This window comes from Desulfovibrio legallii (assembly GCF_900102485.1).
Classification (GTDB): Bacteria; Desulfobacterota; Desulfovibrionia; order Desulfovibrionales; family Desulfovibrionaceae; genus Desulfovibrio; species Desulfovibrio legallii_A.
The window spans coordinates 54,507-108,198 of the sequence record NZ_FNBX01000010.1 but is presented as its reverse complement, the minus strand read 5'-3'; the positions used below and the strand labels follow the sequence as shown (position 1 = coordinate 108,198).

General features: G+C 65.3%; 48 protein-coding genes, 1 tRNA gene and 1 pseudogene (1 of these 50 running past the window's edge). 25 read left to right on the top strand and 25 right to left on the bottom strand.

Annotated features, from left to right (window positions below; genetic code table 11):
* From BLS55_RS07590 to BLS55_RS07575, 4 genes and pseudogenes are all read left to right on the top strand, one after another.
* On the top strand, positions 1-319 hold a 319-nt coding region (locus tag BLS55_RS07590; RefSeq protein WP_143339534.1), incomplete at its 5' end, for an integrase core domain-containing protein.
* 53 nt (positions 320-372) lie between these two features.
* A pseudogene (locus BLS55_RS07585) lies at positions 373-963 on the top strand (major capsid protein); the annotation flags it as partial.
* Positions 964-1,148: 185 nt separating this feature from the next.
* A complete protein-coding gene (locus tag BLS55_RS07580) occupies positions 1,149-2,237 on the top strand; it encodes a phage minor head protein (RefSeq protein WP_092153962.1) in 1,089 nt (362 codons plus the stop codon).
* Positions 2,238-2,354: 117 nt separating this feature from the next.
* The gene (locus BLS55_RS07575) at positions 2,355-2,549 is read left to right on the top strand and encodes a hypothetical protein (RefSeq protein ID WP_092153960.1); all 195 of its coding nucleotides are present in this window, start codon (positions 2,355-2,357) and stop codon (positions 2,547-2,549) included.
* Positions 2,550-2,704: 155 nt separating this feature from the next.
* Here the strand turns inward: BLS55_RS07575 and BLS55_RS07570 are convergent, their stop codons facing one another.
* Positions 2,705-2,908, bottom strand: a complete 204-nt coding sequence (locus tag BLS55_RS07570; protein ID WP_092153958.1) for a helix-turn-helix domain-containing protein — start codon at positions 2,906-2,908, stop codon at positions 2,705-2,707.
* A gap of 112 nt (positions 2,909-3,020) precedes the next feature.
* Here BLS55_RS07570 and BLS55_RS07565 point away from each other — a divergent pair, with 112 nt between their 5' ends.
* Both BLS55_RS07565 and BLS55_RS07560 read left to right on the top strand, forming a co-directional pair.
* Complete coding sequence (locus BLS55_RS07565; protein ID WP_092153956.1) at positions 3,021-3,695, top strand: recombinase family protein; 675 nt, start codon at positions 3,021-3,023, stop codon at positions 3,693-3,695.
* A gap of 287 nt (positions 3,696-3,982) precedes the next feature.
* A complete protein-coding gene (locus BLS55_RS07560) occupies positions 3,983-4,648 on the top strand; it encodes an XRE family transcriptional regulator (RefSeq protein WP_092153954.1) in 666 nt (221 codons plus the stop codon).
* Positions 4,649-4,894: 246 nt separating this feature from the next.
* Here the strand turns inward: BLS55_RS07560 and BLS55_RS07555 are convergent.
* From BLS55_RS07555 to BLS55_RS07505, 11 genes are all read right to left on the bottom strand, one after another.
* Positions 4,895-4,971: transfer RNA gene (locus tag BLS55_RS07555), tRNA-Arg, on the bottom strand.
* Positions 4,972-5,638: 667 nt separating this feature from the next.
* Positions 5,639-5,911 (bottom strand): 30S ribosomal protein S20, encoded by a 273-nt coding sequence (gene rpsT / locus BLS55_RS07550; RefSeq protein WP_092153953.1) that lies wholly within the window; start codon positions 5,909-5,911, stop codon positions 5,639-5,641.
* A 164-nt stretch (positions 5,912-6,075) separates the two neighbouring features.
* A complete protein-coding gene (gene glyS, locus BLS55_RS07545) occupies positions 6,076-8,175 on the bottom strand; it encodes a glycine--tRNA ligase subunit beta (RefSeq protein ID WP_092153951.1) in 2,100 nt (699 codons plus the stop codon).
* A gap of 3 nt (positions 8,176-8,178) precedes the next feature.
* Positions 8,179-9,057, bottom strand: coding sequence for a glycine--tRNA ligase subunit alpha (gene glyQ / locus BLS55_RS07540; RefSeq protein ID WP_092153949.1), 879 nt, complete (start codon positions 9,055-9,057; stop codon positions 8,179-8,181).
* A 60-nt stretch (positions 9,058-9,117) separates the two neighbouring features.
* Entirely contained in the window at positions 9,118-9,870 is a 753-nt protein-coding gene (gene recO / locus BLS55_RS07535) for a DNA repair protein RecO (protein ID WP_092153947.1), read from the bottom strand.
* Complete coding sequence (locus BLS55_RS07530) at positions 9,867-10,865, bottom strand: helix-turn-helix domain-containing protein (protein ID WP_092153945.1); 999 nt, start codon at positions 10,863-10,865, stop codon at positions 9,867-9,869. The genes recO and BLS55_RS07530 overlap by 4 nt, the downstream gene beginning before the upstream one ends.
* Positions 10,866-10,955: 90 nt before the next feature.
* Complete coding sequence (locus BLS55_RS07525) at positions 10,956-11,891, bottom strand: SurA N-terminal domain-containing protein (RefSeq protein WP_092153943.1); 936 nt, start codon at positions 11,889-11,891, stop codon at positions 10,956-10,958.
* A 94-nt stretch (positions 11,892-11,985) separates the two neighbouring features.
* Entirely contained in the window at positions 11,986-12,984 is a 999-nt protein-coding gene (locus BLS55_RS07520) for a peptidylprolyl isomerase (protein ID WP_092153942.1), read from the bottom strand.
* 24 nt (positions 12,985-13,008) lie between these two features.
* A complete protein-coding gene (gene mfd, locus BLS55_RS07515) occupies positions 13,009-16,452 on the bottom strand; it encodes a transcription-repair coupling factor (protein WP_092153940.1) in 3,444 nt (1,147 codons plus the stop codon).
* Positions 16,453-16,529: 77 nt separating this feature from the next.
* The gene (locus BLS55_RS07510; protein ID WP_092153938.1) at positions 16,530-16,847 is read right to left on the bottom strand and encodes an IscA/HesB family protein; all 318 of its coding nucleotides are present in this window, start codon (positions 16,845-16,847) and stop codon (positions 16,530-16,532) included.
* Positions 16,848-16,954: 107 nt separating this feature from the next.
* Positions 16,955-17,272 (bottom strand): IscA/HesB family protein, encoded by a 318-nt coding sequence (locus BLS55_RS07505; protein WP_092153936.1) that lies wholly within the window; start codon positions 17,270-17,272, stop codon positions 16,955-16,957.
* 181 nt (positions 17,273-17,453) lie between these two features.
* Between BLS55_RS07505 and pyrR the strand changes: the two genes are divergently transcribed.
* The 5 genes from pyrR to BLS55_RS07480 all read left to right on the top strand — a co-directional run bounded on the left by pyrR (position 17,454) and on the right by BLS55_RS07480 (position 21,396).
* A complete protein-coding gene (gene pyrR / locus BLS55_RS07500) occupies positions 17,454-17,993 on the top strand; it encodes a bifunctional pyr operon transcriptional regulator/uracil phosphoribosyltransferase PyrR (protein WP_092153934.1) in 540 nt (179 codons plus the stop codon).
* Between the two features lie 266 nt (positions 17,994-18,259).
* On the top strand, positions 18,260-19,354 hold the full coding sequence (yedE, locus tag BLS55_RS07495; protein ID WP_092153932.1) for a YedE family putative selenium transporter: 1,095 nt from the start codon (positions 18,260-18,262) through the stop codon (positions 19,352-19,354).
* Positions 19,354-19,581, top strand: coding sequence for a sulfurtransferase TusA family protein (locus BLS55_RS07490; protein WP_092153930.1), 228 nt, complete (start codon positions 19,354-19,356; stop codon positions 19,579-19,581). The genes yedE and BLS55_RS07490 overlap by 1 nt, the downstream gene beginning before the upstream one ends.
* 77 nt (positions 19,582-19,658) lie before the next feature.
* Positions 19,659-20,393, top strand: coding sequence for a putative Se/S carrier protein (locus BLS55_RS07485; protein WP_092153928.1), 735 nt, complete (start codon positions 19,659-19,661; stop codon positions 20,391-20,393).
* 133 nt (positions 20,394-20,526) lie between these two features.
* Positions 20,527-21,396 (top strand): carbohydrate kinase family protein, encoded by an 870-nt coding sequence (locus BLS55_RS07480; RefSeq protein ID WP_092153927.1) that lies wholly within the window; start codon positions 20,527-20,529, stop codon positions 21,394-21,396.
* Here the strand turns inward: BLS55_RS07480 and BLS55_RS07475 are convergent.
* Positions 21,380-21,799, bottom strand: coding sequence for a YbjQ family protein (locus BLS55_RS07475; protein ID WP_092153925.1), 420 nt, complete (start codon positions 21,797-21,799; stop codon positions 21,380-21,382). The genes BLS55_RS07480 and BLS55_RS07475 overlap by 17 nt on opposite strands.
* Before the next feature lie 202 nt (positions 21,800-22,001).
* Positions 22,002-22,763: a hypothetical protein gene (locus tag BLS55_RS07470; protein WP_143339532.1), complete on the bottom strand. Its 762-nt coding sequence runs from the start codon at positions 22,761-22,763 to the stop codon at positions 22,002-22,004.
* Between the two features lie 228 nt (positions 22,764-22,991).
* On the opposite strand from BLS55_RS07470, the gene trmD reads away from it, so the two are divergent.
* From trmD to smpB, 9 genes are all read left to right on the top strand, one after another.
* On the top strand, positions 22,992-24,293 hold the full coding sequence (trmD, locus tag BLS55_RS07465) for a tRNA (guanosine(37)-N1)-methyltransferase TrmD (RefSeq protein WP_092153921.1): 1,302 nt from the start codon (positions 22,992-22,994) through the stop codon (positions 24,291-24,293).
* Between the two features lie 59 nt (positions 24,294-24,352).
* A complete protein-coding gene (gene rplS, locus BLS55_RS07460; protein ID WP_092153919.1) occupies positions 24,353-24,700 on the top strand; it encodes a 50S ribosomal protein L19 in 348 nt (115 codons plus the stop codon).
* A gap of 354 nt (positions 24,701-25,054) precedes the next feature.
* On the top strand, positions 25,055-25,708 hold the full coding sequence (locus BLS55_RS07455) for a ribonuclease HII (protein ID WP_092153917.1): 654 nt from the start codon (positions 25,055-25,057) through the stop codon (positions 25,706-25,708).
* A 71-nt stretch (positions 25,709-25,779) separates the two neighbouring features.
* Positions 25,780-26,169, top strand: a complete 390-nt coding sequence (locus BLS55_RS07450) for a YraN family protein (protein WP_373886023.1) — start codon at positions 25,780-25,782, stop codon at positions 26,167-26,169.
* Positions 26,111-26,956 (top strand): 16S rRNA (cytidine(1402)-2'-O)-methyltransferase, encoded by an 846-nt coding sequence (gene rsmI / locus BLS55_RS07445; protein ID WP_092153914.1) that lies wholly within the window; start codon positions 26,111-26,113, stop codon positions 26,954-26,956. The genes BLS55_RS07450 and rsmI overlap by 59 nt, the downstream gene beginning before the upstream one ends.
* A 57-nt stretch (positions 26,957-27,013) precedes the next feature.
* The gene (locus BLS55_RS07440; protein ID WP_092153912.1) at positions 27,014-27,763 is read left to right on the top strand and encodes a PTS system mannose/fructose/sorbose family transporter subunit IID; all 750 of its coding nucleotides are present in this window, start codon (positions 27,014-27,016) and stop codon (positions 27,761-27,763) included.
* A 55-nt stretch (positions 27,764-27,818) separates the two neighbouring features.
* Positions 27,819-28,109 (top strand): HPr family phosphocarrier protein, encoded by a 291-nt coding sequence (locus BLS55_RS07435; protein ID WP_092153910.1) that lies wholly within the window; start codon positions 27,819-27,821, stop codon positions 28,107-28,109.
* Positions 28,110-28,112: 3 nt separating this feature from the next.
* Entirely contained in the window at positions 28,113-29,882 is a 1,770-nt protein-coding gene (gene ptsP, locus BLS55_RS07430; protein ID WP_092153908.1) for a phosphoenolpyruvate--protein phosphotransferase, read from the top strand.
* Entirely contained in the window at positions 29,879-30,328 is a 450-nt protein-coding gene (smpB, locus tag BLS55_RS07425; protein ID WP_092153907.1) for an SsrA-binding protein SmpB, read from the top strand. The genes ptsP and smpB overlap by 4 nt, the downstream gene beginning before the upstream one ends.
* Before the next feature lie 275 nt (positions 30,329-30,603).
* On the opposite strand, the gene trpA is transcribed toward smpB, so the two are convergent.
* The 7 genes from trpA to BLS55_RS07390 all read right to left on the bottom strand — a co-directional run bounded on the left by trpA (position 30,604) and on the right by BLS55_RS07390 (position 41,401).
* Positions 30,604-31,395, bottom strand: a complete 792-nt coding sequence (trpA, locus tag BLS55_RS07420; RefSeq protein WP_180365422.1) for a tryptophan synthase subunit alpha — start codon at positions 31,393-31,395, stop codon at positions 30,604-30,606.
* Positions 31,392-32,582, bottom strand: a complete 1,191-nt coding sequence (gene trpB, locus BLS55_RS07415) for a tryptophan synthase subunit beta (protein ID WP_092153903.1) — start codon at positions 32,580-32,582, stop codon at positions 31,392-31,394. The genes trpA and trpB overlap by 4 nt, the downstream gene beginning before the upstream one ends.
* Positions 32,579-33,211, bottom strand: coding sequence for a phosphoribosylanthranilate isomerase (locus tag BLS55_RS07410; protein WP_092153901.1), 633 nt, complete (start codon positions 33,209-33,211; stop codon positions 32,579-32,581). The genes trpB and BLS55_RS07410 overlap by 4 nt, the downstream gene beginning before the upstream one ends.
* Positions 33,202-34,032 carry an indole-3-glycerol phosphate synthase TrpC gene (locus BLS55_RS07405; RefSeq protein WP_092153899.1) on the bottom strand — a complete coding sequence of 277 codons (831 nt, stop codon included), beginning with the start codon at positions 34,030-34,032 and terminating at the stop codon, positions 33,202-33,204. Before BLS55_RS07405 ends, BLS55_RS07410 begins: the two co-directional genes overlap by 10 nt.
* Complete coding sequence (gene trpD, locus BLS55_RS07400; RefSeq protein WP_092153897.1) at positions 34,022-35,620, bottom strand: anthranilate phosphoribosyltransferase; 1,599 nt, start codon at positions 35,618-35,620, stop codon at positions 34,022-34,024. Before trpD ends, BLS55_RS07405 begins: the two co-directional genes overlap by 11 nt.
* A complete protein-coding gene (locus BLS55_RS07395; protein WP_092153895.1) occupies positions 35,601-37,052 on the bottom strand; it encodes an anthranilate synthase component I family protein in 1,452 nt (483 codons plus the stop codon). The genes trpD and BLS55_RS07395 overlap by 20 nt, the downstream gene beginning before the upstream one ends.
* A gap of 308 nt (positions 37,053-37,360) precedes the next feature.
* Positions 37,361-41,401, bottom strand: coding sequence for a response regulator (locus BLS55_RS07390; RefSeq protein WP_092153893.1), 4,041 nt, complete (start codon positions 41,399-41,401; stop codon positions 37,361-37,363).
* Positions 41,402-41,721: 320 nt separating this feature from the next.
* Between BLS55_RS07390 and BLS55_RS12095 the strand changes: the two genes are divergently transcribed.
* Positions 41,722-43,815 (top strand): methyl-accepting chemotaxis protein, encoded by a 2,094-nt coding sequence (locus tag BLS55_RS12095; protein WP_180365420.1) that lies wholly within the window; start codon positions 41,722-41,724, stop codon positions 43,813-43,815.
* Between the two features lie 301 nt (positions 43,816-44,116).
* Here the strand turns inward: BLS55_RS12095 and BLS55_RS07380 are convergent, their stop codons facing one another.
* Together BLS55_RS07380 and BLS55_RS07375 are read right to left on the bottom strand one after the other, a co-directional pair.
* Entirely contained in the window at positions 44,117-45,547 is a 1,431-nt protein-coding gene (locus BLS55_RS07380) for an HAD family hydrolase (protein WP_092153891.1), read from the bottom strand.
* A gap of 521 nt (positions 45,548-46,068) precedes the next feature.
* A complete protein-coding gene (locus tag BLS55_RS07375; RefSeq protein WP_092153889.1) occupies positions 46,069-46,893 on the bottom strand; it encodes a TrmH family RNA methyltransferase in 825 nt (274 codons plus the stop codon).
* A gap of 185 nt (positions 46,894-47,078) precedes the next feature.
* On the opposite strand from BLS55_RS07375, the gene BLS55_RS07370 reads away from it, so the two are divergent.
* Positions 47,079-48,644 (top strand): lytic transglycosylase domain-containing protein, encoded by a 1,566-nt coding sequence (locus BLS55_RS07370; protein ID WP_257243174.1) that lies wholly within the window; start codon positions 47,079-47,081, stop codon positions 48,642-48,644.
* A gap of 158 nt (positions 48,645-48,802) precedes the next feature.
* On the top strand, positions 48,803-49,381 hold the full coding sequence (locus BLS55_RS07365; protein WP_092153884.1) for an adenylyl-sulfate kinase: 579 nt from the start codon (positions 48,803-48,805) through the stop codon (positions 49,379-49,381).
* Between the two features lie 10 nt (positions 49,382-49,391).
* Here BLS55_RS07365 and BLS55_RS07360 read toward each other — a convergent pair whose 3' ends face one another.
* A complete protein-coding gene (locus BLS55_RS07360) occupies positions 49,392-50,738 on the bottom strand; it encodes a deoxyguanosinetriphosphate triphosphohydrolase (RefSeq protein ID WP_092153882.1) in 1,347 nt (448 codons plus the stop codon).
* Positions 50,739-50,860: 122 nt separating this feature from the next.
* Between BLS55_RS07360 and BLS55_RS07355 the strand changes: the two genes are divergently transcribed.
* On the top strand, positions 50,861-52,537 hold the full coding sequence (locus tag BLS55_RS07355; protein WP_092153880.1) for an acetolactate synthase large subunit: 1,677 nt from the start codon (positions 50,861-50,863) through the stop codon (positions 52,535-52,537).
* 55 nt (positions 52,538-52,592) lie between these two features.
* Here the strand turns inward: BLS55_RS07355 and mutM are convergent, their stop codons facing one another.
* Positions 52,593-53,453: a bifunctional DNA-formamidopyrimidine glycosylase/DNA-(apurinic or apyrimidinic site) lyase gene (gene mutM / locus BLS55_RS07350; RefSeq protein WP_092153878.1), complete on the bottom strand. Its 861-nt coding sequence runs from the start codon at positions 53,451-53,453 to the stop codon at positions 52,593-52,595.
* A 129-nt stretch (positions 53,454-53,582) separates the two neighbouring features.
* Between mutM and BLS55_RS07345 the strand changes: the two genes are divergently transcribed.
* Positions 53,583-53,692, top strand: the 5' portion of a protein-coding gene (locus tag BLS55_RS07345) for a chaperone protein (RefSeq protein ID WP_092153876.1). 61 nt of this gene lie beyond the right edge of the window; the window shows 110 of its 171 coding nt (coding positions 1-110); its start codon is at positions 53,583-53,585; its stop codon lies off the right edge, out of view.

Here is a 53,692-nt window from a genome sequence, read left to right as displayed (position 1 = left end):
GATTATTGAATGGCGTGGCTGCCCCAAAGAGATCCGTTGTGACAATGGCCCGGAATATGTCAGCGCCAAGCTGCAAACCTGGGCCGGGCAGAGAGGAATCCGCCTGCGGTATATCCAGCCGGGGAATCCGCAACAAAATGGGTATGTCGAGCGGTATAACCGAACAGTGCGTTATGACTGGCTCAACCACTATCTCTTTGAAAGTCTTGAAGAAATACAGGATTTTGCCACCAAATGGCTCTGGAGTTATAATAACGAGCGCCCCAACATGGGCATTGGCGGCATAACTCCCGCCATGAAGCTCGCACAGGTGTCTTAGGCTCTACTTGTAATCGCTCCTAAAAATGGGAAGATTACCTTTCCAGCGTAGACCGCGCCCTGGTCAAGACCCAGGGTAGCGTCAATAACATTCGCGCCATCCACGACCAGATGAAGGCTAAGGCGGCCTCTCTGACCTTCACCAAGACTTTTTTCAAGGGCGACAACACCACCAGCGCCACAGAATTTGACGGCCTGGAAAAGCGCGTCACCGGCGACCAAGCTCTGACCTATTCCGATGCCTTGACTCTGGACAAGGTGGATGAGCTTATCGACGCTGTGGTGGGCGCGCCAACGGCCCTGTTTATGAACAAGACCACGCGCCGCCAGATTAATGCCCTTATGCGCGCCGCCGGGCAGGCCACGGAGGTGGTCAATGATGCCTTTGGGCGTCAAGTCAACGCCTATGCGGGCATTCCCATTGGCGTGGTGGAGGAGGACAAGGACGGCAACGCCATCCTTTCTGACGGCGAGATTTACGCCCTGCGCTTCGGCGTGCAAGAATACGTTTCCGGCCTGCAAGCTGGCGGCATGGAAGTTATCGACCTGGGGCTGAACCGCACCCAGTATGAAACTTTGATTGAGTGGATTTGCGGCGTCGCCGTGTTCCACCCGAAAGCCGCCGCGCGCCTGAGTGCCGAATAAATTGGAGCCGTGTCGGTCAGACAAAAGCGCCTATTGGCACTGCCTGTACGAAAGTCATTCCGCTCCTAAATAAGCGTAGACGCGCCTTTCCTTGGGCGAAAAGGCAGGCCCGGACCGCCCAGAGTCCGAAAACACGGGGGAGGCTGTGCTTCCCCCGTTCTGCATCCACAGGAGAAGAAGAGCGAGTGCCCAAACCTCAAGAGCAGCTTTATGACGACATTTTGAAGCAGGCCCACCGCGTTGAGGCCCGCGCCAACGCCTTATCTGACGAGTTGGTACGGACCCTTGAAAATGTGCGCTTCAAGCTGTTGGCCAAGTTAGCGGAGTTGCAGGAAAAGCGCCTCACGAGCGACTCTTGGGATGCCCAGCCCCTTACCCGGCGGCGCGCCTACCTGGAGGCCCAGCGCGAGGCCGTTGATGAACTTATCGACGAGGTTTACGCGGGCATGGGTTCCCAGGTGGAGGACGCCGCGGCCGATACTATGGCTTATGCCGCCAGCGCCCAGGAAACGAGCCTGAAGACTCTTTTCGGTATCGGCGGCGGGGCAACAAACGTCACTGTTGGCATGGTGACGGCCTGGGCAGCCTCTCACACTGTGGACGGACTTCTGCTGAGCGAGTGGCTCAAGACCCTGGGCCGGGGAACGGCAGACCGCATCGTGGCAGCTGGGCGCGAAGCCCTCATTATGGGCTACGGCACGAGAAAAACCGCTACACTGCTCCGTGCACAGGGCGTTGAAGGCAGCATCGCCGGCCTCAACAATTTGGCCCGCACCTTTTTGATGAGCGCTTCAAACTACGCCCGCGACACGGCGGCCGAACGCTTGGTGGGCGACATGCTCAAGGGCTGGCAGTACGTTGCGACGCTAGACGGACGCACCTGCCCCGTTTGCGGCGCTGACGACAATCGCTTCTTCCCTGTGGACAAACCACGCCCCAACCTCCCGCGGCATTTTTCCTGCCGCTGCTTATATGTGCCCGTGGTGAACGAGGCCGATGCCGCCGCCCCAGTTGAGCGCCCTGCCGTGAAACACGAGGAACGCACAGTCCACCATCGTGACGGAAGCACGTCCACCAAGTTTAAAGTGAGCGCCGTGGAGCACACTACCGAAAACTATAGCCAATGGCTCAAGCGGCAGTTGAAAGAAGACCCGGCCTTTGTGCGGTCCATCCTGGGCAAGACCCGCTTTGAGCTTTTTCAGGCCGGGGAAATAGACCTCAGGAAGATGGTGGTGGACGGCCGTATCAAGCGCCTTTCCGAGCTCCAAAAGTAGCCCAACCTAGCCATATACCGAAATTTCGCATGAGGATTGCCCACAGTGGAAGAAAGCTCAATTCGCGAGGCATTCAAGGGCTGCCTGCAAAAAAGGCCGCAAAATGGCTAGATTTTCATGGACATGGTGCGAGGTACTGTTTACATTGTGGGTGAGGTAAATATGGTTAAGCGCCTTGCCGATTGGCTGGAAAAAATGAGCGTTGCGTCTATGGCCGTTGGGCTATTCCAGGGAGTTGGGTACGGCGTGTTTTTAGGTCTGGCCTGTTTTGCCGCCAGCCTTTACCTTACCAAGAAAGGAGGCCAGCAATGACAACGTGGATTCTAGCAACTATCGTTTGCGCTGGCGTGTTCGCCTACGGCGTTTACCTGACCCGCAACCACAAGCCGCACTAAATAAATCGGCCAGAGATAGAATATGCCCCGGTAGGATATTTCCCGCCGGGGCTTTTTTCTGTATATGCCTTTTTATTCCTCCACCTCCTCAAATAAATCCTTCACTTTCACCCCCAGCGCCCCGGCGATGGCCTCAAGGGTAGATAGGCGGCATTCACGGATCAGCGGGCCACGGGCGCGTTGAAGTGTTTCTAGCGCACGACCTGTTTGTTCTTGAAGTGCTCGCACTGTGACTTTTTTTTCTTTCATCAATATCTTTAAATTGCTAGCTATCATAATTGTCCCACCGTTTTTTGTTCCAACATACCAGAATTTTTATTGACGTCAATGGCATGGTATATTAGAACAGGCCTAACGAACCAAACGAAAGGACAAAGGAAGTCCAGCTATGAAAAAAGCAGTGGGGTATATCAGGGTATCAACAGAGGGCCAGGCCGAAAAGGGCATCAGCCTTGAGGCGCAGCGGGCGAAGATTGAAGCCTACGCCACGTTGAAGGATCTCACCCTTGTGGAAGTCATAGAGGATGCTGGAATTTCGGCCAAAAGTCTGAAGCGCCCTGGGATGCAGCGCCTTTTGGAGATAGTCCACAGGGGGGAGGTTGAGGCCGTCGTCATCCTCAAGCTGGACCGCATGTTCCGCAATACTGTGGACGCCCTCCAGACTACGCAGGGTTTTGACAAGAAAGGCGTGGCGCTGCACAGCATCCAAGAATCGCTGGACACACAAAGCGCAATGGGCCGCTTCTTTTTCACCTTGCTGGCCGCAATCGGCGAAATGGAGCGCGGCGTCATTGGTGAGCGCACCAGAACCGCCCTGGCCCGCAAAAAGGAAAAGGGTGAGGTGATTAGCCGCTTTGCCCCGTTCGGCTACCAGAGGCGCGGCAACAAACTGGTTCCTAGCCAGACGGAACAGGCCGCAATGGCCTTCATGCGTCGCTTAAAGGACGCCGGGAAGAGTTACCAGCAGGTGGCTGACGCCCTCAACAAAAAGGGCATAGTCACCAAAAACGGCGGAACCTGGGACCGCGTGCGCGTTTTTAAGGCCATGAAGGTGGCCGCCTAATAATGAAAAAGCGGCCTAGGTTGGTTGGCTAAAAAAAAATGTGATGTGTCGTTGATTTGGTTCTGCCTGGACGTTGACCCTACCGGCGGCGGGCTGTTAGTTTCGTTTTGCGTGCGTAACTTAACCGCCCGTGCTATACTCTTCTTTCGTTTTGAAAGATTTGTCAACCCAAAAAGAAGGTAAAAGTTAACTTTTACCTCTATTTTGAAATATTAATATTTCTTAATGGGTTATAAAATCAAAACAGAAAGGCACAAGGTAATAGTTTCGGGCAGGAACTTTTACCTATGGATAGTTTTGGCCAGCGATTAAAGATGGTGCGGGGTAACCTCTCTCAGGCGGAGTTTTCCAAGCGCCTTGGTATCCCTCAGGTGACACTTGGAAACTATGAAAGGGACAGGAATGAACCCAAATTCGAGACACTTAAAAAAATTTGCTCCCTTTTAGGGATCAGGGCTGACTGGCTCCTTTTTGGTGTCGGCTCTATGACCGATGGCGCGGATCCCCAAAGCCTTGCTAAAAGTGTCTGCGATGTTGATTTAATTATGGTTCCAATGGTTGAAGCGCGCTTATCTGCTGGTACTGGCAGTCTGCAAGTGGACGGGGATATTGAGCGGAGCTATGCCTTCCGCTCTGACTTTCTGCACCGCAAGGGCAACCCGGCAAACATGGTGATGATGCGCGTGGAGGGGGACAGCATGGAGCCTGAGATTATGAATGATGATGTTGTTCTTCTTGACCAAAGCAAGAAGGATATTAGAGCAGGAAGAATTTTTGCCGTTGGCTTTGAAGATGCAATTTATCTGAAAAGAATAGATAAACTACCTGGGAAACTTGTACTAAAGAGCGTCAACCCCGCCTATCAGCCAGTAGAGCTTGATATCCGCGGGCAGAACGGCGACGCCTTCCGCGTCATTGGGCAAGTGATCTGGTGCGGCCGCGAGTATAAATAGCGAGCCAGATTAGTGCCAACTGTGGCGCAAAAAACGCGCAAACATCGGCCGAGAGGCTGATAATTTGCGCGTTTTTGTTTTGGCCTGGTCGCGGCCCCAAAACCAACGCCCAGCGCGGGCGCGCGGGCGCGATCGCCCTCATAATGTCAGTGCCAATCTTGTCGCTCCCCTAGTGTTGAGGTTGGATTCATGGCTGGAACAAAAAAAAGGCTCACGGTATTGTAAACCGTAAGCCCTTGATTTTACTGGTGCGCCCGGAGAGATTCGAACTCCCGACCTACAGGTTCGTAGCCTGTTGCTCTATCCAGCTGAGCTACGAGCGCGTCAACGAGAGGGAAAGTATCCTAAGCCGTTGGCGGCGTCAAGTTTTTTCCCAAAAATTTTTCTAAAATCTTGAAGCGTTATCAGGCTGCAAGAACGCTGGCGTTCTGGAACCCGTTTCGCGCGTCAAGCCACGGCGGACGCACCGGCGCCGTAAGGTGCCAGACGCAAATGCAACCCCGCCCACGCAGTACCGCATGCTGCGTCCTGCCGCTTTAGGGGCTGCCGGCACAAGGCAACCGCACCGCTGTCTTTACGCTAGGCGCCGGTTTTGCCCGCACGCCGCAAAGATTCCCGCCTGCCGCCAGCCCGTCGGCCTGCGGGCCGGCTTTAGGGGCTGATTGCCGCAACGATTAGGGTATTTCAACTTTGAAATGCCCTGGCGGCTGCGTGAGCAGAAGCCCGCTGTGGAGGCGTAAACGCAATTTATTTGCGCGGTTAAACGCCGAAACGAGCGTGCCGTTAACTTTGAGAATACAGATGCTCAAAGTTAATCTGCTCTAGTAGCGGACGCCGCACAGCGGCAACGGCATCAGAAAGAACCGGGCGCCATGCGGGCCGGAGGTCATCAAAAACCATCCTGCCGTTGCCCGTACAGCCGCAGAACGCCGGGCCCAACAACCCACGGGGCGCCCGCACGCGCGTGCCGCACGGGCGCAACCGGCCTGCCTATTCGGCAGCGTCCAAGCCGTTGACGGCGCGGGCCAGACGCGAAATCTTGCGGGCGGCCTTCTTCCAGTGCAGGGCCCCCTTGCCGGCAGCCTTGGACAGCACGGAAGTGGCGGCCACCAGGGCTTCGCCGGCCTGAGCCTTGTCGTTGCTCTGGAGGGCGGCGCGCACCTCTTTGACGGCGTTCTTCACGCGGGTGCGGGCGGCGCGGTTGCGGGACGCGCGTTGCAGGTTCTGCTTGTGACGCTTAAGGGCAGACTTATGGTTGGCCACGGTATATCCTCCGCTCTGTTAGGCTTGCCGTGCAAGCCGTGATCGCTTGTTGGTCGTATCGCTCAATGGGCGAATTGGTGCTGTTAGCACAACGCAACGGGCATGTCAAGAAACCGTGCGGGCGGCAGTCTTCCCGGCACAGTACAGGCCGCTCTGACGCAGGGCTACTGCTGCAGGGCGGCAAAATCCGCCAGCCGGGCAAAGCGCGAGCCCAGCGCCCGCAGCATGGCCAGCCGGTTGCGGCGCAGATCCGCGTCCTCGGCCATGACCATAACGCCGTCAAAAAAGGCGTCTACGGCCGGGCGCACCTCGCGCAGGCTGTCCAGCAGGGCTTTGTGCTCCCCTGCGGTCCACAGGGCATCCAGTCGGGGCAACAGGGCCTCCAGCGTCGCGGCCAGAGCTTTTTCCGGCTCTTCGCGCAGCAGGGCGGGATCCCAGTGGTCCGGCACGTCCCCGCCCAAATGACCATCCTGCGCCTGTTTGCGCAGGATATTGGCCACCCGCTTGAAGGTCTGCACCGCTGCGGCGTAGCCTTCCTCCTTACTGAAAGCAGTCAGGGCCGCAAGCCGCGCCCCGCAGTCGCGCACGTCCGCCGCGCCCGCGCCCAGGGCCGCGTCCACCAGGGGCGTGTCCACCCCCTGGCTCATAAAATGGTTGCGCAGTCGGGCGGTGAAAAAGTCCATGAGCTTGTCCAGGGCCTCGTGGGGCGGGAGCTTCCACTGCCGGTCGCCGTAGAGCTGCTGGGCTTTGGCAAACAGCTGACGCGCGTCCAGGCGCAGCCCGAATTCCAGCATAATGCGGATAATGCCCAAGGCGCAGCGCCGCAGGCCGTTGGGATCCGCCGTGCCGGTGGGGGCCATGCCCAACCCGAAGCAGCCGGCCAGGGTATCCGCCTTGTCCGCCACGGAGAGCAGCGCGCCCCCCAGACTGGCCGGCAAGGGAGAATCGGGCCCGGCGGGCAGGTACTGCTCGCCCAAGGCGGCGGCCACCGTGGCGCTTTCGCCCTTGCGCGCGGCGTAGATGCCGCCCATGACGCCTTGCAGGGTGTCAAATTCGCCCACCATGGCGCTGACGAGATCAGCCTTGGAAAGCCGCCCGGCCCGGGCCGCTTCCTCCGCGCTCAGCTCCGGCGCGCAGGCCCCGGCCAGCCAGCGGCAGAGCTCCTCCAGACGCCGGGTTTTGTCGCCCATGCTGCCCAGCCCGCCGATAAAAATGACCGCATCCAGCTTCTGCAGCCAGTGGTCAAAATTCTCGCGCAGATCCGCGCGCCAGAAAAAGCGGGCGTCCTCCAGGCGGGCGCGCAGCACGCGTTCCCAGCCGTGCTTGACCAGGCTCATATCCTGGGGCGTGAGGTTGAGCACCGTGAGGAAGTGCGGCAGCAGCTTCCCGTCCGCCCCCTCAATGCCGAAGCTCTTCTGGTGGCTTTCCATGCTGGTGAGCAGCACCTCGCGCGGCACCTCCAGGTAGGCGGGATCAAAATCCGCCAGCAGGGGCACGGGATGCTCCGTAAGGCCCTGCACCTCGTCCAGCAGGCTATCCTTCCAGAGCACCTTGCCCTGCACTGCCGCGGCCTGGGCCTCGCCGCCCGCCGCAATGATGCGGCGGCGCTCCGCCGGATCGGGCGTAATGCCGCACGGGCCCGTAAGCACGGACAAGAAGTCTTTGGCGTGGGCCACAGCAAAGGGACCGGGGCCGTGGATGCGGTGGCCGCGGGTTTCCCTGCCTGAGGCCAGCGGCCCCAGGGTAAAGGGCACCACCTGGTCGTCCAGCAGGGCGACGATCCAGCGCAGGGGCCGGGCATAGGCCAGGCTGTAGGTCGCCCAGCGCATGCGCTTGGCAAAGGGCAGGCCCGTGATGACGGCCGGACAGAGGGCGGCCAGCAGTTCCCCGGCAGACGCGCCGCCGCTTTGCCTGCGCACGGCCACATACTCGCCCTTCTCCGTCTGGAGGGTAAAAACGTCCTCCACGGCGCAGTTGTTGGTGCGGGCAAAGCCCTCCAGGGCCTTGGTGGGTTTGCCGTCCTTATCGCGCGCCACGCGGGCGGGCGGGCCGGTAATCACTTCCTCGCGCCGGGCCTGCACCGGAGAAAGATCTTCCACCAGCACCACGGCCCGGCGCGGGGTGCTCATGACCGTAAGCGCGCCGTGCTCCAGGCCGGCCTCGGCCAGGGCGGCGGTAAAACGGGCGGTCAGTTCCGCCTCTTCCGGAGCCAGAAAACGGGAAGGCAGTTCTTCGCTGCCGATTTCAAGCACAAAGGTGGCCACGGCTTACCTCGCGTCCTTTTTGAGCATGGGATAGCCCAGTTCCTCGCGCTGCGCCGCGTAAGCGCGGGCCACGCCCGCCGCCAGGGCGCGCACCCGGCCGATGTAGCCCGTGCGTTCGGTAATGGAAATGGCCCCGCGCGCGTCCAGCAGGTTGAACGTGTGCGAGCACTTCAGGCAGTAGTCGTAGGCGGGCCAGGGCAGGCCCAGCTCCAGCATGGCTTTGCACTGGCCTTCAAAATCGTTGAAGTGGCGCAGCAGCATGGCGGCGTCGCTGGCTTCAAAATTGTGGCGGGATTGCTCCACTTCGTTCTGGTGGTAGATGTGGCCGTAGGTCACGTTCTTGTTCCAGGCCAGGTCGTAAACAGACTCCACGCCCTGCAGGTACATGGCCAGACGCTCCAGCCCGTAGGTCAGCTCTACGCTCACGGGGCTGAGGTCAATGCCGCCCACCTGCTGAAAATAGGTGAACTGGCTGACCTCCATGCCGTTGAGCCAGACCTCCCAGCCCAGGCCCCAGGCCCCCAGGGTGGGGGATTCCCAATCGTCTTCCACAAAGCGGATGTCGTGCTGCGCGGGATTGATGCCCAGCGCATGGAGGCTTTCCAGGTAGAGATCCTGCACGTTGTCCGGCGAGGGCTTGAGCACCACCTGAAACTGGAAGTAGCGCTGCAGACGATTGGGATTCTCGCCGTAGCGGCCGTCCGTGGGGCGGCGGGAAGGCTCCACATAGGCCACGCTCCAGGGTTCCGGCCCGATGACCCGCAAAAAGGTGTTGGGATTAAAGGTGCCCGCGCCGCATTCCACGCCCGAAGGCTGCTCCACCACACAGCCCTGCCGGGCCCAGTAGGATTGCAGGGTCAGAATGACGTCCTGAAAGTACATGCCGTGTCCTTTGTTCTGCCGTAACCCCGCTTCCCCAAAAAGGAACGGGGGACCGCGCCCTCAGACGCGCCGAAAAAAGCCCTCTTCCCAGGCCAGCCCCAGGTGGTACTGCACAAAACCGTCGATCGCCCGGGCGCAGGCCCGGCGTTCCTCCGCAGGCAGCGCTGCCGCGCGCCAGCCGGAGGGCAATTCTTGCTGCACATGCCGCAAAAGGTCAAGCCCGGCGGACCGCAGCTCCACGCCGTAACGCGCAGGCCCCGCCGCCGCGCGGCAGGCCGGACAGCGCATCTGCCCTTCGTCCACCACAAACTGCCCGCCCGCGTCCAGGGGCGCGCCGCACTGGCCGCAGCGCTCCAGATTGGGGGCAAACCCCAAAGCCCCGGCCAGCCGCAGACGAAAAAACAAGGGGAACAGCCCCGGCAACTCCACAGCGGTTTCCAGCGTGCGGCGCAGATCCTCAGCCAGGGCATAGGCTTCGGCCGCGCTTTCAGCCGTGACGCCCATGGCCTCCATAAAACGCAGGCAGTTGGCCGCAAGCCCCATGCGCCGCCAGTTCCCGCGCAGGGCCTGCGGCCCGTCCAGCAGCACAGCTTCTTCCAGATTAAGAAAATTGCCGCGCCGAGAGGCGCTGACCCGACAGTGCAGGCTGTTGAACACATCCAAACAGCCGCAGAAACGCCTGCGGCTGCGGCTGCCGCCGAAGGCGAACAGGGTCAGCAGCCCGTGCCCGCGGCAGAGCACCTTCAGCCAGAGGTCGGCCTCGCGAAAGTGCCCCATGCGCAGCACCAGCGCGCTGTCGGCCCATTCCGTCATGGCTGCGCTGGCGGGGGAAACCGGAGGGTGCGCACCTGGCCGCTCTGCCCTGCCGGGGGCAGATCCTGGCCGTCGTAGCGCAGGCGCACGCCGCCGGCGTTGCCCAGCTTGAGCTCCAGACTTTTGCTGAAAGTCAGGGCAAAGGTGTCCCCTTTGCGCAGAGAAAACTGGCGGGTGTCGGTACTGTCCGCATTGGAGTGCACCCAGCATTCTTCCAGAGCGGTGAGGATGACCTTGTGCGGCCCGCCCTGCTCTTCGCCGGCCTGGGCTTGACTGCTCTGCCCCTGGCCGGCCTGCCCCTGACCGGTTGACGCGGCGGGCGTCGCAGCCGGCTGGCCGCCCCAACCGGGGGTGCCCACGAGCGCGGGAACCGCCTCGCGGGCCGTTGCTGCGGCCGCCGCAGGCGATCCGGCAGTGCCGGGCTCTGCGTCGGTTGACGCGCCTTCCGGCGCGCGCTGCTGGGGTGCGGGCGTCGCCTGGGGCGCAGGCACAGGCGCTTCCGCCACCTGCGGAGACTGCGCGGCGGACAAAGGCACGGCGCGCTCCCGACTGGGGACGACCTCGGCCTCCGGCGTCGGCTGGGCCAGGCGACGGGTCTGGGAAGTCAGAAAGTCCAGCGCGCCCTGCCGCCAAGCCAGCCAGCCCAGCCCAGCCAGCAGCAGCGCGGCCGCAAGGGCCAGAAAAGGCTTGAGATTGCGGTGCGGCGTCAGCAGGCGTTCCGGCTCATAGACGCTCTGGGGCGGCGTGGGGTCCAGGGCGCTGTTCAGGGCAGTGAGGGCCGCGTTCACTTCCTCGGCCGCCAGGCCCACATAGGCGGCGTAAGAGCGGATAAACCCCTTGGCGTAAGCCGGATGGGGCAGACCCGCGGTATCGCCCTCCTCCAGAGCACGCAGCTGGCGCACGCCGATTTTGAGACGCGCGGCCACATCGTCCACGCTCAGACCGCGCTTTTCGCGTTCGGCGCGCAGGGCCGCGCCCAGTTCCTCTAAGGTCATGCCATGCCTCGGTATGCGGATGCGCGCCGCCCCCGGCGCGGGTAAAGACGCACGTCCCGGCGCGTTCCGCCCGCGCCGGAAGCCGGCCCGTTACAGCCGGATATCGATGACGGCCCGGCTGCGCAGCTGGGTGGAATACTCCTCAAAGCGCTCCATGGCCTTGGGCTGCCGCAAAATGGCGTCAATCTGCGGCTTGGCCTGCTCAAAGGTGAGCAGTTCCGCGCCGCCGCCGCCGGGACGGAACAGATGCACCTGGGCTTTGCGGCCCTGAAGATCAAAGAGCTCGGTCACGTCGCCGGGCTTCATTTTGGTCAGACGGGCCTCCCATTCGGGGTTGAGGCGCTCCCACTCCACCACGCCCATGTCGCCGCCCTTGTCTTTGTTGGGGGCGATGGAATACTTTCCGGCGGCTTCCTCAAAGCTGAGCGCGCCGGATCTGATCTGGGCGGCGATGGCGGCGGCGTTGACGTTGGGCGCGTAGACCAAAAGGCCCATGTGCAGGCCGGTGCGGTTGTACATGGTGTCTTTGTGGGCCTCGTAATAGGCCTTGATTTCCTCCGGGGTGACCACCACCTTGCGGCCCACCTCCATGCCCATAATCTTCTGCCGCAGCAGGCCTCTTTCTATAGTGCCGCGCAGCTCGGCCACGCTGCTCTTCTGCCGGGCCAGCTGCTGCTCGAACTGCTCCTTGGTCAGGCGGTTGGCCTGCATGATCTTGGTAAGCTCGTTGTCTACCTCGGACGGCGCAACGCTGACCTTGAGGCGCTTGGCCTCCTGCGCGATGAGGATGTCCATGACCATCATGTCCAGCACCTTGCGCAGCACAGCGTCCACGGCCTTGGCCTGTTTGGGGTCGTTGGGATTAAGCCTGGCGCGGGCCAGATCCGGCAGGGCGTTTTTCTGCAGGTCAAACATGGTGATGACCTGCCCGTTGACCACGGCCGCCACCTTGTTGAGCTGGGCGGCCCGGGCCGCGCCCGCAACCGCAAGCCAGGCGACCAGCAGCAGAACAAGTGTTTTTTTCACGATGCGCTCTCCCTTTGCAGCTGCGCCGGAGTATTCCGGAACAGCCAAATCTTGCCGTTTTTAGCCCAAATTGCCGCCGTATGCAACGCCGCCGCTAAGGCTCCTGCTCCGGGCCGTTATCCTCCGCCCCGTTCTTCCGGCCCGAAGGCGGCGTCAGCAGATCCGCCTTGAGATCCGGGGATACCCGGATGCGGGCCTGGGCCAGCGCCCCCTCCAGCCAGCGTAAAAAAGCGGCGTCCAGCTTCTGCTCCCGCAGCTCCTGTTCCACCAGGGCATAGGCTTCGGCCAGGCCCAGGCGCGCTGCGGGTTTACGGGCGCGCAGCGCCACGGTGCGCCAGCCGCCGTCCTCCGCCCTGGGCGGGGCGCACTGCCCAGGTTTGAGGCCGGCCACGGCCTTACGCCAGGGCTGCGGCAAATCTTCGGCCCGGGCTTCCAGGCACTGGCGCAGCGCGCCCTCCGCGCCCGCGGCGGGCAAACGCGGGAATGCGCCGCAAAAAGCCTCCACCGCCTGCCGCTCCGCGCCGCTCACAAAACAGACGGTCAACAGGGGGGGCAGATCAAAATCCTTCGCGTGGTCCTGATAAAAAGCGCGCACTTCGTCCAGCCCCACCCGGATGCCCGGCTCCAGCACCAGCTTCTCAAACTGGACCAGGGAAAGGTGGTCGCGCATGAGGGCGCGCCACTCTTCCGCGTCCAGGGCCTCGTCGGCCAGGTAGCGGTCCAGGGCTTCCTTGCCGCCGTAATCCTGGCGCACGGCTTCGATGGCCGCCTCCAGCGCCTCGGGGCTCACGGCCAGCTGGCGGCGTTGCAGATCCTGCCGCACCAGGGCGCAGACGATAAGCGTGCCCAGGCCTTCGCCGTAGCGCTGCCGCATGCTTTCCAGGGAGGGACGCTGCAAGGCCCCCAGGGCGGCAGAGCGGCTGTCCAGCAACGCCTGCAGGCCGCGCAGGGAAATGGCCTCGCCGTTGACCGTGGCCACCACCCCTTCGGGCAGGCGGGCCTCAAGGCAGCCCGCGAGCGCCAGGCACAGGCAGCAAAAGGCCGCCAGGACCGGCAGAATGTTGCGGCGCGGGGCGGCGGGATGTACGCGCATGGTTGCTCCCCCAGCAGGCGGCGGTCAGGCCGCCGGATCGGCGCGGACAAAGGCCAGGGCCGCGCGCAGGCTCTCCAGCCCCTGCGGCGCGTCCGCGCCATGGGGCAAAGGCAGATACAGGCCCGCCGGGGGCAACAGACGCGCCCCGGGCGTGCGGGCCGCCAGATCCACCAGGCGCTCCGGCCGGGCGGCGGTCTGCCCTTCGGGCCAGATCAGGCGCACATGGTCCGCATACACGTCGGCTTTCTGCACCTGCAATTCGGTCAGAAACTGCTTAAAATCCAGCACGGCCAGAAAATTGCGCAGCTCCGGCGGGAAGGGGCCGAAGCGGTCGCGGAGGGCCAGGGCGGCTTCTTCTCTGGCTGCGCCGCCCACGGCCGAGGTCAGGGTTTTGTAGCAGCGCAGGCGTTCGCGCCCGTCCTCAATATAGGTGGCGGGGATGTGCGCGGGCAGCCCCAGGGTGAGCTCGGTTTCGCCCACCAGGGCCTCCGGCGTGCCCTTGAGGCGCGCCACGGCTTCCTCCAGCATCTCCAGATACAGATCCAGGCCCACCCGGCACATGTGGCCGGACTGCACCTCGCCCAGAATATTGCCCGCCCCGCGCAGGCGCAAGTCTTCCATGGCCACCTGGAAGCCCGCGCCCAGGTAGTCCATATCCAGGATAATGCGCAGGCGCTCTTCAGCCACAGGGGTCAGGCGCTCGGCGTCGGGCACCACAAAGTAGGCGTAGGCCTGCCTGTCGCTGCGGCCCACGCGGCCGCGCAGCTGATAGAGCTGCCCCAGGCCGAACATCTGGGCCTGGTCCACCACCAGGGTGTTGGCGCGGGGAAAATCCAGCCCGGACTCCACGATGGAGGTGCAGACCAGCACGTCCAGCTCCCCGTGCCAGAACTGGTGCATGGTGGTTTCCAGCTCGGTTTCGGACATCTGGCCGTGGGCCATGCCCACACGGGCGGCGGGGGCCAGCCCGCGCACATACTGGGCCACGCGCTCCAGCCCCTGCACCCGGTTGTAGACCCAGAAGACCTGCCCCTCGCGCGCAAGCTCGCGCTCCAGCACCGTGCGCAAGGTGGCGTCGTCGCGCCGCAGTACGGCCGAGGCCACGGGCTTGCGGTCCTGGGGGGCCGTCTCAATAATGGAAAGCTCCCGGATGCCGGACATGGAAAGCTGCAAGGTGCGCGGAATGGGCGTGGCCGTAAGGGTGAGCACGTCCACGTTTTTTTTGAGGGCCTTGAGCTTTTCTTTGTGGCGCACGCCGAAGCGCTGCTCCTCATCCAGAATGAGCAGGGTCAGGTTGGGCAGCTGCACGTCGCTGGAAAGGATGCGGTGGGTGCCGATAAGGATGTCGATCTGCCCGGCGGCGGCGGCGCGCAGCACCTCTTTCTGCCGGGGGCGCGGCACAAAGCGGCTGAGCAGGCCCACATTGACGGGAAAGCCCGCCAGCCGCGCCCGGAAGGTCTGGTAGTGCTGCTCGGCCAGCACTGTGGTGGGACAGAGCAGGGCCACTTGCCGCCCCTCAGCCGCGGCGCGGAAGGCGGCGCGCAGGGCCACCTCCGTCTTGCCGAAGCCCACGTCGCCGCAGACCAGACGATCCATGGGCCGGGGCTGGTCCATATCCTCCAGCACTTCCTGAATGGCGCGGGCCTGGTCCGGCGTTTCCTCAAAGCCGAAGGTGGCCTCAAATTCGTGGTAGAGGTCGCCTGGCGGATCATAGCGAAAGCCCTTGGTCACCTTGCGGTAGGCGTACATTTCCACCAGGTCGGCGGCGATCTTTTCAATGGCCTTGCGGGCCTTTTCGCGCCCGGCGGCCCAGCCCGATCCGCCCAGACGGTCCAGGGGCGGCTCCACGCCCTCGGCCCCCTTGAAGCGCTGCAAAAGGCCCAGGCGGTCCACGGGCACATAGAGTTTGTCCCGCCCGGAGTATTCCACCAGAATAAAATCGTTGGCCGCCGCGTTAAGATCCAGGTGGTGCAGCCCGGCAAAGCGGCCGATGCCGTATTCCTTGTGCACCAGAAGGTCGCCGGGGCGCAGGTCGTCAAAGCTGTCCAGCCCTTTGAAAGCGCGGGAGGCCGCCCGCGGGGCCTTTTCGGCCTTGGGATAAAGGATGCTCTCGCCCAGGGCCAGGCTGTCGTCCCAGGCCAGCTCCGCCCCGCCGCGGAACGGGGCCACCAAGGCGAACAGCCCGTGCTGCTCCGGGGCGTAGCGCAGGGAGGGGACAATGCCCTCCTGAGCGGCCAGTTTGAGGAACTTGTTCCGGCCCCGCTCGCTGGCAAAGCTCAGCACAACCTGCCGCCGCCGGGCGCTCCATTCCTTGAGGCCCGCGGCCAGGTGCTGCCAGGGCCTGTCCTGCGCGCCGGGCAGCGGAAAAAGATCGGTAAAGCCGTGCAGCGCGCGCTCGGCAAAATCCAGACCGCGCCCCTCCACGCCCATAACCAGGGGCTCGGCGTAGACGCGCTGCTGCCCGTTCCACGGCGCAGGCAGCGAAGGCTTGCGCAGGGCCAGGCTTGCGGGCTGCGGCAGAGGGGCGTTTTCCGCCTCCAGCTTTTCTTTGAGGTTGGCGCGGCCGTCGCGCAAAAGATCCGCGCAGTCGGCTTCGCCGGGCAGCAGCCAGAGGCAATCGCCGGGCAGCCAATCCTCCAGCAGGCTGGGGGAAGGGTCCAGACAGCCGGGCAAGAGCCCGGCCCCGCCGGCGTCCAGAGCTTTTTTGAAGGAATAGCACTCGTTTTCGCCGATGCGGCCCTCGGCAAAGAGGCGGTCGCAACGCTCGCGCGCGGCGGCCAGGCCCGCCGCGTCCAGGGCCAGAGGGCTGGCGGGCAGCAGCGTGATGGCGTCCAGATCCCGCAGGGAGCGCTGGCTTTCGGCGTCAAAAAGACGCATGTCCTCCAGCGTGTCGCCAAAAAACTCCAGCCGTACGGGGCGGGCGTAACCTACGGGAAAGATGTCCAGAATATCGCCGCGCCGGGCCACGTCGCCGGGCCGGGTGACCATGGAGGCGCGCGCATAGCCCCAGTCCACGGCCTGATCCAGCACCAGATCGGGCGCAAGCTCGCCCCCCCGCTGCAGATCCAGACTGCGGGCGGCAAAAAAACCCACGCTCATGTACCGCAAAAGCAGGCTTTCCACCCCGCAGACCAGGCAGCGCGGGCGTTTTTGGGTCAGGGCGTAAAAAACAGGCAGGCGCGCGGCCCAGGCGGTGTTGTCCTGCCCCTGATGGGGCGCGGGCAGGCCCAGACAGGGGCTTTCCCACACGGGGCGCTCCAGCGGGGGATCGGCCAGGGAAAGCTCCGGGCTGAACAGGGTAAGCAGCCCGCGCGCGGCGGCGTATTCTTCTCTGTCGCGGGCCACAAGCACCGCGCTGCGCCCGGAAGCCGCGGCGGCGCAGGCCAGACGGCAGCGGGTGGCCAGGCCGCTGCGTTCAAGATATATCTGCCGGTTGTCGGACGAAAGCAGTGCGCTGAGATTCTCCATCGCTGCCTGGGGGAAGGACACGCAAAGGCGGCCCTGAGGCCGCCCCCGCGCGTAGTAAGGTTCTGTCGGGCCGGCGACTATGCGCCGCAGCCGCCGGAGCAGCCGCTGCACCCGCCGCCCGCATTGGGCAATGGCTTTTGGGGCTCCACGCTGAAGCCCGCATAGGTCAGGTCAATGGCAACGCCCTCCACCTGAGCCAGCAGGTCTTTGTGGATGCAGAAGGTAAAGCCGCCCTGCTCTTCGCTCTGATCATCGTCGGCCACGGCGTCCAGAGCCAGGCCCAGGTGCGGTCCGCCGCACCCGCCGGGGGCGAGATAGATGCGAATGGGGCTTTTTTCCTTGTCCGCAAAAAAGGCTTCCAACTCTTTGCGGGCGCTTTCACTCAAGCTGAGCATGGTTCCTCCCAAGGGTTGTATGGAGGCATACGCCACCGAAAAACGGCCCCGGCGTCACCCTGCCAGTGGAAAAGCCCGCCCGCGCGGAAGTTTTCGCGCCTTGCGCCCTAGCTGCCGCAACCGCCGCCGCAGCTGCCGCAGCTGCTTGCGCCGTCGGAGGCAAAGGGCACCACGGGGTCCACTGCAAAGCCCATGTAGGTCAGGTCGATTTTCACGCCCTGAATCTGGTCCAACAGGGGTTTATTGACACAAAAGGTGTAGCCGGCCTGTTCTTCGGTCTGATCCTGATCGTTTGGCTCGTCCAGAGCCAGTGCCAAGCGCGGCCCGCCTCAGCCGGCGGTCATATAGACCCGGATGGGATCCTTTTTTTTGTCCGCGAAGAAGGCGTCAAGCTCCTTGCGGGCGCTTTCACTCAGTTCAATCATACGTCCTCCATGTTTCTGGTGTCTTTGTAACTAAGGTCATGGGCAGCGCTTGTCAATCCGGAAGACGCGCGGCGCGGCCGTGGCACGGCCGCAGGGGCGGCGCTCCAGGCCCTTGCAGGGCGACGGGGGCTTTCCTTTGCGGCAAAAACGGCGTAGTGTAGGAAGCGTATTCGGAGGAAGCATGCCCGTCATCCCCCTGCTGGATTCTCAGGAAATAGCCCGCATTCTGGACCGCCTGGCCTCGCAGGTGCTGGAACGCCACGCCCAATGCGACCAGGTCATGCTGGTGGGCATTGAGCGCCGCGGCGCGGATCTGGCCCGCCGCCTGGCCGCCCTGCTGGGCGACCGCCTGGGCCGCGCCGTGCCCCTGGGCTCTCTGGACATCAATCTCTACCGCGACGACTGGACAAGCCTTGAAGGCAAGCCCCACATCGGGCAATCCTGCATTCCGCAAGGGGTGGACGGGCGCGTGGTCATCCTGGTGGACGACGTGCTGTTTACCGGGCGCACCATCCGCGCCGCCCTGGAGGCACTGCTGGACTACGGCCGCCCCAGCGCCGTGGAGCTGCTGGTGCTGGTGGACCGCGGCCACCGGGAACTGCCCATCCAGGCGGACTATGTGGGCCGCACGGTCAACACCAGCCGCCAGGAACATGTGGACGTGCTGCTTACGGAGCGCGACGGCCAGGACGCCGTGCGCCTGGCGGCCCCCGCCGTCTGAGCGCAGCCGCGCAACAATCTTCTCCCCGGTAAGGAACCGCTCATGCCCAAACGCAAAACCTGACGCAGCAACCAACGCTTCACGTCGTGGAGCGTATGCGGACGGCGATGCGGTTTCGGGGCTGCCTGTCTGTTCTAGCTGCCTGTCATTCTCTTCTCCGTCCGCGTTTGCGGCCCAATCCGAGGCCGACAACGCCGCTCTGTCCGCTCAAGCCTCCCGGCTTGACGCGCACAGCCTTGGCGCAACCACAACCCAAGGAGACGAGAATGAGAACGGGTTCCAACTTTTTTGCCACCACCACGGGCATAGTGGCTACGGGGCTGTTGTTCGGCGTGCTGGCCGTGCTCTTGCAGCAGGCCGGCAACCCCGGCAACATGGGTATCTGCGTGGTCTGCTTCAACCGGGACATTGCCGGGGCCGTGGGCCTGCACCGGGCCGCTGTGGTCCAGTACCTGCGGCCGGAAATCCTGGGCATGGTTCTGGGCGCTTTCGGCGCGGCCCTGCTTTTTGGCGAGTACAAACCGCGCGGCGGCTCCGCCCCCATTACCCGGTTTTTACTGGGGGCCGTGGCCGGCATAGGCGCGCTGGTCTTTCTGGGCTGCCCCTGGCGGGTCATTCTGCGCCTGGCCGGCGGCGACGCGCACGCCTTGTTCGGCCTGGCCGGGCTCATTGCCGGGGTCGGCGCGGGCACGCTCTTTTTCCGCAAGGGTTTTTCCCTGGGCCGCAGCCAAAGTCAGAACGCCATTTCCGGCCTGATCCTGCCTGCCCTCATGCTGGGGCTCACGGCCCTGGCCCTGGCCGACCCGCAAACAGCGGGGCAGGCCCAGAGCGGCGTGCTGTTCTATTCTCTCAAAGGCCCCGGTTCTCAGCACGCGCCCTTCATTTACTCCCTCTGCGCCGGTCTGGCCGTGGGCTTTGCGGCCCAGCGCAGCCGCTTCTGCACCATGGGCGCGCTGCGCGACGTGCTGCTTTTCAACCAATGGCACCTGGCCCTGGGCTTTCTGGCCATGCTGGCCGCCGCCCTGGTCCTGAACCTGGGCTTCGGCTCCTTTCACTGGGGCTTTGAAAACCAGCCAGTGGCCCAGCCCGACGATCTCTGGAACTTCCTGGGCATGACCACCGCCGGGCTGGCCTTCGCCTTGGCGGGCGGCTGCCCCGGGCGTCAGCTCTTCATGGCCGGAGAAGGCGACAACGATGCCGCCGTCTTCGCCCTGGGGCTGCTCATAGGCACGGCCGTGGCCCACAACTTTGGCCTGGCCTCCAGCCCTGCGGGCATCGGCCCCCACGGCATGGCCGCCACTCTGGCCGGTCTGGGCATCTGCCTCTGCATCGGATTCGCCAACTGCAAGCGAGGCGCATAATGTCGCAGCTCATCGACACCCGCGGGCTTTCCTGCCCCCAACCTGTGCTCATGTTCCTCACCGCCGTCAAACAACGCGGCGAGGGGCCCTTCAGCGTGCTGGTGGACAACGACGCCAGCCGTGAAAACGTCAGCCGCGCCGCCCGCAACCATGGCTTGACGGTGGAAGCGGTGGAAGCCGCGGACCAGGGCCTGGGCGTGACCCGCCTGGAAATCCGCAAAGCCTGACCGTTCCGCGCCATCTCCCATCCCCACCCGCGTCGCGATCCTGCCAGCGCCGCGGGTGGGGCCCCAAGGAGGCCCCAATGCCCGTTTTTCCGCCCAGCCGCGGCGCACTGGCCCGCCTGCACGGCGCGCTGCGCGCCCTTCTGCGGCCAAAAGCGCCGCCCCAGGCCCCCGGCCTGCCCGCGGAAGCCGGCCGCAAAAGCCGCAATGACCGTGGCCTGCTGACGTTTGAACACACCGGCGAAGTCATCCGGGCCGAACGTCTGTTGCGGGCCGCCGGGCTGGAGGTAGAGGTCAAGGGGCCGCCCCCGGAACTGCGCACGGGCTGCGACATGGTGGTGGTTTTTCCCTTGCTGCTCCAGGCCCGCGTGCTGACCTTGCTGCAGGAAGCGGACCTTGCCCCGTTGCGGACGGTCACCGCCCACGATGTGCTGCTGGAGCCCGTATCCCTGTTCCAGATCCGTCGCGTGGACGGGCGCTGGCTCATGGTCCGCGCGGCCAACATGAAGATAACCCTGGACACGGCGGACAACCGCATCGTCAACATTTCCGGCGGCGGCTGCCCGGACGTGCCCTGGCTGGCCAGCCGCCTCTGCGGCTGCACCCTGGACGCAGCCCCGGCCCCCCTGAGCCTGGGCCAGACCCTTTGCTGTTACAGCCTGCAAAAGGCCTTTGACCACCTTAAAACGGTCATGGCCGGGCAAAGCGCGGCAAAGGACGCGACCGGGCACTGCGGCGGGCGGAACAGCGGAAAGGACGGCCCGACGGGCCAAGATGCGGGCCGCCGGGATGCGGACGACAACCCCGATGCCTGAATACGGCATTGCAACGCTGCACTGCCGTGGAGGCGTAAGCGCAAGTTATTTGCGCCGGTAAGCGCCGGAACGAGCGTGTCGTAACCTTTGAGAATGCCTGTTCTCAAAGGTAATCTGCTCCAGGGAGGAAAATATGTGGTGCATTGTGGGAACCCTGCCGGACGACGCGGCCCCCCTCCTGACTGCGGGCCTGGACGCGCCGGCCGTGGTGGAAGATGGCGTTCTTGTCCTGCCCGACGGCTTCCGCACGCCGGTGCAGCGCGGCACGCCCGCCCTGGCGGCCGCCGCCCTGCTGGCCTGCGCCGCCCTGGGCTTTCCGCCGCCGCGTCTGCTCCTGGCCGGGGACACGGGCTCCGGCGCAGGCAGCCGCGCCGTCTATGCCCACCTTGAGCGTCGGTTGCCCGCTCTGGCTCCGCGCGGTCTGACCTTCCACTACCTCTTCCCGGACGTGGATTGGCATAACCGCCTGCTTTTGGCGGTGGAGGCCCTGCCCGTCCGCCCTCTGCTGGCGGCCGACGCGGGCTATATGTATGTGGCCAAAATGAGCGGCTACGCCGACGCCTATGACCTGTTCACCCCGGATCTGGGCGAGCTGGCCTTTCTGGCGGACGAAACCGCGCCCCACCCTTTTTATACGCGCGGCTTTCTGCTGGCGGAGGAAAAAGATCTGCCCGGCCTGATCCGCCGCGCACAGGCCCATGGCAACTGCCCGCCCAACCTGCTTGTCAAGGGCCGGGCGGACCATATTATCTGCGACGGCGCACTGACGGCCACCGTGGACGCGCCTTCCGTGGCGGCCATGGAATGCATCGGCGGCACGGGCGACCTGGTGACAGGCCTGGTCACGGCCTTTCTGTGCGGCGGGCTTCCCGTCTGCAGGGCATGTCTGGCGGCCGCACAAACGGCGCGTCGGCTGGCCGGGATCTGCGCCCCGAATCCCGGCACGCCGATCGGCGAGCTGCTCGCCCGCCTGCCGGAAGCCCTGCTCAGATCACTTCATTGACGCCGGTCTGCTCCTGCGCCCGGAACTTCTGCTGCAGCAGCAAGGGCAAGGCGTCGGGGTCTTCGGGGTCGTACTCAAACATGACCGCCGTACCGAAGCAGGAAAAATACTTGCTGCCGTCCGGGTGAAAGGCCACGTTTTCGTTATAGCCCACGATGGCCTGCGCGCCTTTGTTCATGGCCCTGGCGGCCATGCCGAAAAAGGTCTCCTCCGAGTCAAACCCCCGGCAGCAGACCAGGCCCAGCACTTTGGCGATGCGGCGGCCTTCCACCTGATGGGTGGTCACCACCGGAAAACGCCCGGCCAGAAAAACCTCGCGCACATGGCTGTCCGCGCCGGACAACCGGCTCTTCTTCTCCGCTTTGCGGGCCTTTTTATCCTGGCCCCCCAGCAAAAAAAACATGGCATACCTCCAGATAGCGCACGGGCGTACCGCCCGGCCTTCTCATAGCAAGAGGTCTGCCAAGTGTACTTTATCTAACAATTAAATATGGATGCAAGAAGCGCGTCAAGAACATGACTCCCACCGGGGCGCGTGCAGCCCAGCTCTTGCGGCCATGGGGCGCGCCGCAGCCCGCCAGGCCGACGCTATGACCGCCCGCCCCTTATTGCCGCGGATTGATCTTGAGTTTGCGCATTTTGGACCAGAGTGTCGTAGGCGGCAGGCCCAACAGCACGGCCGCGCCGTTTTTGCCGCTGATGCGCCCGTTGGTGTAGCGAATGACCAGGCGGATATAGTCAGCCGTCCATGCATCAAGGGTTTTGAAGGCCGCGCCGTAGGGCGCGGCGCTTTCCTGCAGCGTGGGGCACGCCGGAAGCCGCGCCGCTGCCGCTGCCGCTGCCGTGCAGTCCCGGCGCTGCAGCGCCTCCGTCAGGGCATCCCGCAAGGGGCGCTGCAGATTCTCGCATAACAGGCACTGCTGCTGCGTATACGCCCCGGCATGATCCGCATAAAGGTTAATGAAGCGGAAACCACCCAAAACGTCGCCGTAGTCCAGCGGCATATGCAGACAGCTTCCCGCCCTCCCGCGCAGGAGCGTCATCACTTTTGCTTCAGGTCCGTCTTCCCGGCTTTCACAGATAAAAACCTTGTGCAAACGGTCTGTTGCGGAAAGGCTGGCATAAACATCCCGCAACAGCGCCGTGTCAATATGAATCACTTTATGTTGTTGTTCTGTTTTTGCAAAAGGTTCATATTTGAACAGCTGCGTTATGGAATTTTCCATATATGAATAGATTCCAATACAGGACACATCCATATGCATACATAAAAATGAGTATAAATTTTTAGAGTAATCAAATAATGAAAGCCTTTTAAAAGAAACATAAATGATGTCATTTATCCAACTTATCGGCGTATATTTCATGAATAACAGTCTCCAAAAATTTTTTATAAGTATATTCTGATAAATATATATATTTTCAATTTTAAATTATACCATAAAAAGGTTTCTTGTCAAACATATACAGACAATGATATTTATGAGTAATAGTAAATTTTTACTAAATATAATGATTCATCCCTGCCGACTGAGCATGTTGCTGTGTCGTTGTCCGGGCTTGCACGCCGCAGACTTTTGCGGCACTCTCCGCCCATGCCGTGCTTCCACCTGGTCTCGCTTTTTCCGGAGTTTTTCACCTCCCCCCTTGCCGCCGGCCTACTGGGCCGGGCGCGCGAAGCGGGCGTCGTGGACTTCCGGTTTCACGATCCCCGCGCCTGCAGCACGGACAAGCACCGCCATGTGGACGACCGCCCCTACGGCGGCGGCCCCGGCATGGTCATGCAAGCCGAGCCGTTGGCCCGCGCCCTGCGGGCCATCCCCAAGCCCGGCCGCATGCTGCTCCTCACCCCTGGCGGACGCCCTTTTACCCAGGCCCTGGCCCGCCAGCTGGCCGGGGAAGAGCACTTGACCCTGATCTGCGGCCGGTATGAGGGCATTGACGCCCGCCTGAACGAAATTTTTCCGCTGGAAGCCATCAGCGTGGGCGAGGCCGTGCTCAACGGCGGCGAAACGGCCGCCCTGGCCGTGGTGGAGGCCGTAGCCCGCCTGGTGCCCGGCTTTATGGGCAAGGAGGCCTCCGGCGAAGAAGAAAGTTTTTCGCACGGGCTGCTGGAATACCCCCACTACACCCGCCCCGAAGTTCTGGAGGGCAGGCCCGTGCCGCCCGTGCTGCTGAGCGGCGACCACGCGCGCATTGCCGCCTGGCGGCGGCGCGAGGCCGTGCGCGCCACCCTGGCCGTGCGCCCGGACCTGCTGGAAACAGCCCCCCTGACCCGCGAGGACGCCCAGACCCTGGCCGAAACACCCCGCCTTCGGCCCGGCCGCAACCTTTCGCTCTGCCTGCTGCACGCCCCGGTCTGGCTGGATGCAAAAAAAACCGGCGTTTCCTCTTTGACAAATCTGGACATTCACGATATAGCCCGAATTTCCCGCAGCTATGCGTTGGACGCCTTCCATGTGGTCACCCCGCTGCGCGACCAATTGCAGATGCTGGAGACAGTCCTGCAGCATTGGACGCGGGAGGCGGGCCCAGGCCACGCGGACAGGGCCGAAGCCCTGCGGCTGGTGTGCCCCGCCGCATCCCTGGAAGAAGCGGTGGCCCGGCAAACGGCTCGGAGCGGGCAACGCCCCAGGCTGGTAGGCAGCTCTGCCGTATGGCCCGCCCACAGGAAGAGCCGGCCGGGGGAGCCGCCCCTGACGCCGCAAACGGTGCGGCAATGGTGCGCGGCAGGGCCGGTCATGCTCTGCCTGGGCACGGCCAAGGGCCTCGCGCCTGAGGCGCTGGCCCAATGTGAAGGCGTGCTGCGCCCCCTGCGCTACCTGGGCTATAACCACCTTTCGGTGCGCAGCGCGGCAGCCATTTTGACCGACAGGATTTTGGGCGACTATTACTGAAGCAACGCGGCGCAGGCCCCGCCCACGGACGCCCGCCGGATTCGCAAGGAGTTATCAGCATGGACATCATGAAAAAGATTGAACAGGAAAACATGCGCATGGACATGCCCGCCTTTCGCTCCGGCGATACGGTGAAGGTGCATCTGCGCATTGTGGAAGGCGAAAAAGAACGCATCCAGGTCTTCCAGGGCAACGTCATCCGCATCAAACGCGGCACGACTAGCGCCACCTTCACGGTGCGCAAGGTTTCCGACGGCGTGGGCGTGGAGCGCATCTTCCCCATGAATTCGCCCTTCATCGACCATGTGGAGCTCATCGCCCAGGGCCGGGTGCGCCGCAGCCGTCTCTACTACCTGCGCGCGCTCAAGGGCAAGGCCGCCCGCATCAAGCCCCGCGGCCGCTTCTGATGCCGCGACGCCGCACCCTCGACGGGCGGCGTCCTTCTCCTTTTTCAGCGCGCCTCGGCTGCGGTTTTCCGTGTGCCGGGCGCGTTGTCGCGTCTGCGGCCTGAGGGCCTGAAGGCCTTCTCTCGCGCCAAAGCGCTGCCCTTACGGCGCGAGAGAAGGCGCACGGCCTGGGCTTGTTGCGTCCCTTTTCGCGCCAGGCCGTTACCCCAGGGGGAAAGTATGCCGCGTTCCGCTCACGGGCCCAGGCCCGCCGCCGCTCCAGGCGGTCCCCGGTTTCTCTCTCTGCTGGCCGTTGCCGCCGACAGTCCTGCGGCTGCAGCGGCAACGGAAGCCCCCCTGCCGGACGGCAGGCTTATGGCCGGGATAGACGAGGCCGGACGCGGCTGCCTGGCCGGGCCGGTGGTGGCTGCGGCGGTCATCCTGCCCCCGGTTTTCGATCTGCCGGGCCTTACGGATTCCAAAGCCTGCAGCGCCCGCACGCGGGAACGCCTCGCCCCGCGCATCCGTCAGTGCGCCGCGGCCTGGGGGCTGGGCGTGGTCTGGCCCGCCCGCATCGATCAGATCAATATTCTGCAGGCTACCTTTGAGGCCATGTGCCGGGCCGTGCGCTGTCTGCGCCGTGGTCCGGAACCGCTCTGCCCTGAGCTGCTCTGCATTGACGGCAACCAGACCTTGCCCCCGGCCCTGCTGGCCGCCCATTGGGCCAGGGCGCAACGGGATGCGGCGCAGCCCGCCCCTCTGCCGCTCCAGCAGGCGCTGGTGCGCGGGGATGCCCGCGTGCCGGCCATTTCCGCCGCATCCATTCTGGCAAAAACGTACCGCGACGCCCTCATGACGCGCCTGGACCGCCGCTGGCCGGGCTACGGCTTTGCCGCGCACAAAGGCTACGGCACCAGGGAGCATCTGGCGGCTTTGCGCCGCCTGGGGCCCTGCCCCCTGCACCGGATGACCTTTGCCGGGGTGCGGCCGCCGGCGGCCGGGCCCGCGCAGGGGAGCCTGCTGCCGTGAGCGCCGGCGGGCTTTTCCCCTGGCTGCGCCGCCAAACGCAGCCTGCCGCAAAGGCCCCCGCAGCCGCGCACCTGCGCCTGGGGCGTGAAGGCGAAGACGCGGCGGCCGCCCTGCTGGCCCGCAAGGGCTACGCCGTTCTGGACCGCAACTGGCGGCAGGGCAGGCTGGAGCTGGACCTGGTCTGCCGCGACGGCGCAACCCTGGTCTTCGTGGAGGTAAAAACCCGCGCCCATGCGGAGCACGGCGGCCCCGCGGCCGCCCTTACCCCGACCAAGCAGCGCACCCTCTGCCGCGCCGCCGCAGCCTGGCTCACGGCCCACGCGGCCTGGGAGCAGCCCTGCCGGTTTGACCTGGTCTGCGCCCTGCGGCAGGGCACGGATCTTTACCTGGAGCACTATATCCATGCCTTTGTCTGCCCCTCGTCTCTGGATCGTGGCCACGCCGCTCGGCAATCCTGGTGACCTTTCCCCCAGGGCGCGGGCCGTGCTGGCCGAAGCCGACCTGGTGCTGGCCGAGGATACCCGCCGCGCCGCAGCGCTGTTCCGCCAGTGCGGGCTTCCCGCACGCCGCACGCTGAGTTTTTTTGACCACAATGAGGAGCAGCGCAAAGACGCGGTGCTGCGCCTGCTGCGCGAAGGAAAAAGCGTGGCTCTTATTTCGGACGCGGGCACGCCCCTGCTGGCCGACCCCGGCTACCGGCTGGTGCGCGCCTGCCGCGAAGCGGGCCTTGCCGTGTCCCCGCTGCCCGGCCCCTCGGCCCCCACGGCGGCCCTTTCCGCCGCCGGGCTGCCGCCCCTGCCCTACAGCTTTCTGGGCTTTCTGCCCCGCGACGCGGCAGGCCGCCGCGCACTGTTCGGCGCGTTCGCCCAGACGCCCGGATCCCTGGTTTTTTTTGAGCGCAAGGACAGGCTCAAAGAAAGCCTGCTTCTGGCCGCGCCCATCCTGGGGCCGCGCCAGGTGGCCGTCTGCCGTGAATTGACCAAAGAACACGAGGAATTTATACTTTTGCGGCTGGAAAACGCTGCGGCCCTGCCCGACGGCCTGCTGGGCGAAATCACCGTGGTGGTGGGGCCGCCGGAGAGCGCGGCCCGCACCCCGGAGGCGGAGGTGCGCCAACGCCTGGCGGACGCCCTGGCCCAGGGGGACAAGCCGCGCGCTGCCTGCCGCACGGTACAGGAAGCCGTGCGCGGCTGGAACGGCAAGGAACTGTACGCCCTGCTGCCCCACGGCCCCGCCGGGAAAGCCTAGCCGCCCCTGCGGAAGCCGCAACCGCCAACGCCTACCCGCCCACGGAACGGAGCGCCGGTGTACCCCACACGCATTGCCCTCAACTGTCTTGCGCGCACCAGCTGCATCAATGCGGCCAACACGGCCCGAAGCATGCAGCAGGTGGGGCTTGCCTTTGCGCTGGAACCGGCCCTGCGCTGGCTCTATCCCGCGCCCGCGGATCTGCGGCGCGCCCTGGCCCGGTACGCCGGACACAGCAATACCCACCCTTTTATGGCGCCGTTGTTTGTGGGCATTCTGCTCTCGCTGGAAGAAGGCGCGGCCCAGGGCGCGCTGCCCCCGGCCAACCTGGGCCTGGTGCGCGAAACCCTGGCCACGTCCCTTTCCGCCCTGGGGGACGCTTTTTTCAGCGGCACGCTGCTGCCCCTCTGGGCACTTTTGAGCGTGGCCCTGCTGCTGGCGGGGCATACGGGGCTTATGGCCGGGTTCACCCTGGCGCTGTTTCTGGCGCTGCTGCTGTTCCGCGCGGCCAGCTTCGCGGCCGGGCTGCGCTACGGCATGGCCGTGCTGGCGGGGCTTAGGCGGCTCAACCTCATCAACTGGGTGGACCGGCTCAAAATGGTTAACGCCGTGCTGACGGCCCTGGTCATCTGGCGGCTTCTGCCGGGCGACGCCCGCGCCTTCCCCTGGACAGGCTATGTGCTGGGCGCGCTGGCCGTACTTACGGCCGCCTGGCTGGTGGCGCGGCTCAGGCTGCCGCGCCTGCTGCTCTGGGCGCTCACCCTGGGCGTGCTGATTCTCATGGACGTAGGCCTGATTGGCATGTAGTATGAAGCCGTTGTCCGCCTCATGGCCGCGGGCCGGACAGCGGAAAGGGAGCACCATGGAAGACGCCATCGAACAAACCCCGCGCGGGCTGGCCCTGCGGGTGTGCCTGAACCTGCGCAACGGCCTGCACGCCCGCCCGGCGGCCCGTCTGGCGCAAGAGGCGCAACGCTATGCCGCTTCCATCCAGCTTATCAGCGATACGGGCGAGGTGGACGCCAAAAGCATGCTGGACATCCTTTCCCTGGCCCCGCCCGCCAATGCGGAGCTCACCCTGCTGGCCCAGGGCCAGGACGCCCGCGAAGCCCTTTGCGGGCTGGCCCGCTTTTTGAGCACCCTTCAGGACTGAACCATGGCACGCGCTCTTCTTTTTGGTACGCCCGTTTCCCCCGGCATTGCCATTGGCACGGTGCGCTTTATGCACCGCATGCGCCAGGATGAGGAACGCCGCATCCGCGCGGAGCAGGTCGCCGCCGAGCAGGACGTTCTGCGCGCCGCCGCCGCCGACGTGCGCGCCGCCCTGCAGGCCACCATGGAAAACGTGCCCGAAGACCTGGCGGAATACCGCGACGTCATCGCCGCCCAGATGGAAATCGTCCGCGACCCCAAGCTGCTCAACGCCGCCCTGGCGCGCATTGCGCGCAAGCAGGTCTGCGCCGCCTGGGCGCTCAAGCTCACGGTGGACGAGCTCTGCACCCTGTTCCGCGGCATGGACGACCCCTACCTGCGCGACCGCGCCCAGGACATCCGCGCCGTGGGGCTGCGCCTGCGCGACAGGCTCTCCGCCGATCCGGCCCAGGACGCGGGCAGCGAACCCGGCGTGCTGGCGGCCGAGGATCTCTCCCCGGCGGACGTCATGGAGCTGGATCTGGATAAGGTGCTGGGCATTGTCACCACAGAGGGCGGCCCCACCTCCCACACGGCCATCCTCTCGCGCGGGCTGCACATTCCGGGCCTGGCCGGCGTTACCGGGCTGGTGGACATTGCCCGGGAACGGGAACCCATCATCGTGGACGGCCTGGGCGGCTGCGTGCTGCTGGGCCCCGACGAGGCGGACCTGGCCCGCTACGCCAGCCGCCGGGATGCCTACACAGCTTGGGAAACCCGCACCCTCAAGGCCGCACACTGGCCCGCCGAGATGTGCGACGGCGTGCGCGTGGGCGTGCAGGCCAACCTGGAAAACCCCTCGGAGCTCGCCGCCGCGCAGGAATGCGGCGCCGACGGCGTGGGCCTGTACCGCACAGAATTTGCTTATTTTACCGACCGCCTGCCCACGGAGGAAGACCTGCTGCAGGAATACGCCGACGTAGCCCGCAGGCTGGCCCCGCAAAAAGTGGTCTTCCGCACCCTGGACGTGGGCGCAGATAAAATGCTCCACGCCCAGGCCGTGCTCAAGGAGCCCAACCCGGCCCTGGGCCTGCGCGGCATCCGCTTCTGCCTGCGCCACCAGGGCATCTTCCGCACCCAGTTGCGGGCGCTTATGCGCGCGGGGGCCAACGGCAACGTGGCCATCATGCTGCCCATGGTGGCCGCCATGGACGAGGTGCAGCAGGTGCGCCGCATTATGCAGGAGCTGCACCAGGACCTCAGCGCCCAGAACCTGCCCCACGCGGCGGCCCTGCCCCTGGGCATCATGATCGAAACCCCGGCCGCCGCCATGATCTGCGACGCCCTGGCCCGCGAATGCGACTTTTTCAGCATCGGCACCAATGACCTCATCCACTACATCATGGGCATAGACCGCAACAACCGGCATGTGGCTTACCTGAACGAGCCCCTGCACCCGGCCGTGGTGCGCTCGCTCAAGCGCGTCATCGACGCGGCCCACCGCGAGGGCATCGGCGTTTCCGTCTGCGGGGAGCTGGCTTCGGATCCCTTTGGTCTGGCCCTGCTGCTGGGCATGGGCGTGGACACGGTTTCGGCCGCGCCGCGCTTTGTGCCGGGCATGAAGCACCTTATCCGCCACTTCAACGCCGCCGACTGCATGGACCTGGCCCACAGCGTGCTCCTGAGCACGGACGTGGCCGCCTCCAAACGCATGGTGCGCGAAACCCTGCAACAATCCCTGGGGCACGAGCTGGCCTTCCACACCACCAGCCTGTTCACCCACAGTCAGCCATGAGCCAGAAAAACAGCGCCCTCGCCCAGAACAAAAAAGCCAGGCACCTCTATGAACTTTCGGAATTCACCGAGGCGGGCCTGGCGCTTACCGGCCCGGAAGTAAAAAGCATCCGCGCGGGCAAGGTCAACTTTGTAGACAGCTATGTGGAGTTTCGCCGGGGCGAGGCCTGGCTCGTCTCGCTGCACATCGCCCCCTACAGCAACGCGGGCTATGTCCCGCAGGAGCCGGACCGGGACCGCAAACTGTTGCTCCACAAGCGCGAAATCGCCAAATTTGCCGGCCTGGTGGCCCAAAAGGGCCTCACCGTGGTGCCCGTGCGCCTCTATATGAGCCGCGGCAAGGTCAAGGTGGAAATCGCCCTGGGCCGGGGCAAAAAGCTCCACGACCACCGCGAGACCCTCAAACGCCGCGCGGCGGAACGCGATATGGCCCGCGACCTGGCCTGAAGGCCCGCGGCGGCAAGGCGGCCCGCGCCGCCGCAATCGCAGCCCCGCATGCGGCAGCCTTCCGCCGCACTCGCTGTGCGTTGCGGTTGCGTCAGGCCCCTCCCCCACAACGAAGCGAACGTTCCCTCCCAAAGCAGCTTGCCCTTGAGACCATACGGCCTCAAGGGCAAGCAAGGCGCGCACTCCAACGCTTCACCCGCGGCAAAGCTGCACTTGCCCCTTTGCGGCGGGCGGCTGCTTGCGCAGCCGACAGAGCATTCCAGGAAAGAACTCCTCTATTCTTCCACCTTGCGGCCAGTCCAGCGGGCCAGGAAGGAAGCGGCGCTGTGGCCTGCATCCAGGTGCTTGAGCAGGGCGCTGCCGAAGACCACGGCGTCGGGCTGCGCGTCCGCGGGCAGTTCCTTGAGCTGGCCTGGTTCGCGCAGGCCGAAGCCCAGGGCCAGGGGCAGACCAAAGGCGGAGCGGGCGCGGCGCAGGGTCTCGGAGACCTGCGGGGCCAGATCCCTGCGTTCGCCGGTGATGCCCATGACCGAAACCACATAGGCGTAGCCCTCGCCCTCTGCGGCGTAAAGGGCCATGCGCTCCTCGCTGGTATTGGGCCCCACCAGGGGGATGAGGGCAATGCCTTCCTTTTTGAGGGCAGCGTGCAGGGCGCCGGATTCCTCATGGGGCAGGTCAGGCACAATAAAGCCGTGCACGCCGCCGCGGGCCGCGTCGCGGGCCAGATTTTCGTAGCCGTACTGCAAGAAAGGGTTGACGTAGCCCATGAGCACCACCCCGGCCTTGATCAGCCCCTTGCGCTCGCGCAGGGCGGTAAGAATGCCGCGCAGGCTCACGCCGTCGCTGAGGGCGCGGCGGGAAGCGGCCTCCACCACGGGGCCGTCGGCCACAGGGTCGGAAAAGGGCACGCCGATTTCAATGACGTCCGCACCGTTTTCGTCCAGCTCCATAAGCGCGGGCCAGAAGGCGCTGCGGTCCGGAAATCCGGCGGTAAGGAAGGGGATCAGGGCCGGACGGCCCTCGGCGTTGGCGGCGCGGATCTTTTGTTCAAGCAGATGCATGGCTATACCTCGCTGGCGGCAGCGTCCCGCCCCAGAGCCTTGGTGACGATGCCGAGGTCTTTGTCGCCCCGGCCGGAAAGATTGACCACCACCTGATCCCCGGCCTTAAAGGCGTGGGGATGCTGCAGCACCCAGGCCAGCGCGTGAGAGGACTCCAGCGCGGGCAGAATGCCTTCCGCGCGGCACAGGCGCTGAAAGGCCTCCAGGGCGTTGGTGTCCTTGACCATGGCGTAGTGCGCGCGACCGGTCTTTTGCAGCCAGGAATGCTCCGGCCCCACGCCAGGGTAATCGAGCCCGGCGGAAATGGAATGGGAAGGTTCCACCTGGCCGTCGCTGTTCTGGAGCAGCATGCTGTAGGCCCCGTGCAGCACCCCAGGCGACCCCAGGTTGAGCGGCGCGGAGTTGAAGCAGCCGGGCATGCCCTCGCCCGCCGCCTCCACGCCGATGATGCGCACCGTGTGGTCTTCCAGGAAGGGATGGAACATGCCGATGGCGTTGGAGCCGCCGCCCACGCAGGCCACCACGGCATCGGGCAGGCGGCCGGTTTTTTCCAGCATCTGGGCGCGGGTTTCCTTGCCGATAACGCTTTGCAGCATACGGACCAGGGTGGGGAAGGGGTGCGGCCCGGCGGCCGTGCCGAAACAGTAGTGCGTGGTCTTCTGGCAGGCAATCCAGGCGCGCAGGGCCTCGTTGATGGCGTCCTTGAGGGTGCGGGTGCCGCTTTCCACGGGGTGGACGTCCGCGCCCAGGAGCTTCATGCGGATGACGTTGGGGGCCTGACGCTCCACATCCTCCGCGCCCATATAGACGGTGCAGCCCATGCCCAGGCGCGCGGCGGCCGCCGCCGTGGCCACGCCGTGCTGGCCCGCGCCCGTCTCGGCCACCAGGGCGGTCTTGCCCATGTGCTTGGCCAGCAGGGCCTGGCCCAGAGTATTGTTGACTTTATGCGCGCCCGTGTGCAGCAGGTCTTCCCGCTTGAGCCAGAGGTCAAAACCCAGCTCGCGGGAAAGCGTGGGGCAGTGGGTCAGGGGCGTAGCCCGCCCGGCGTAGTTGTGCAGCAGGTCGTTCAGCTCTTCCTGAAACGCCCCGGTGGGATAGATGTCGCGCATGGCCGCTTCCACTTCCATCAGCGGCGGCATGAGCAGTTCGGGCACAAAGCAGCCGCCGAACTCGCCGAAATAACTGTTTTTCATGACATGTTCCCATTGCCTTTCGGGTTTGCGGCTGCAACGGCGGCCGCCATTTTGTCCGCATTTTTGCGCCCCGGCGCGTCCTCCACGCCGGAGTTGAAGTCCACGCCGCAGGGCGCGCACATGCTGAGCGCCGCACGCACATTGCCGGGGCCAAGCCCGCCGGCCAGCAGCCAGGGGTGCGGCGCGCGCAGGCAGCACAGGTCCGGCCATTCCAGCCGCCGCCCGCTGCCGCCGCCCTTGACGCCCGCGTCTAGCAGGTAGTAGGCGCAGGCCTCCGCGTGCCGACGCAGGGCAGTGTACAATAAAGCGCGATGACTGTAACGCTCCGGCCAGAGCACCCGGATGACCCGCTCCGCGCCCACGGCCTGAGCGCATTCCACGCTCTGGCCGCCGTGCAGCTGGGCCAGGTCCAGCCGGGCTGCGGCCATGATCGCGCGGATTTCCTCCGCATCCTGCTCCACAAAGACGCCTACCCGCAACAGGGGGCCCGTGTCCAGCGCGGCCGCGGTTTCGGGGCGCACGCCCCTGGGGCTGCGCGGATGAAAAATAAAACCGCCCATGCGCGCGCCCAGGCGCACGGCCTGGTCCGCATCCTCCTGCCGGGTGAGACCGCAGAATTTTACGAGCATGCTCCTTCCTCCGTTGGCGAACCCGGCGCAAGCAGCGCCCGCAGGGCCGCGCCGGGTCGGCCGCCCTCCATAAGCGCGCCGCCCACCAGGGCCGCTGCATAACCCGCGTCTGCCGCGGCGCGCAGATGCTCCGGCCGGCTCAGGCCGCTGGCGGCGATCCAGAGCTCTCCCTGCCTGGGCGGACAGGCGCGGGCCAGGGTCAGGCAGGCTTCCCGGTCCACCGTAAGTTTTTCCAGGTCGCGGGCGTTGACCTGGATAAGGCGCGCCCCGCTCTCCCTGGCCAGACGCAGATCGGCCGCGTCAAAAACCTCCACCACTGCCTCCAGCCCAGAGCTTTCGGCCAGCTCCCGCAGCGCGCGCAGCTGACCCGCCTCCGGCGTAAGCCGGACAATGAGCAGCAGGGCCGAAGCCGGGGTGGCCGCCGTGGCCCGCACCTGCAGGGCGTCAAAAATAAAGTCCTTGCGCAACAGGGGCGGACGCGGCCCCGCGTACAGCGCAGGGACGGCCGCGCGGGTCAGGTAGCCCAGGCTGCCGTGAAAGTGGGCCTCCTCCGTAAGAATGGAGAGGGCCGCGGCCCCGGCCCCGCGGTAGGCGGCGGCCACGTCCTCCACCTCCAGGGCCTCGCAGATGACCCCGCGCGAGGGCGAGGCCCGCTTGTACTCGGCAATGACGGCCAGCGGCCCCCGGCCTGGGGCGCGCAGCGCCGCCGTGAAGGAAGGCCGCGGTCCGGACAGGGGCGCGGGCAGAGCTCCCCGCGCCTCCAGCGCCCGCAGAGCCGCCAGTTCCTCGCGCTTGGCCGCGCGGAAGCGTTCAAGCAGCATCCAGCACCTTCCTGCCCGCACCGCCGCCCACGGCCTCCCGGGCGCGGGCCATGCACAGGGCCAGGTCCGCCTTTTCATCCAGCAGGTACAGGGCCAGGCCCACATTGAGCACCACCATGTCCATCATGGGGCGCGGCCCCTGTCCGGCCAGAATATCCTTGAGCACGGCCACGGCTTCTTCCTTGCTGTTCACGGCCAGGTCTTCCACTGTGCAGGGGCCGATGCCGAACTCCCGCGGGTCCAGGGTCATGGAAGTCACCGTGCCCTCGTGCAGCAGGGCCATTTGGGCGGGGCCGATGGGCGTCACCTCGTCGTAGTTGCCAGAACCGCAAACCACGGCCGCGCGGTAGAGGGGCGACTGGAGCAGGGTTTCGGCCACCAGGTCCACCAGCTCCGGCCGGGCCACGCCCATGAGCAGATGGCTGGGCCGGGCGGGATTGATCATGGGGCCCAGAATGTTGAACAGGGTGCGCACGCCCATTTCCTTGCGCACGGGGCCAATATTGGCGAAGGAAGGATGAAAGAAGGGCGCGAAAAGGAAGGCAAAGTTGCGCTTGCGCAGCATGGCGGCCACCGAGGCGGGGTCTTTGTCCAGAGCGATGCCTACGCCCTCCAGGGCGTCGGCGCTGCCGCACTTGGAGGACACGGCCCGGTTGCCGTGTTTGACGACCTTATAGCCCATGCCCGCCAGGGTCAGCGAAGTGGCCGTGGAACAGTTGAAGGAGTTGCGGCCGTCCCCGCCTGTGCCCACCACGTCAATGGTAGTGCCGGAGATGCCGTCCACCCGCACGGCGCGGGACAGGGCGGCGCGGGTGGCGTGGGCCAGCTCCAGAGGGCTTTCGCCCTTCATGCGCAGGCCCATGAGGAAGGCCCCGGCCTGGGCCGGACTCATCTTGCCGTCCATGAGGGCCGCAAAGCCGGCGGCGGCCATCTCCGCCGTAAGATCTTCCTTGCGGGCCAGGCGTTCCAGAATGCCGGCCATGTCGGCCGCGCCCGCGTCCCTATCCTTACTCACAATGGCCTGGGGGAAATTGCCCAGCAACCGCAGGCCCTCAGGGGTCAGCACGGATTCCGGGTGGAACTGCACGCCCACCCAGGGGCGGTCATTGTAACGCAGGGCCATGACCTCGCCCTCAGGCGCGCGGGCCGTGACCGTAAAGCGGGGGTTGGCCGCATCCTCGTCGGCGCGCACCACCAGGGAGTGGTAGCGCCCCACGCGCATGGGGTTGGGCAGCCCCGTGAACAGGCCCGTGCCGTCGTGGACGATTTCCGACTGCTTGCCGTGCATGATGCAGGGGCCCACCTCCACCCGCGCTCCGGCGTGCAGGCCCAGAAGCTGATGCCCCAGGCAGACGCCCAGCACGGGCACGCGGGGGTTAAGGCGGTTGAGAAATTCCGGGCAGAGGCCCGTATCCTCCGGGCGGCCAGGGCCGGGCGAAATGCAGACCATCTTGAGGTCCGGGCTTGCGGCCAGGTCCAGCAGGGCGGGGTCGTCGTTGCGGCGCACCTCGGGCTTGTGCCCCAGGGCGTAGAAGGCCTGCACCAGGTTGTAGGTAAAGGAATCGTAATTATCGATGAGCAGAAACATGGTCTTCATCCTCCGCACGCAGGGCCAGGCGCATGATGGCCGATTTGTTGCACACTTCCTTCCATTCCAGTTCCGGATCGGAGTCGTGGACGATGCCGCCGCCCGCCTGCCAGAACAACCGGCCTTCCTGCAGCCACATGCTGCGGATGGTGATGCCCGTATCCAGATTGACGCTGCCCTTATCCAGCCCCAGCCAGCCGATGCAGCCCGCATAAGGGCCGCGGGCGCGGCCTTCCAGCTGGCGGATGATTTCCATGGCCCGCACCTTGGGCGCGCCGGAAACCGTGCCCGCCGGGAAGGTGGCCGCCAGCACGTCCAGAGCGTCCTTGCCCTCGTCCAGCCGCGCCGTGACCCGGCTGGTAAGGTGCATAACGTGGGAGTAGCGCTCCACCTCCATATAGCGCTCCAGATTCACGGAGCCGGGGCGGGCCACCCGGCCCAGGTCGTTGCGGCCCAGGTCCACCAGCATGACGTGCTCGGCGCGCTCCTTGGGGTCGTCGCGCAGCTCGGCGGCCAGGCGGGCGTCCTCCAGGTCGTCGGCCCCACGCTTGCGCGTGCCCGCAATGGGCGAAAGCTGCAGCTGCCCCGCCGTGCAGCGCACCATGACCTCCGGCGAGGAACCCAGCAGGGTGATCTCCGGAAAGCGCATGTAAAACATGTAGGGCGAGGCGTTGAAGCGCCGCATGCGGCGGTAAAGCTCAAAAGGATCGCCCGAAAAAGGCGCGGAAAAACGCACCGAAGGCACCACCTGGATAGCCTCGCCCTGGCGCAGCATCTCCTTGATGCGCCGCACAAAATCCTTGTAGCCTTCCTCGCCGGGTTCGGCGCGGACGGTCTGCGGGTCCAGCAGGGCCCCCTGCCCCGCCTCGCCGGGCTCCAGGGGCTGCCTGGCCCCCATAAGGGCGCGGTGGTCGCCCAGGCTCACCTGGCAAAGCCGGTTGTAGAGGTGATCAAAGACCAGCACCGTGGCCGGCAGCATAAGCTGGCAATCGGCCTCTTCCGGCGGCATGAGCGCGGCCAGCTTGGGATTGAACAGCCCGGCCATGCCGAAGCCCAGGTAGCCGTACAGGGCGCGGGTGATGGGCGGCAGATCGGGCACGTTGGCCGGCGGCGCAATCTCCATGGCCCCCATGAGGGCGCGCAGGCCCTCCACAAAGGGGCGGCCTTCAAACCTTTTGAGCCCCGCCAGGCCTTCGTCCAGCACGGTGAGGGCCAGGCTGCCCCCCCGGCAGGCGACGAACAGGGCGGCATCGCAGGCCAGAATGCTGTAACGGCCCCAGCGGCCGTCCACCTCGGCGCTTTCCAGCAGAATGCCGTTGTCCTGCCCCACCATACCCATAAACAGGCTGATGGGCGTATCCATATCCGCCGGCAGCCAGCGGGCGGACTGTTGCAGCCTGATTTCCGGCTGCGCGTTCCCCTTGTTGTGCATTTGCGGCTTCCTTCAGGTTAAGATCGCAAAAAAAAGCGCCGTCTCCTTGTGGGGAGACGGCGCTCACATACAGCCAAACCAACGTACCGGAACCTTAGGCCCGCACGTCTCCCCCACGCAGTTGTTTGCGCCACCACCAGCCCTGAAGGCTGAAAAGAATGGTGTGGGAAAGACGGGTCATACGAACCTCTCGCTTCCTTGTTTCCAGGTAACTTACCCGCGCGGGCCGCCCTTGTCAACAAAAAACGGCGAAAAATCCCCTTTCCGCCGCAAGCCGCGCAGGACGGAAAGGCCGGCCCGCAGCAAGCCTATGCCGTGTCCGTTTTGCGGCGGGTCGCCTCCGGCCGCACCCAGCGCCGCACGGCTTCGGCCAGACATTCGGGGTCAATGGGCTTGGACAGGTGGTCGTTCATGCCGGCGGCCAGGCTTTTTTCGTGGTCGCCCGCCATGCCGTTGGCCGTCAGGGCAATGATGGGCAGATCGCGGCAGCGCTCCGTGGCCCGCAGCTCCCTGGTGGCAGTCAGACCGTCCATCTCAGGCATGTGGATGTCCATGAACACGACCGCATAGTCGTTGCGCAGGGCCATCGCCACGGCTTCGCGGCCGTTGTCGGCAATGTCCACGGTAAGGCCTGCCATTTCCAGCAGTTCTTTGGCCACCAGCTGGTTGATCTCATTGTCCTCAGCCAGCAGCACCCGCAGGCCGCGCTGCTCCGCGGGCAGCAGCGGGCAGGAGGCCGCCGGCGCCGCGGGGGCGCGGGCCGCCGCATCCGCGCCGAACACGCCCCGGATGGTGTGCAGCAGGAGAGCGGGGCTCACGGGTTTGATCAGAAAATGCCGGATGCCCTCGTCCCTGGCACGGCGCATGATTTCTTCCCTCCCGTAGGCCGAGACCATGATGACAGTGGGGATGCGGGACAAATCCGGGCAAGCGCGAATCCGCCGCACGGCTTCTATGCCGTCCACGCCGGGCATTTTCCAGTCCATAAGTACCAGGTCGTAGGGCTCGCCAGCGCGTCCGGCCCGCATCAGCTCGTCCAGGGCCTCGCCCCCGCTGGCGGCCTGACCGGGCTGGAAGCCCATGCCCTCCAGAGCCTGGCACAAAATTTCCCGCCCGGTGGCGGAATCGTCCGCCACCAGCACCCGCAGGCCCGGCAGATCCGCAACGTCCAGCGTCAACGCGGCCGAACGCCGCGCCTGGCCTGCCACAGCCCGGAACCGGGCCGTGAAAAAGAAGGTGCTGCCCTCCCCCACGGCGCTCTCCACCCAGAGCCTCCCGCCCATGAGGTCCGCAAGCCGCCGGCAGATGGAAAGCCCCAGCCCCGTGCCGCCGAACCGCCTGGTGGTGGAGGTGTCCGCCTGGGCAAAGGGCTGAAACAGCCTGGCCGCCTCAGCCTCGCTCATGCCGATGCCCGTATCCTGCACGGAAAAACGCAGGGTGACGCAATCGCCCTCCAGGGCCTCGCGCTGCACGGCCACCAGCACTTCGCCCCGGTCCGTGAACTTGATGGCGTTGTCCACCAGATTGATGAGCACCTGCCCCAGGCGCAGGGGATCCCCCACCAGCAGATCGGGCACGTCCGGGCTCAGGTGCAGCAGCAGATCCAGCCCCTTATCTTCGCTCTTGGCTGTTTCCAGCCCCATAAGCTGCTCCAGCACTTCCTCCAGGGCAAATTCCGTCTGCTCCATTTCCAGGCGACCGGCTTCGATTTTGGAAAAATCCAGAATGTCGTTGATGATCCGCAGAAGTGCGCGGGCGGAAGCGGCACTATGCCGAAGGTAATCGTGCTGCCGGGGGGTGAGCTCCGTCTGCAGGAGCAGATGGGTCAGGCCCATGATGGCGTTCATGGGCGTGCGGATCTCGTGGCTCATGTTGGCGAGGAATTCGCTCTTGGCCCTGTTGGCGTCTTCCGCAGCCTGTTTGGCCTGCTCCATAACCTGGCGGCTTTCCACCAGATCCGTCACATCGCGGCAGTCTTCAATAACGCCCCGGAGCTCGCCTTCGGGCGAAACAAGGGGGGTGAAGACCAGGTCGCAGTACACGGGGCGGCCGGTCAGCGTACGGCGCAGGGCGGTGCCGGAGGCGCGGGCTTCCCCGGCCAGCACGCGCTGCACCAGGCCCACGGTCACGCCGCCGTCCTCGTCCAGGGGGCCGCCGCCGGGCGCGCCCGGCGTTGTTTTCCGGCCATGGCCGAAGAGCCGCAGGTAGGCGGCATTAACCTCCCGCACCTGCAGGTTGCAATCAATGACCCGCATGCCGCCGCCGGAAGCGTTGAAGATCTGGGCCATTTCCGCCTCGGCCCGGCGCGCCTCCAGCTCCGCCCGCCGCCGTTCGGTCACGTCCGTTCCCGTAAACACAAGGCCGAACAGACGCCCCGCATCGTCATGAAGGGGCACAGTGACCACCTCCACTTCTCGCGGTTCCCCGTCCTTGTTGTACAGAACAGCCTGGAACTGACGCATCCGGCCGGAGGCCATAACCTCCCGGTCCACCAGGTCAGCCGCCGCAGCCCTTTCTGGTGGCAGCATGCCGCTGTTGGTCCCGCCTTCCAGTTCGGACGCAGGGCGACCCCAGAATTCCTCAACTCTCCTGTTCACCAGCAGGCAGCGGCCTTCCACGTCCTTAAGGATCACCAGACTGGGCAGGTGGTCCACAATGGCCCGCAGTTGCTGCCCGCGCCGCTCCAGGGCCTCGGCATTGGCTTCGGCCGCGTCCAGGGCCCGACGCCGGGCCTGCGACTCTCGCGCAAGGCGGCGGTTCCACAGCAGGGTGACCCCCAGCAGACTGCCCCCGAACAACAGGCCCGCCGCCGTCAGCCGCCAGACAAACGTCCAGTCCGTGGTCCGCTCCACCTGCAGGTTGGTCCAGCGCTCCGCCAGGCCCGCCACGGCGTCCGGGGGCAGACTGTCCAAAGCCTTGTCGAGAATGCCCGCCAGTTGCGGCCAATCGCCGCGCACGGCCAGGCGCGCCTCGTAGTTCAGGCCAGGTAGAAGCACTGGCCGCAGATCATTGACCGCGCCGTTGCGCAGGGCATAATCCGCCGCCATGGCCAGATCCACCACCGCATCGTACGCGCCCTGCCGCAGGCCCAGGAACCCGTTTTCCGCGCTGCGCAAGGGAACCAGCCTTGCGCCGGGAACCAGCTCACGCAGGCGGGCCGCCAGGCCGTGGTGGTTGTGCACGGCAAGGATCTTGCCCTCCAGGTCCGCCGGACTGGCGATCAGGCGGTCGCTGTTGCGCATGACGGCCGCCAGCGGCAGCGAAAGAAAAGGACGGGTGAACAGCCAGGGCGGCGCAGCGGCCTGGCCGTCGTCCATAAAGGGGATCAGGTCCGCCTCCGCCGCGGGGTCGCCCGCCGGGCTTTTTTCCCCCAGGCGGGTCGGCGCCACTGCTGCGCCTGCCTGGGCGGCCAGCAGCCGCACCACATCCAGGCTCAGCCCGCGCAGCTGCCCCCCACTGACAAATTCCAGCGGCGGCCACTGGCCGTGCAGGCCCACCCGCCAGCGGGGATGCGCGGCAAGCCAGGCCTGCTCCTCCGCGCCAAGGCGCAGCTCGCGCCGCATTTTACCCCACATGCGTTGGTCGCGGTTGCGTATCCAGCGATCTTCCAGGGCCATCAGCTCCTGGCGGCTGATGCGGGCAAAGCCTTCCTCCAGCAGGGGCAGCAGGTCCGCATTCTCCTTGAGCACAGCGGGGTGCAGGCTGCGCGTGAACAAAGGGATGGCCTTGGGGACAAAGCGCGTGGTGAGCCCCAGGGCGTCTATGGCCGTGTAAACAGCCGGGAAGTTGCCGGCCAGGCCCTGCGCCCGGCCGTAGACCACGGCCATGATCATGGCGTCGACAGTCTGCACGGGCAGGAGCCGCAAGGCAGGGCAGCGTTCGCGCAAGTAGGATTCCTGCACCGAATCCTTGAGCACGGAGATGGCGGCCGCGCCCAACTGCGCGGGGTCGCTGATTCTGGGATTGTCGCCTTCCGCCGCCAGCAGGAGGCCGACCTGGACAGGATACAGGGGCGGGCCGAAGTGCGCCCAAGCCGCCCGCTCCCCGGTGATGTGCATGCCGAAATGGATCTGGGCCCGGCCCGTGCGCAGATCCGCCACGGTGGCGTCCCAGGGGCCCATGCGGAAGACCACGGCGCGCCCCGCCTTCCTGCCCCACAGCCGCCAGAAATCCACCAGCAGACCCGCCGGCTCTCCGGTCTTGGCCACAAAAGAAAGTGGCTCGTTGCCCGTCATGCAGGCTATTGTCAGGGGCTGCCCGGCCCTGCCTTGCGCAGGCGCGGCGTGCGCCGCAAAGGCCAGACACAGCAAGAGCCATCCGCCCCATAGGAATGCGACGCTTCTGGGCATGGCTTACCCGCCGGATTTTTTTTGCGAAAAGCCTTTATGTAGCTCTTAGTATGAAATACATAGCAAACTATGCAATAAAAAACAACAAAATATTGCTATACAATTTTTTTGCAGTTACTGTTTCTTTTTATCGCATTGATACAAAAAAATATTCCCCTAATGCGTCCATCTCATTGACCGATAACAAATAAAGGCATTCCCGTGGAGCTGCGCAATGTTCCGGCGCGGCTGCAGGCCCGCAGCGCAGGACGCGCCCGGCCTGCGGCAGGCGGGCGCGCACAAGGCAATTTTCAGGAGGTTCAGGCTTAAGGAGGCCACACATGAAGATGGGATTAATGCAAAAGATGCTGCTCATTATCCTTCTGCCGGCCATTGTCGGCCTGTTGCTGGTGGCCGGCCTGAGCTACCGCATGTCCGAAGGAACGCTGCGCCAGCAGATCCGGCAGGATATTCTTATCTTGCTGAGCAACCAGAAGATCGGCCTGCACGCCGTCTTTGAAGGCGTGCAGGAAGCCCTGAGCCTGCTGGCGGAAAACAACCGCGTCAACGCCTTTCTGGACGCCCACAATGCGGGCCTGCCGGAGGCGGAGCTGCGGCCCCTGTTCCAGCGGGCGGACGAGGCCCTCAAAGCCTTTACGGAACGCAATTCCAAGGTATCCTTCTGCGGCTTCATGGATCCCACGGGCCTGACCATCGCCCACCATGTGAAAGGCGAAAAAGAGCACAGCACCTCCGTGGGCAAAAATTTTTCGCAACGGGAATACTACAAGCGCGGCATAGCCGGAAAGACCACAGTCCTGGGCCTGATCAGCGCCACCACGGGCAAGGTGACCACGGTCATCGCCATGCCCCTTATGGATGGCTCAAAAGTCAAGGGCGTGCTCTGGACCGGGGTGGACAACTTCAGTCTGGCCGAGGCCACCACCAACCAGGTCCGCTTCGGAGAGCGGGGCGGCATGTACGCCTATGACCTCAAGGGGCGGATCATCCTGCACCGCGACCCCAAACGCATGGGCAGCGATGAAAGCAAGAACCCTTTAGTGCAGCAAATGCTCGCCGCGGAGGACGGCCGGGCAAGTTACACCGATGCCGAAGGCAGAGAAAAAATCGTCTACTACACGCGCCTGCCGGAAGAAGGCTGGACGCTTTGCCTGGAATTTGACAGGGCGGAGCTGTACGCCCCCATCACAACCATGCTGCGCAACAACGTCTTTCTGGCGCTGGCCTGCGCGCTGGCGGTGGGCGTGATCATCGTTCTGGCCGCGCGCGCCATTGTGCGCCTCCTGGGCGGGCTTTCCGGCCTGGCGGAGGCTGTGGCCGGCGGCCGCCTGGAGCCCGACGCCCACGAGCGCGCCTTGCTGGCAGCGGCCGCCCGCCGCAAGGACGAATTCACCGTGCTGGGCGAAGGCATGGAGCATATGGTGGGCAACATCAAAAAGCTGCTGGATGAAGGAGAACAAAAAAACCAGGCCGCGCAACAGGCCACGGAAGAGGCCCAGGCGGCCACAGCCAGGGCCGAAGCGGCGGCCAGCCAGGCGGAAAGCGCCAAACGCGAAGGCATGCTGGCCGCGGCCGCCCAGCTGGAAGAGGTGGTCAAGGCCATTGGCGCGGCTTCCGACCAACTTTCCGCCCAGATTGAGCAATCCAACCACAGCGCCGACGCATCCGCCCGACGCCTGGACGAAGCCGCCACAGCCATGAATGAAATGAACGCCACCGTGCAGGAGGTGGCCCGCAACGCCTCCGCGGCCTCGGCCGTCTCCACTGAAACCCGCTCCAACGCTGAAAGCGGGGCGCGCATCGTGCAGCAGGCCCTGCAGAGCATCGGCCAGGTGCAGAGCGTTTCCCAGGCGCTCAAGGAGGATATGAACCAGCTCAACGGGCACGCCCAGGCCATCACCAGGATCATGAACGTCATCTCCGACATTGCGGACCAGACCAACCTGCTGGCCCTGAACGCCGCCATTGAAGCCGCCCGCGCGGGCGACGCGGGCCGCGGCTTTGCCGTGGTGGCCGACGAGGTGCGCAAACTGGCCGAAAAGACCATGGCCTCCACCAACGATGTGGGCAGCGCCATCACGGCCATCCAGTCCAGCACCGCACAGAGCGTGGCAGCCATGGACAAGGCCCTGCACGAGGTGGAAACCGCCGCCGACTTCGCCGGGCAGTCCGGCAAGGCCCTGGAGGAAATCGTGGGCAACGTGGAGGCCACGGCGGATCAGGTGGGGGCCATAGCCACGGCCAGCGAGCAGCAGTCCGCCGCCAGCGAGGAGATCAACCAATCCATTGTCCACGTCAACGAGCTCTCCGGGCAGACGGCCCAGGCCATGCGCGCCGCCACGACGGCAGTGGCGGACCTGGCCGCGCAGGCCCAGCGCCTGAGCGCCCTTATCGCCGAGCTGCAGCAAAGCTGACGCAACGCCGCAAACGCAACAGGGCCGGGGAGACAACCCTTCCCCGGCCCGTTGCAGCAGCGCACGGGACGGCCCATCCTCCCGTGCGCTGCGCGTTTGCCTGCAGCGTTCCAGGCGCGGCAGGCTCCGCAGAATGCGGCCTGCCTGCCGTTATGCGCCAGGACATTTCAAAGCTGAAATGCCCTGGCGGCTGCGCAAGAGACGCCCGGCGTGGAGGCGTAAATGCAATTCAGCTGCGCTGGCAAGCCGGAACGAGCGTGCCGTCAACTTTGAGAATGGCTATTTTCAAAGATAGTCTGCGCTACTGGATGGATTTATACCCGTCGTAGGTTTTGAGCTTGCCGGTCAGCCTGGGCGCATCGTTGATCAGCGCAGGCACGCGCACGCCTTCCCGCAGTTTTTGCAGCCAGCCTTCAGCCTTGGCGCTCAGCAGCACGGGCTTGTCCTTACCCAGCAGCTGCACCTCCGGCCGGGGCCAGAAGTAGCCCCCGTTCTCATTGCGGCCCTGCAGTACATAGCGGGTCTGCCCCTGCTTGACGGCCTCGGCCACGGTGAGTTTTTTGCCGTTCTGGTACAGGGCCACGGCAGCCAGGATGCCCGCGTCGTCCTTACGCGCGCGGTTGAGCGCCAGGCCCAGGGCCGTATCCGCATATTCGCTCACAAAGTTGAAGTCGCCCTGAGAATCAAAGGCCACAAAAACCGGCCCCCGGTTGCGGTAAAGGGGCAGAATCAGTTTGGAAATGCTCTCGGTCTTGCCCTTGCCCTGGGTCTGGGCATGGAAGTCGTAGTCATAGGCATTTATGTAACGGCCGTTTTTCTCCTTATTGGTCATGGCCAGCACGCCGTCCACGCCTTCAATGCCGAAAACCTCCGGGCTCACGGCGGCGGAAATGACGTCGATAAACGAAGCGGAACACACCCAGGCGTCAAAGCCGTTGGCCTCCAGCGCGTGGAACAGCTCGCGCATTTCCGGCGAGACGGTTATGCCCTGCTTGAAGCTGATGGAAAGCGGTCCCGCCTTGGAACCGGCATAGGCCGCCGGACTTTTCCAGGTGATCTTCCGCCAGAAATCTTTTTCGCTGCTGGCCTTGGCATAGTAGGTAAAGGCCTCGTGGGCCAGATCGTAGACCTGCTGTGGGGTCATGCCCGTAAACCAGTAGGTGATCCAGGGGTAGGACACGGAAACGTCCATGGTGTCGCCAATGGCGTCGTACAGCCAGCGGGCCTTGGCGGCAAATTCCTTCCAGTCGTCGCTGGCCATCCACGCCGCCTTGCCGGCGGCCCGGGAGCCGTCCGCGGCCACATAGCCCTTGGCGTACAGCCGTTTGTAGGCGGCGGCGGCGTCCGCGGCCACCGTGGCCACCGTCAGGCCCCCCCAGTCCTTGCCCAGGTCTTTATTGACGTCCGGCACGCCGGTGGTCAGCACGGCGTACATCTGCTCCGGCGGCACGGCAAAGCGCAGATTCTCCAGCTGATAGATGGCCAACTGTTCTTCCACGTCCAGGATGGAAACGGTATTGTCAAAATCAAACACCGCGTAAGGGCGGATGGACGGATTGTAGCCTGGGCTGCCCTTGCCGTAGAGCACGAACATTTCATTGATGCTTTGCCGCACCGTGGGCTCCCACCGCTCGCTCTGGAGCATGATCGGATTCGCCGCCGCGGCCAGCCCGGCCCACAGCATGCCCGCCAGCACGAGCACGGCACAAAGGCTTTTTCTTTTCCCAACCATTATACATCCCTCCGTTATCTGTAAGTGCCAAACCAGGCGCGCAGCGCGCGATACAGGCCACAGCGGCCGCAGATTGTTTGGGCATTGCAGGCTCCATACCACGCACAGAGGATTTGCATCTTTGCGCAATCGTTACAACTTTGCGTCAAAGCCCGCAGCGCTCGCACAGCGCGACAATACAAATATGACACATCATGCCCAAATGCGGCACAAAAATGCTTCGCCGCCGCGCTGCGCGAGCCCGCTGCCCGCGCCAGAACCATAAATCAGGCGGGATGCGCCAAGGGGCTGCGCCACCGCACGCGCAGCACCGCATGCAATAGCGATAACAATCCACTTGCCTGCTTTTGCAGGGACGTTCTATTTTATAGCGATTACATAAAGTAATTCTAGAAAATTTTTAGACTGCAAGAAAAGAATAAAAAAGGGGGAACATGGTTTATGTTCCCCCTTTTTACTATTGTGGACGATAGATTTTTTGTGTAGGTTTTGCCCAGCGCATTGGCGCGCTTTTTGCTTTATCAGTTTTGCGTCGGCAAAAAAGCGCCACCGGCCATATGACGCCGCGCCGCGGTCAGCCCCAGCAAAATGGCCCCGGCCTGAGCGACGTTGAGCGAATCAAAGGGCCGGGCCAGCGGAATGCGCAGCACCGTGCTGCAGCGCTTGAGCACGCCGGGCCGCAGGCCTTTGTCCTCATTGCCCAGCACCAGCACGGCGGGCAGGCGCAAAGGCGCGGCAAAAGCGTCCGTGGAGCCTGGCCCCACCCCTGCGCCGTACACGGCAAAACCTGCTTCTTCGGCGCTGTCCAGGGCGCGGGCCAGGTTGGTCGCCCGGGCCACGGGCAAACGCTCCAGGGCCCCGGCGGCGGCCCGCCGGGCGGCCGGGCCCAGGTAGGCGCTGTTGTGGCGCGGCAGCAGAAGCCCCGCACCGCCCAGGGCATAGAGCGTGCGGCAAAGCGTGCCCACGTTGCCGGGGTCCTGCACCTGGTCCAGGGCCACAATGAGCGGCAGGGGCGCTTCCGCCGCTGCGGCCAGCAGCTCAGGGAGCTCGCAGAAAACCGCCGCGGTCAGCCGGGCCACCACCCCCTGATGGGCCACGGGCGTGCGGCCTCCCCCGGCGCGATCGCCGCCGTGGATGGGGCGGCACAGGCGGTCCAGGGCGACCGCGTCCACCAGGGTAAAGCGCACGCCGCGCTCCCGGCAGAGGGCCTGCACCGCCAGGGCCTCGGGGCCGCGCAGGCCTTTTTTGCAGAACACGCAGTCGATGTGTTGCGGATCGCTGGACAAAAGCTCCAGCACGGGCTTGAGGCCGGGAAGCAGCGGAGCTGCGTCGTCAATATGGGACATGGGCGTCTCCACGCGGGCACGGGCCGCAGGGGGCGGCCGAAAAAGGTAACCAGCGGCCTTGCGGCCGCGCCAACATCCAGACGATGGTCTACGGCATCTCGGCGGCCCCTGGCAAGCCGACGAGGCCTATGGAGAACGCTATGGATCGCCTTGGGAGCCGGCAACAGCCGGCAACGGTTCGGGGATTGTTTCTGCTTGTCTGCTGCTGCCTTGTGCTGGCCGGGGGCTGCGCCTCGCGCCAGGGCGCGGGGGACAAGGGCAACATGCCCTCGCTCCTGGTGCCCGAGGACAATTCTCCGCCCCTCTCCAACGCGGAGCTGGCCGCGCTCAAATCCGCCGGCCATGTGGACAAGGATATTCCGCAGGCGGCCATGCCCGATGTGGCCCGCCAGTACAAATATTTTCTGCGCCAGGGCCGCCCCACCATGCAGGTCTTTTCCAAGCGGGCGGAGCACTACCTGGCCTATGCCCGCAAGGTTTTCCGCTCTCGCGGCATGCCGGAAGACCTGGCCTATCTGGCCATTGTGGAAAGCGGCTACCGGCCCGACGCCAAATCGCCCGCAGGCGCGGCCGGGGCCTGGCAGTTCATGCCCTCCACGGGGCGGCAGTACGGCCTGACCCAGGACTGGTGGACGGACGAACGCCTGGACCCTTACCAATCCACCGAGGCGGCGGCGGATTATCTGCAGAAACTCTACGGCGAGTTCGGCGACTGGCCCACGGCCATCGCCGCCTACAACGCGGGCGAGGGCAAGATGGGCCGCGCCATGCAGGGCACGGGCGGCAAGGATTTTTTTGAGGTCAGGGCCCGCAACCATATGCTGGACGACAAAGCCCGGCTGCGGGAGGAGACCAAGCAATATGTGCCCCGCTTCATGGCCGTGACCAAAATTATGCGCAATCTGCCCCAGCTGGGCTTTACCCCCGTCAATCCGGAAACCGCGCCGGAAGTGCGGCGCTTTACGGCCCGGCCGGGCACGGACCTCATGGCCCTGGCCAAAGCCTGCCGCCTGGACTGGGAAGACTTCCGCTCTTACAACCCTCACCACAAGCGCCCCATTTCCGATACAAGCCGCAGCACCTTTGTCTATCTCCCCGCCATGCGCGAAGGAGAAGCCACGGCCTTTCTGCGCTCCCCCCAGTGCGCGCCCTACGCGGGCTGGACTGTGGCGCGGGTGGGCAGCAGCGCCGATTCCTGGAGCAAAATCAGCCGCCGCTGCGGCGTGCCGGAAGCGCGCCTGCGCGCGCTGAACCCCGGCAACGGCAGCCTGCGCGCGGGCGAAACCGTGCTGGTGCCCCGCTCAGCGGACATGTCCGCCCGGGCCGTGGCCGCCCTGGACGCCCGCCCCGCGCCCGGCAAAAAAGGAAAAGCCCCCAGCGCCGTGGCCCGCGCAGGGCAGGGCCAGGGCAAGGACGCCCGCCACACCCTGCGGGCGGATGAAACCCTTTACGCCGTGGCCCGGCGCTATGGGGTGAGCGTCCAGGACCTGCAGGAATACAACGGCATAGCCAACCCCAACAGGATCCACGCCGGAGCGGAGCTGCGCATTCCCGGCCGCGGCGGCTCCGCGCCCCGCACTGTGGCCAACAAAAACGCCGACGGCGGACGCCGGGTCTACACCGTGCAGAGCAACGACAACCTGTGGAAAATCGCCCGCGCCCACAACGTGAGCGTGGAAGACCTGCAACGCTGGAACAAGGTGGACCCCAAATCCTTGCGGGCGGGCGCGACCCTGGTGGTGCGCCAGTAACCCGGCGCGCGGCCGGATCCGGTGGGTCAAAACTGCCGTCGGCCGTCGCAGAAAACAATATTATTTAATAAAATACAGTCATTATAAATATTGGCAGCTTTTTTGCAAAAAGGGGGAGCGGAGATTCCGTTCCCCTTTTTTACCATAAAGAGGTTGTCATGACGCCCGTCATCTGGCTGCTGGGGCTTTCCGGCAGCGGCAAAACCACCCTCGGTTCCCTGTTGCGCCTTTATCTGGAGGGCCGGGGCCAGGCCACGACCCTGCTGGACGGCGACCGCTTCCGGCGCGAACACGGCTTCCACGGCTTCCGGCCGGAGGACCGCCGCCGCAACATTGACGCCCTGCGCGACGCCGCCGCCAGGGAGCAGGCCCTGGGCCGGGTCTGCATTGTGGCGGCCATCACGCCCTATGCGGACATGCGCCGCAAAAACCGCGAGCTGCTGCCCCGCTACCGCGAGGTCTGGGTGCGCTGCGGGCTCGCCACCCTGCTGCAGCGCGACACCAAGGGGCTGTACAGCGCCGCCGCCCAGGGGCGAGTAGACCGGCTTTCCGGCGTTTCCGACGCTTTTGACGCCCCGCGCGAGGCCCACGCCGTTATCGATACGGATCGCCGCACCCTGGCGGAGTGTTATGAGCTGCTGCGCAACCTGACCCTGGACGCCCTGGAGGGACAGGACGAAACCCGCCCGGCCCTGCCGCCTGCGCGCCCCGTGCTGCGGCCCTGCATTGCGCTGTAGCGCGGCGGCCCTACGGGTTCCGCCCGCCGGAGGTGCCGGAAAACTGACGGGAAACAAAGGCCGCGTAGTCGTCGGTCATGCCGGAAATAAAGTCCACCACGCGCAGGTAGGCGGTGTAAAGGTCGTCGTCCGCGCCCGGCGCGTTGGCCCCCATGAGGGTCAGGGCGCGGGTTTCACGGTAGCTCATGGGCAGGCGCTTGCATGAATTGTGGCAGGCGGGGATAAAGACGTCCAGAAGCCGCCGGTACAAGGTATAAGTGCCTATTTCCAGCGCGGTTTTCTCTGGGTTGTTCATGATTTTGCTGGTGAATATCTCTTTGGCGGCGTCCATAAAGGTCCGCACCTGCGGCTGGGCGTGGCGCAGCAGGTCGCCCTCCAGTTCCCCGCGCATGATTTCCTCATAGTGCTGCGCAAAGGTCAGCGCCACAGAGGGGATGATCTCCCCCATGGCCAGGGTGCGCAACATGCCGGCGCGCCGGCGGTCCGAATCCAGGAGCTCAAGTCCGGCCGCGCCGCCCTTCTTTGCCAGCAGCGGCTCCATAACCGCGCGCAGATCCGCGTAGCCGATGATGCGCAGCTCGCGCGCATCCTCCATGTCAATGATGCGGTAGCAGATGTCGTCCGCCGCCTCCAGCAGGTAAGAGAGCGGATGCCGCCGCCAGGGGCCCTCCCCCAGGCCCAGAACCCCGAACACCTCGGCAAAAAGTTCCCGCTCCGCCATATAAAAATTGAATTTGTGGCTGCCCTGGCCCAAGGCCTCATGGGCTGAGCGGGGGTATTTGACCAGGCTGGCGATGACCGGAAAGGTCAGGCGCAGCCCGCCGCGATCCTTATTGTTCTCCAGCGCGTTGATGACCCGGAAGCCCTGGGCGTTGCCGTCAAAAGCCTCAAAATCGGCCTGCTCCGCGCGGGAAAGGGCGTAAAAATACCGGCGCTGGAGCTCAGGATCGCAAAACCAGTCGCGGATGGCTTCCTCCCCGGCGTGGCCGAAGGGCGGGTTGCCGATGTCATGGGCCAGGCAGGCGGCCTGCACGATCTGCCCCAGGTGTTCCGGCCCGTAGGGGGCGGGCAGATCACCGCGCTCCCGCAGGGCGGCCCCGGCCGTCATGGCCAGGGAGCGGCCCACGCAGCCCACTTCCAGCGAGTGGGTCAGGCGATTGTGGATGTGGTCGTTGCGCACCAGGGGATGGACCTGCGTTTTCCGCGCCAGCCGCCGGAACGAGCTGGAAAAGGCCAGGCGGTCGTAATCCACCAGAAAAGGATTGCGCACGGCGTCCGGCGCGTCCAGCCGCCGCCCCTCGCCCGTCTTGCGCCACGGGGCCAGAAGGCGCTCCCACTGTGCAGCATATGCGTTCATAGCTCCTCCACAGGCCGCAGAATAGGGGCAAGCGGCCTCTGCCGCAAGCCCGCGCGGGCTTTTCTTTCCCGCCGCTCCCTGATAGCGTGTCAGGAACACATCTCAATATCTTGGAGGGGCGCATGAAGGAACAGACCGTGGCCCAACTGCTGGTGGACTGCCTGCGGGCCGAGGGCGTCCACTACGTTTTCGGCATTCCCGGCGAGGAAAACATCCATCTGGTGCGCGCCATAGCCGATTCGGGCGACATCCGCTTCATCCTGGCCCGGCATGAGCAGGGCGCGGCCTTTATGGCCGATATTTACGGCCGCCTTACGGGCCAGGCCGGGGTCTGCTCCGCCACCCTGGGGCCTGGGGCCATTAACCTGCTCCAGGGCGTGGCCGACGCGCAAACCAATTCAAGCCCCCTGCTGGCCCTTTCCGCCCAGGTGGGCCTCAAACGCATCTATAAGGAATCACACCAGATCGTTGACCTGGTGGGCATGTTCCGCCCCGTGACCAAGTGGGCGGACACGGTGCTCACCCCGCAATCCCTGCCGGAAATGGTGCGCAAGGCCTTCCAGACCGCGCAGGAGGAACGCCCCGGCGCGGCCTACCTGGCCCTGCCGGAAGACGTGGAGGCCGCCCCGGTTCCGGCTGGGGCCCGCCCCCTGCCCACGGCGGCAAACGCCAAGGCCATCCCCTCCCCGGCGGCGGTAACCGAGGCCGCGCGCCTTTTGCGCGCCGCGCGCAAACCCGTGATCCTGGCCGGGCACGGTGTGGCCCGCACGGGCAACGCCCCGGTGCTGGCGGCCTTTGCCGAACGCTACCAGGTGCCTGTGGCCACCACCTTTATGGGCAAGGGCGTCATCAGCGACCGCAGCCCCCAATCCCTGGGCGTCATCGGCTTCATGCGGCACGACTATGAAAACTGCGCCTTTGACCAGGCGGACGTGATCCTTTCCGTGGGCTACGAACTCCAGGAATTTGCCCCGGAGCGCATCAACCCCCGCGGCGACAAGACCATCATCCACATCAACACGTTTCTGCCGGATACGGACGCCCACTACGCCACCGCCGTCAACATCACGGCAGACGCGGGCCTGGCCCTGGCGGCGCTCTCCAAGGCGCTGGGCGAAGGCGCGCTGCTCTCGGCCGGGCGCGGGGCCACCATCCGCCAGCTGGTGGAGGCGGAGCTGGCCAAGGGCCGCGCCAGCGACGCCTTCCCCCTCAAGCCCCAGCGCCTGGTGGCCGACATCCGCGCCGTCATGGGCGACGAGGACATCGTGCTGGCCGACACGGGGGCCATAAAGATGTGGATGGCCCGCCTCTACCCCACCTACGCCCCGCTCACCTGCCTGGTTTCCAACGGGCTTTCCACCATGGGCTTCTCCCTGCCGGGGGCCATAGGCGCGCACCTGGCCCGGCCGGAGCGCAAGGTTCTGGCCGTCATGGGCGACGGCAGCTTTCTCATGAATTCGCAGGAAATGGAAACCGCCGTGCGCGAGAACATCCCCCTCAAAATTCTGATCTGGGTGGACAACAGCTACGGCCTTATCAAGTGGAAGATGGACATGGCCTCAGGCTCACACGCCTGCGTGGACTTCGGCAATCCGGATTTCACGGCCTACGCGGCCAGCTTCGGGGCCAAGGGCTACCGCGTGGAAAGCGCGGCGGCGCTGCGCCCCACCCTGCAGCAGGCTCTGGACGAGCCTGGCGTCTCCCTGGTGGCCTGCCCCGTGGACTACAGCGAAAACATGGCCCTGATCGACACCCTGGGCGAGCTGACCCCGGCCCTTTGCCTCATGGATTCGCTCTGAGCGCATTCCAGCCTTGAAACGCCGCAAGCTCCAACCTGCGTTCGCCCCGCACGGTTCAGCGCTGGCAGTGCGGGCAGCAGACCGTGGCGCGGCCCGCCACCCGGAGCTTCTGCAAAGGCCTGCCGCAACGGGTGCAGGCCTCCCCGCCCCGGCCATAGACGGCAAAACAGTTCTGAAATGCGCCCACGTCGCCGTTGGCGTCGCGGTAGTCGCGGATGGAGCTGCCGCACTGGGCTATGGAACGCAGCAGCACGTCCTTGAGGCAGGCCAGCAGACGGGCGCTCTGGGCGGGGGTAAGGCTGTCCGCCTTGCGGCGGGGGTCCAACCCGGCGGCAAACAGGCTTTCGTCCGCATAAATGTTGCCCACGCCCGCAATGGTCTTCTGGTCCAGCAGCACGGCCTTGAGGGCGGATCTGCGGCTCCGCAGCAGGGCTGCGAAATCCGCCGCCCCAAGCTCCAGCGGCTCCGGCCCCAGATCCCGCCAGAAGGACCAGCGGGCCAGGATGTCCGGCGTGGCGGCCAGCACCAGGCCAAAGGCCCGCACATCGTCAAAGAACAATTGCCGCGCCTCCCCGGCGGGCGTGCGGAAGGCAAAAACGCAGCGGGTGTACGGCCCCGGCGCGCAGGCCGCGTCCACCGTGCGCACCCGGCCTGTCATGCGCAGGTGGATGGCCAGGCGCAGGCCCGTGGCCGCGCGCAGGGCCGCGTCTACGGCTGCACCCGGGTCCAAATCCAGCAAAAGCAGTTTGCCGCGCCGCCCCACTGCCGCCACCCGCACGCCGTCCAGGCGCTCCAGGGGCAGGCTTAAAGGGTGCAGGCTGCTCGCGCGCAGCGCCCGGGCCGCGCCCAGACGACAGCCCAGCACCTGCGGCCGCAGGGTGCGGGCCACGGTTTCCACTTCAGGCAATTCCGGCATGGGACATTCCTTTTATCCGCAAAATCTTCGCGCAGGGCCCCGCCCCGGACGGACGTGCAGCGCACGGTTGCGCCCCGCCCCCCGCTTGCGTACTATGAAGGCACGGCATCCAAACCAAGGAGGCAGACTATGAGTACCCCAAAAACCGCCAAAACCGACGACTATACCACCTGCCCGGCCTGCCGGGGCACGGGCAAGAACAGCGACGGCACGGCCTGCTACGAATGCCACGGCACGGG

Excerpts from the sequence above, each read along its gene's own strand:
- BLS55_RS07475 (WP_092153925.1), bottom strand. The coding sequence starts at position 21,799 with ATGTTTTTTTTGCTGGGGGGCCAGGATAAAAAGGCCCGCAAAGCGGAG.
- BLS55_RS07510 (WP_092153938.1), bottom strand. The coding sequence starts at position 16,847 with ATGCTCAGCTTGAGTGAAAGCGCCCGCAAAGAGTTGGAAGCCTTTTTT.
- BLS55_RS12095 (WP_180365420.1), top strand. The coding sequence starts at position 41,722 with ATGAAGATGGGATTAATGCAAAAGATGCTGCTCATTATCCTTCTGCCG.
- BLS55_RS07365 (WP_092153884.1), top strand. The coding sequence starts at position 48,803 with ATGACGCCCGTCATCTGGCTGCTGGGGCTTTCCGGCAGCGGCAAAACC.
- BLS55_RS07380 (WP_092153891.1), bottom strand. The coding sequence starts at position 45,547 with ATGGTTGGGAAAAGAAAAAGCCTTTGTGCCGTGCTCGTGCTGGCGGGC.
- BLS55_RS07470 (WP_143339532.1), bottom strand. The coding sequence starts at position 22,763 with ATGAAATATACGCCGATAAGTTGGATAAATGACATCATTTATGTTTCT.
- BLS55_RS07570 (WP_092153958.1), bottom strand. The coding sequence starts at position 2,908 with ATGATAGCTAGCAATTTAAAGATATTGATGAAAGAAAAAAAAGTCACA.
- BLS55_RS07355 (WP_092153880.1), top strand. The coding sequence starts at position 50,861 with ATGAAGGAACAGACCGTGGCCCAACTGCTGGTGGACTGCCTGCGGGCC.
- BLS55_RS07565 (WP_092153956.1), top strand. The coding sequence starts at position 3,021 with ATGAAAAAAGCAGTGGGGTATATCAGGGTATCAACAGAGGGCCAGGCC.
- glyQ (WP_092153949.1), bottom strand. The coding sequence starts at position 9,057 with ATGTACTTTCAGGACGTCATTCTGACCCTGCAATCCTACTGGGCCCGG.
- trpB (WP_092153903.1), bottom strand. The coding sequence starts at position 32,582 with ATGAAAAACAGTTATTTCGGCGAGTTCGGCGGCTGCTTTGTGCCCGAA.
- trmD (WP_092153921.1), top strand. The coding sequence starts at position 22,992 with ATGCCGTGCTTCCACCTGGTCTCGCTTTTTCCGGAGTTTTTCACCTCC.
- pyrR (WP_092153934.1), top strand. The coding sequence starts at position 17,454 with ATGCCCGTCATCCCCCTGCTGGATTCTCAGGAAATAGCCCGCATTCTG.
- smpB (WP_092153907.1), top strand. The coding sequence starts at position 29,879 with ATGAGCCAGAAAAACAGCGCCCTCGCCCAGAACAAAAAAGCCAGGCAC.
- rplS (WP_092153919.1), top strand. The coding sequence starts at position 24,353 with ATGGACATCATGAAAAAGATTGAACAGGAAAACATGCGCATGGACATG.
- BLS55_RS07455 (WP_092153917.1), top strand. The coding sequence starts at position 25,055 with ATGGCCGGGATAGACGAGGCCGGACGCGGCTGCCTGGCCGGGCCGGTG.
- BLS55_RS07520 (WP_092153942.1), bottom strand. The coding sequence starts at position 12,984 with ATGCGCGTACATCCCGCCGCCCCGCGCCGCAACATTCTGCCGGTCCTG.
- mutM (WP_092153878.1), bottom strand. The coding sequence starts at position 53,453 with ATGCCGGAATTGCCTGAAGTGGAAACCGTGGCCCGCACCCTGCGGCCG.
- BLS55_RS07360 (WP_092153882.1), bottom strand. The coding sequence starts at position 50,738 with ATGAACGCATATGCTGCACAGTGGGAGCGCCTTCTGGCCCCGTGGCGC.
- trpD (WP_092153897.1), bottom strand. The coding sequence starts at position 35,620 with ATGTTTCTGCTCATCGATAATTACGATTCCTTTACCTACAACCTGGTG.
- BLS55_RS07575 (WP_092153960.1), top strand. The coding sequence starts at position 2,355 with ATGGACATGGTGCGAGGTACTGTTTACATTGTGGGTGAGGTAAATATG.
- BLS55_RS07560 (WP_092153954.1), top strand. The coding sequence starts at position 3,983 with ATGGATAGTTTTGGCCAGCGATTAAAGATGGTGCGGGGTAACCTCTCT.
- BLS55_RS07390 (WP_092153893.1), bottom strand. The coding sequence starts at position 41,401 with ATGCCCAGAAGCGTCGCATTCCTATGGGGCGGATGGCTCTTGCTGTGT.
- mfd (WP_092153940.1), bottom strand. The coding sequence starts at position 16,452 with ATGGAGAATCTCAGCGCACTGCTTTCGTCCGACAACCGGCAGATATAT.
- BLS55_RS07395 (WP_092153895.1), bottom strand. The coding sequence starts at position 37,052 with ATGCACAACAAGGGGAACGCGCAGCCGGAAATCAGGCTGCAACAGTCC.
- ptsP (WP_092153908.1), top strand. The coding sequence starts at position 28,113 with ATGGCACGCGCTCTTCTTTTTGGTACGCCCGTTTCCCCCGGCATTGCC.
- BLS55_RS07530 (WP_092153945.1), bottom strand. The coding sequence starts at position 10,865 with ATGACCTTAGAGGAACTGGGCGCGGCCCTGCGCGCCGAACGCGAAAAG.
- BLS55_RS07490 (WP_092153930.1), top strand. The coding sequence starts at position 19,354 with ATGTCGCAGCTCATCGACACCCGCGGGCTTTCCTGCCCCCAACCTGTG.
- BLS55_RS07480 (WP_092153927.1), top strand. The coding sequence starts at position 20,527 with ATGTGGTGCATTGTGGGAACCCTGCCGGACGACGCGGCCCCCCTCCTG.
- rsmI (WP_092153914.1), top strand. The coding sequence starts at position 26,111 with ATGCCTTTGTCTGCCCCTCGTCTCTGGATCGTGGCCACGCCGCTCGGC.
- BLS55_RS07375 (WP_092153889.1), bottom strand. The coding sequence starts at position 46,893 with ATGTCCCATATTGACGACGCAGCTCCGCTGCTTCCCGGCCTCAAGCCC.
- BLS55_RS07435 (WP_092153910.1), top strand. The coding sequence starts at position 27,819 with ATGGAAGACGCCATCGAACAAACCCCGCGCGGGCTGGCCCTGCGGGTG.
- BLS55_RS07485 (WP_092153928.1), top strand. The coding sequence starts at position 19,659 with ATGCCCGTTTTTCCGCCCAGCCGCGGCGCACTGGCCCGCCTGCACGGC.
- yedE (WP_092153932.1), top strand. The coding sequence starts at position 18,260 with ATGAGAACGGGTTCCAACTTTTTTGCCACCACCACGGGCATAGTGGCT.
- BLS55_RS07410 (WP_092153901.1), bottom strand. The coding sequence starts at position 33,211 with ATGCTCGTAAAATTCTGCGGTCTCACCCGGCAGGAGGATGCGGACCAG.
- recO (WP_092153947.1), bottom strand. The coding sequence starts at position 9,870 with ATGACGGAATGGGCCGACAGCGCGCTGGTGCTGCGCATGGGGCACTTT.
- BLS55_RS07405 (WP_092153899.1), bottom strand. The coding sequence starts at position 34,032 with ATGCTGCTTGAACGCTTCCGCGCGGCCAAGCGCGAGGAACTGGCGGCT.